Annotated in this window: 51 protein-coding genes and 6 tRNA genes (2 of these 57 running past the window's edge); 47 read left to right on the forward strand and 10 right to left on the reverse strand. The window is 65.3% G+C overall.

The features are described from left to right. From C664_RS10770 to C664_RS10805, 8 genes are all read left to right on the forward strand, one after another. On the forward strand, positions 1–1,412 hold the 3' portion of the coding sequence (locus C664_RS10770; RefSeq protein WP_004259373.1) for an FAD-binding oxidoreductase. Its footprint begins 34 nt before the window's first position; only the last 1,412 of its 1,446 coding nucleotides appear in the window; the start codon falls outside the window, past its left edge; its stop codon occupies positions 1,410–1,412. Between the two features lie 54 nt (positions 1,413–1,466). Beyond that, a tRNA-Ala gene (locus C664_RS10775) sits at positions 1,467–1,542 on the forward strand. Positions 1,543–1,571: 29 nt separating this feature from the next. Beyond that, a tRNA-Glu gene (locus C664_RS10780) sits at positions 1,572–1,647 on the forward strand. 67 nt (positions 1,648–1,714) lie between these two features. Continuing rightward, positions 1,715–1,791 (forward strand) — tRNA-Asp (locus C664_RS10785). Between the two features lie 92 nt (positions 1,792–1,883). After that, positions 1,884–1,959: transfer RNA gene (locus tag C664_RS10790), tRNA-Ala, on the forward strand. Positions 1,960–1,981: 22 nt separating this feature from the next. Beyond that, positions 1,982–2,057, forward strand: a tRNA-Glu gene (locus tag C664_RS10795). Positions 2,058–2,118: 61 nt separating this feature from the next. Beyond that, positions 2,119–2,195, forward strand: a tRNA-Asp gene (locus C664_RS10800). Between the two features lie 227 nt (positions 2,196–2,422). Then, positions 2,423–3,274 (forward strand): 3-hydroxybutyryl-CoA dehydrogenase, encoded by an 852-nt coding sequence (locus tag C664_RS10805; RefSeq protein WP_004259377.1) that lies wholly within the window; start codon positions 2,423–2,425, stop codon positions 3,272–3,274. Between the two features lie 46 nt (positions 3,275–3,320). On the opposite strand, the gene C664_RS10810 is transcribed toward C664_RS10805, so the two are convergent. The 3 genes from C664_RS10810 to trxA all read right to left on the reverse strand — a co-directional run bounded on the left by C664_RS10810 (position 3,321) and on the right by trxA (position 6,447). Beyond that, positions 3,321–4,520 (reverse strand): ISL3 family transposase, encoded by a 1,200-nt coding sequence (locus C664_RS10810; protein ID WP_157353862.1) that lies wholly within the window; start codon positions 4,518–4,520, stop codon positions 3,321–3,323. Positions 4,521–4,682: 162 nt separating this feature from the next. Continuing rightward, complete coding sequence (gene rho / locus C664_RS10815) at positions 4,683–5,942, reverse strand: transcription termination factor Rho (RefSeq protein WP_038011587.1); 1,260 nt, start codon at positions 5,940–5,942, stop codon at positions 4,683–4,685. Between the two features lie 178 nt (positions 5,943–6,120). Beyond that, positions 6,121–6,447, reverse strand: coding sequence for a thioredoxin TrxA (gene trxA / locus C664_RS10820; protein ID WP_004259385.1), 327 nt, complete (start codon positions 6,445–6,447; stop codon positions 6,121–6,123). 291 nt (positions 6,448–6,738) lie between these two features. On the opposite strand from trxA, the gene fdxA reads away from it, so the two are divergent. From fdxA to C664_RS10945, 25 genes are all read left to right on the forward strand, one after another. Then, positions 6,739–7,062, forward strand: coding sequence for a ferredoxin FdxA (gene fdxA, locus C664_RS10825; RefSeq protein ID WP_004259390.1), 324 nt, complete (start codon positions 6,739–6,741; stop codon positions 7,060–7,062). Positions 7,063–7,158: 96 nt separating this feature from the next. Beyond that, positions 7,159–7,611 (forward strand): CBS domain-containing protein, encoded by a 453-nt coding sequence (locus C664_RS10830; RefSeq protein WP_004259396.1) that lies wholly within the window; start codon positions 7,159–7,161, stop codon positions 7,609–7,611. 225 nt (positions 7,612–7,836) lie between these two features. Continuing rightward, entirely contained in the window at positions 7,837–9,516 is a 1,680-nt protein-coding gene (locus C664_RS10835) for a long-chain-fatty-acid--CoA ligase (protein ID WP_004259402.1), read from the forward strand. A 287-nt stretch (positions 9,517–9,803) separates the two neighbouring features. Then, the gene (gene ilvB, locus C664_RS10840; RefSeq protein WP_004259406.1) at positions 9,804–11,471 is read left to right on the forward strand and encodes an acetolactate synthase large subunit; all 1,668 of its coding nucleotides are present in this window, start codon (positions 9,804–9,806) and stop codon (positions 11,469–11,471) included. Next, positions 11,471–11,788 carry an acetolactate synthase small subunit gene (ilvN, locus tag C664_RS10845; protein WP_004259410.1) on the forward strand — a complete coding sequence of 106 codons (318 nt, stop codon included), beginning with the start codon at positions 11,471–11,473 and terminating at the stop codon, positions 11,786–11,788. The genes ilvB and ilvN overlap by 1 nt, the downstream gene beginning before the upstream one ends. Before the next feature lie 129 nt (positions 11,789–11,917). Further along, complete coding sequence (gene aroC / locus C664_RS10850; RefSeq protein WP_004259414.1) at positions 11,918–13,048, forward strand: chorismate synthase; 1,131 nt, start codon at positions 11,918–11,920, stop codon at positions 13,046–13,048. A 35-nt stretch (positions 13,049–13,083) separates the two neighbouring features. Beyond that, positions 13,084–14,241: an MFS transporter gene (locus C664_RS10855; protein ID WP_004259417.1), complete on the forward strand. Its 1,158-nt coding sequence runs from the start codon at positions 13,084–13,086 to the stop codon at positions 14,239–14,241. A gap of 10 nt (positions 14,242–14,251) precedes the next feature. Next, positions 14,252–15,070 (forward strand): M48 family metallopeptidase, encoded by an 819-nt coding sequence (locus tag C664_RS10860; RefSeq protein WP_004259421.1) that lies wholly within the window; start codon positions 14,252–14,254, stop codon positions 15,068–15,070. 91 nt (positions 15,071–15,161) lie between these two features. Then, positions 15,162–16,571 (forward strand): 3-isopropylmalate dehydratase large subunit, encoded by a 1,410-nt coding sequence (gene leuC, locus C664_RS10865; RefSeq protein ID WP_004259427.1) that lies wholly within the window; start codon positions 15,162–15,164, stop codon positions 16,569–16,571. Between the two features lie 32 nt (positions 16,572–16,603). Next, positions 16,604–16,732, forward strand: a complete 129-nt coding sequence (locus C664_RS10870) for an entericidin A/B family lipoprotein (protein WP_004259431.1) — start codon at positions 16,604–16,606, stop codon at positions 16,730–16,732. Continuing rightward, positions 16,732–17,370: a 3-isopropylmalate dehydratase small subunit gene (leuD, locus tag C664_RS10875; RefSeq protein WP_004259434.1), complete on the forward strand. Its 639-nt coding sequence runs from the start codon at positions 16,732–16,734 to the stop codon at positions 17,368–17,370. Before C664_RS10870 ends, leuD begins: the two co-directional genes overlap by 1 nt. Before the next feature lie 36 nt (positions 17,371–17,406). After that, positions 17,407–18,471, forward strand: coding sequence for a 3-isopropylmalate dehydrogenase (gene leuB, locus C664_RS10880; protein ID WP_004259439.1), 1,065 nt, complete (start codon positions 17,407–17,409; stop codon positions 18,469–18,471). 54 nt (positions 18,472–18,525) lie between these two features. Then, positions 18,526–19,659, forward strand: a complete 1,134-nt coding sequence (gene asd / locus C664_RS10885) for an aspartate-semialdehyde dehydrogenase (RefSeq protein ID WP_004259442.1) — start codon at positions 18,526–18,528, stop codon at positions 19,657–19,659. Between the two features lie 115 nt (positions 19,660–19,774). Next, complete coding sequence (locus tag C664_RS10890; RefSeq protein WP_232435096.1) at positions 19,775–22,915, forward strand: FimV/HubP family polar landmark protein; 3,141 nt, start codon at positions 19,775–19,777, stop codon at positions 22,913–22,915. A gap of 60 nt (positions 22,916–22,975) precedes the next feature. Beyond that, positions 22,976–23,584 carry a CbiQ family ECF transporter T component gene (locus C664_RS10895; RefSeq protein ID WP_004259449.1) on the forward strand — a complete coding sequence of 203 codons (609 nt, stop codon included), beginning with the start codon at positions 22,976–22,978 and terminating at the stop codon, positions 23,582–23,584. Continuing rightward, positions 23,581–24,378, forward strand: a complete 798-nt coding sequence (gene truA / locus C664_RS10900; protein WP_038011553.1) for a tRNA pseudouridine(38-40) synthase TruA — start codon at positions 23,581–23,583, stop codon at positions 24,376–24,378. The genes C664_RS10895 and truA overlap by 4 nt, the downstream gene beginning before the upstream one ends. Next, positions 24,379–25,002, forward strand: a complete 624-nt coding sequence (locus C664_RS10905) for a phosphoribosylanthranilate isomerase (RefSeq protein WP_004259457.1) — start codon at positions 24,379–24,381, stop codon at positions 25,000–25,002. After that, a complete protein-coding gene (gene trpB / locus C664_RS10910) occupies positions 24,989–26,200 on the forward strand; it encodes a tryptophan synthase subunit beta (RefSeq protein WP_004259459.1) in 1,212 nt (403 codons plus the stop codon). The genes C664_RS10905 and trpB overlap by 14 nt, the downstream gene beginning before the upstream one ends. Before the next feature lie 42 nt (positions 26,201–26,242). Beyond that, positions 26,243–27,067: a tryptophan synthase subunit alpha gene (trpA, locus tag C664_RS10915; protein ID WP_004259462.1), complete on the forward strand. Its 825-nt coding sequence runs from the start codon at positions 26,243–26,245 to the stop codon at positions 27,065–27,067. Then, positions 27,064–27,942, forward strand: coding sequence for an acetyl-CoA carboxylase, carboxyltransferase subunit beta (gene accD, locus C664_RS10920; protein WP_004259466.1), 879 nt, complete (start codon positions 27,064–27,066; stop codon positions 27,940–27,942). Before trpA ends, accD begins: the two co-directional genes overlap by 4 nt. Beyond that, positions 27,942–29,255: a bifunctional tetrahydrofolate synthase/dihydrofolate synthase gene (folC, locus tag C664_RS10925; protein ID WP_004259469.1), complete on the forward strand. Its 1,314-nt coding sequence runs from the start codon at positions 27,942–27,944 to the stop codon at positions 29,253–29,255. Before accD ends, folC begins: the two co-directional genes overlap by 1 nt. Positions 29,256–29,267: 12 nt before the next feature. Next, positions 29,268–29,945, forward strand: coding sequence for an SPOR domain-containing protein (locus C664_RS10930; protein WP_004259471.1), 678 nt, complete (start codon positions 29,268–29,270; stop codon positions 29,943–29,945). A gap of 9 nt (positions 29,946–29,954) precedes the next feature. Beyond that, positions 29,955–30,446, forward strand: a complete 492-nt coding sequence (locus tag C664_RS10935; RefSeq protein ID WP_004259473.1) for a CvpA family protein — start codon at positions 29,955–29,957, stop codon at positions 30,444–30,446. Positions 30,447–30,458: 12 nt separating this feature from the next. Then, positions 30,459–31,994, forward strand: coding sequence for an amidophosphoribosyltransferase (gene purF / locus C664_RS10940; RefSeq protein ID WP_004259475.1), 1,536 nt, complete (start codon positions 30,459–30,461; stop codon positions 31,992–31,994). A gap of 63 nt (positions 31,995–32,057) precedes the next feature. Next, positions 32,058–33,242 carry an O-succinylhomoserine sulfhydrylase gene (locus C664_RS10945; RefSeq protein ID WP_004259477.1) on the forward strand — a complete coding sequence of 395 codons (1,185 nt, stop codon included), beginning with the start codon at positions 32,058–32,060 and terminating at the stop codon, positions 33,240–33,242. Positions 33,243–33,407: 165 nt separating this feature from the next. Here C664_RS10945 and C664_RS10950 read toward each other — a convergent pair whose 3' ends face one another. The 3 genes from C664_RS10950 to C664_RS10960 all read right to left on the reverse strand — a co-directional run bounded on the left by C664_RS10950 (position 33,408) and on the right by C664_RS10960 (position 35,356). After that, positions 33,408–34,160 carry a UDP-2,3-diacylglucosamine diphosphatase gene (locus C664_RS10950; RefSeq protein WP_004259479.1) on the reverse strand — a complete coding sequence of 251 codons (753 nt, stop codon included), beginning with the start codon at positions 34,158–34,160 and terminating at the stop codon, positions 33,408–33,410. A gap of 52 nt (positions 34,161–34,212) precedes the next feature. Further along, positions 34,213–34,707: a peptidylprolyl isomerase gene (locus C664_RS10955; RefSeq protein WP_004259480.1), complete on the reverse strand. Its 495-nt coding sequence runs from the start codon at positions 34,705–34,707 to the stop codon at positions 34,213–34,215. A gap of 67 nt (positions 34,708–34,774) precedes the next feature. Then, positions 34,775–35,356: a peptidylprolyl isomerase gene (locus tag C664_RS10960; protein WP_004259482.1), complete on the reverse strand. Its 582-nt coding sequence runs from the start codon at positions 35,354–35,356 to the stop codon at positions 34,775–34,777. 236 nt (positions 35,357–35,592) lie between these two features. Between C664_RS10960 and cysS the strand changes: the two genes are divergently transcribed. Beyond that, positions 35,593–36,978: a cysteine--tRNA ligase gene (gene cysS / locus C664_RS10965; RefSeq protein ID WP_004259483.1), complete on the forward strand. Its 1,386-nt coding sequence runs from the start codon at positions 35,593–35,595 to the stop codon at positions 36,976–36,978. A gap of 165 nt (positions 36,979–37,143) precedes the next feature. Here the strand turns inward: cysS and dnaJ are convergent, their stop codons facing one another. The 3 genes from dnaJ to grpE all read right to left on the reverse strand — a co-directional run bounded on the left by dnaJ (position 37,144) and on the right by grpE (position 40,961). Then, positions 37,144–38,262 (reverse strand): molecular chaperone DnaJ, encoded by a 1,119-nt coding sequence (dnaJ, locus tag C664_RS10970; protein WP_004259485.1) that lies wholly within the window; start codon positions 38,260–38,262, stop codon positions 37,144–37,146. A gap of 96 nt (positions 38,263–38,358) precedes the next feature. Next, the gene (gene dnaK, locus C664_RS10975; RefSeq protein WP_004259486.1) at positions 38,359–40,287 is read right to left on the reverse strand and encodes a molecular chaperone DnaK; all 1,929 of its coding nucleotides are present in this window, start codon (positions 40,285–40,287) and stop codon (positions 38,359–38,361) included. Positions 40,288–40,394: 107 nt separating this feature from the next. Continuing rightward, positions 40,395–40,961 (reverse strand): nucleotide exchange factor GrpE, encoded by a 567-nt coding sequence (grpE, locus tag C664_RS10980; protein ID WP_004259487.1) that lies wholly within the window; start codon positions 40,959–40,961, stop codon positions 40,395–40,397. Positions 40,962–41,059: 98 nt separating this feature from the next. Here grpE and C664_RS10985 point away from each other — a divergent pair, with 98 nt between their 5' ends. The 12 genes from C664_RS10985 to cysM all read left to right on the forward strand — a co-directional run bounded on the left by C664_RS10985 (position 41,060) and on the right by cysM (position 54,979). Continuing rightward, on the forward strand, positions 41,060–41,287 hold the full coding sequence (locus C664_RS10985; RefSeq protein WP_038011559.1) for an oxidoreductase-like domain-containing protein: 228 nt from the start codon (positions 41,060–41,062) through the stop codon (positions 41,285–41,287). 96 nt (positions 41,288–41,383) lie between these two features. Further along, positions 41,384–44,038 carry a DNA gyrase subunit A gene (gene gyrA / locus C664_RS10990; protein ID WP_004259489.1) on the forward strand — a complete coding sequence of 885 codons (2,655 nt, stop codon included), beginning with the start codon at positions 41,384–41,386 and terminating at the stop codon, positions 44,036–44,038. Further along, entirely contained in the window at positions 44,038–45,135 is a 1,098-nt protein-coding gene (gene serC / locus C664_RS10995; protein WP_004259490.1) for a 3-phosphoserine/phosphohydroxythreonine transaminase, read from the forward strand. The genes gyrA and serC overlap by 1 nt, the downstream gene beginning before the upstream one ends. Positions 45,136–45,152: 17 nt before the next feature. Continuing rightward, positions 45,153–46,223, forward strand: a complete 1,071-nt coding sequence (pheA, locus tag C664_RS11000) for a prephenate dehydratase (protein ID WP_004259491.1) — start codon at positions 45,153–45,155, stop codon at positions 46,221–46,223. A 72-nt stretch (positions 46,224–46,295) separates the two neighbouring features. Then, positions 46,296–47,393, forward strand: a complete 1,098-nt coding sequence (gene hisC, locus C664_RS11005) for a histidinol-phosphate transaminase (protein WP_004259492.1) — start codon at positions 46,296–46,298, stop codon at positions 47,391–47,393. A gap of 15 nt (positions 47,394–47,408) precedes the next feature. After that, positions 47,409–48,296, forward strand: a complete 888-nt coding sequence (locus tag C664_RS11010) for a prephenate dehydrogenase (RefSeq protein WP_004259493.1) — start codon at positions 47,409–47,411, stop codon at positions 48,294–48,296. Positions 48,297–48,372: 76 nt separating this feature from the next. After that, positions 48,373–50,325 carry a bifunctional 3-phosphoshikimate 1-carboxyvinyltransferase/cytidylate kinase gene (locus tag C664_RS11015; RefSeq protein ID WP_004259494.1) on the forward strand — a complete coding sequence of 651 codons (1,953 nt, stop codon included), beginning with the start codon at positions 48,373–48,375 and terminating at the stop codon, positions 50,323–50,325. An 88-nt stretch (positions 50,326–50,413) separates the two neighbouring features. Beyond that, positions 50,414–52,117 (forward strand): 30S ribosomal protein S1, encoded by a 1,704-nt coding sequence (gene rpsA, locus C664_RS11020; protein WP_004259495.1) that lies wholly within the window; start codon positions 50,414–50,416, stop codon positions 52,115–52,117. 11 nt (positions 52,118–52,128) lie between these two features. Beyond that, complete coding sequence (locus C664_RS11025; protein ID WP_004259496.1) at positions 52,129–52,413, forward strand: integration host factor subunit beta; 285 nt, start codon at positions 52,129–52,131, stop codon at positions 52,411–52,413. 123 nt (positions 52,414–52,536) lie between these two features. Beyond that, on the forward strand, positions 52,537–52,848 hold the full coding sequence (locus tag C664_RS11030) for a LapA family protein (RefSeq protein ID WP_004259497.1): 312 nt from the start codon (positions 52,537–52,539) through the stop codon (positions 52,846–52,848). A gap of 14 nt (positions 52,849–52,862) precedes the next feature. Next, positions 52,863–54,038 carry a lipopolysaccharide assembly protein LapB gene (gene lapB, locus C664_RS11035; RefSeq protein WP_004259499.1) on the forward strand — a complete coding sequence of 392 codons (1,176 nt, stop codon included), beginning with the start codon at positions 52,863–52,865 and terminating at the stop codon, positions 54,036–54,038. A gap of 50 nt (positions 54,039–54,088) precedes the next feature. Continuing rightward, a complete protein-coding gene (gene cysM, locus C664_RS11040) occupies positions 54,089–54,979 on the forward strand; it encodes a cysteine synthase CysM (RefSeq protein WP_004259502.1) in 891 nt (296 codons plus the stop codon). Positions 54,980–54,983: 4 nt separating this feature from the next. On the opposite strand, the gene C664_RS20965 is transcribed toward cysM, so the two are convergent. After that, the gene (locus C664_RS20965) at positions 54,984–55,640 is read right to left on the reverse strand and encodes a hypothetical protein (RefSeq protein WP_232435093.1); all 657 of its coding nucleotides are present in this window, start codon (positions 55,638–55,640) and stop codon (positions 54,984–54,986) included. A gap of 6 nt (positions 55,641–55,646) precedes the next feature. On the opposite strand from C664_RS20965, the gene C664_RS11045 reads away from it, so the two are divergent. Beyond that, positions 55,647–56,570 carry the 5' portion of a hypothetical protein gene (locus C664_RS11045; RefSeq protein WP_232435094.1) on the forward strand. 471 nt of this gene lie beyond the right edge of the window, so only the first 924 of its 1,395 coding nucleotides appear in the window; it begins with the start codon at positions 55,647–55,649; its stop codon lies off the right edge, out of view.

Raw genomic sequence — 56,570 nt, forward strand, 5'->3', positions numbered from 1 at the left:
TCGGCGCCGAGCGTGTCCTTTCCGATTCTGCCGACATGGCGCCTTACCTGACGGACTGGCGCGGCCGCTACCGCGGTGTAGCGCGTGCCGTCGTCTGTCCTGAAAGCACGGGAGAGGTCGCTGCGGTCGTCAGGCTGTGTGCCGGGCGCGAAGTGCCCATCGTCCCGCAGGGCGGCAATACAGGGCTGTGTGGCGGGGCAACGCCGGGTGCTGATGGCGAGGCCATCGTCCTCGCGCTGGGGCGCCTCAACCGCATCCGCGACATCGATGCCGATAACAACACGATCGTCGTCGAGGCGGGTTGCACGCTCGCGGCCGTGCAGACCGCCGCAGTGGAGGCGGGGCGGCTGTTTCCGCTATCGCTCGCGTCCGAAGGTAGCTGCACCATCGGCGGTAACCTGTCGACCAACGCTGGCGGCGTGCAGGTGCTGCGCTACGGCAACACCCGCGAGCTGGTGCTCGGCCTCGAGGCCGTGTTGCCTGACGGGCGCGTGTGGGATGGCCTGCGCGGCCTGCGCAAGGACAACACGGGGTATGACCTAAAGCAGTTGTTCATCGGCGCCGAGGGCACGCTCGGCGTGATCACGGCCGCGGTGCTAAAGCTTTATCCTGCGATCCATCAACGTGCCACCGCCTGGGTGGCGGTGCCAGACCCGGTTTCAGCTGTGCGTATGCTGGGGCTGATGCGCCGACACTGCGGCGATCGTGTCACCGCCTTCGAGATCGTCGGGCGGTCGGCGCTGGATCTGGTGCTTGCCCACATCCCGGGCAGCCGCGATCCCTTGCCGGGACGGCCCGAGTGGAGCGTCCTGATCGAATTGTCCGATCCTGCCGAGTCAGCCGACACCAGAACGCTTCTGGAGGCTGCGTTGTCCCACGCCGTCGATGAAGGGCTCGCCTGCGATGCGGTCGTTGCCAACAGTCTCGCCCAGGCTTCCGCCTTGTGGGCGTTGCGCGAGAACATCTCCGAGGCTCAGCGCCTGGAAGGCGTCAGCATCAAGCACGACGTATCGGTGCCGGTGAGCCGCATTCCCGATTTTCTCGATCGTGCCCGACAGCGCTTGACACAAATGTGGCCAGACGTCCGTATCGTGGCTTTTGGCCACATCGGCGATGGTAATCTGCACTACAACCTCTCCAAGCAGGCGGCGGAGGCAAACGCCGCATTCGTTGGCCGCACAAGCGAGGCCAACCGGATCGTGCATGATCTGGTCGCCTCGCTCGGTGGGTCGATTTCCGCCGAGCACGGACTTGGGCAACTCAAGCGGGACGAGATCCTCCGCTACAAGCCGGCTGTCGAGATGGAGTTGATGCGAAGCATCAAGCGCACCCTGGACCCCAAGGGCCTGATGAATCCCGGTAAGGTGCTCGATGTGACGGTGCGGGCAGGCAGGGCGAACGAGAAAATCTAAAAAAGGTGTTTACAGGGTTCAATTGCAGACCTATAATGCGCGCTCTTCGGTGACGGGGGTATAGCTCAGCTGGGAGAGCGCTTGCATGGCATGCAAGAGGTCAGCGGTTCGATCCCGCTTACCTCCACCAAATCGAAGTTGTAGTTGTTGCAGTACGTAGTCCCCATCGTCTAGAGGCCTAGGACACCGCCCTTTCACGGCGATAACCGGGGTTCGAATCCCCGTGGGGACGCCAATTCAAGGCGTTTCAGCCTGGATGGGCTGGAATGCAGGGCCGGCAGAACGTCGGTGCAGTTTGGTGCGGAGTGGTAGTTCAGTTGGTTAGAATACCGGCCTGTCACGCCGGGGGTCGCGGGTTCGAGTCCCGTCCACTCCGCCAGTTTTAAGTCGGGCCATGCTCAAAGTCTGATCTTCATAGGCCGAAGATCTTGCTGAAAGCGTCAGTGGTGGCTATAATCGTCGGCTCGTTGTGGGGGTATAGCTCAGCTGGGAGAGCGCTTGCATGGCATGCAAGAGGTCAGCGGTTCGATCCCGCTTACCTCCACCAAGAGTTTTAAAGCAGTACCGCAGTCCCCATCGTCTAGAGGCCTAGGACACCGCCCTTTCACGGCGATAACCGGGGTTCGAATCCCCGTGGGGACGCCAACATCGCAGTCTGGCGTAGTCAGATTGCAGTGCCGGAGATATTCGGCGGCAGGTTCGGTGCGGAGTGGTAGTTCAGTTGGTTAGAATACCGGCCTGTCACGCCGGGGGTCGCGGGTTCGAGTCCCGTCCACTCCGCCAAATGATTAAGGGAGCCCATGGGCTCCCTTTTTCGCGTTCACGTCCCAGGCAGCGTTGCGTTCGGCAGCGTCGCCCGATTCTTCCCGTCTTCTCGGCTATTGCCCGGCCAGCCTCGCTGGCGCACGCTGGTCAAATCCGTTAAAGTCACGCTCCATACGCAGCGGTATGGAGTCCGAGATCTCTCGGTTCCTGCTCGCGTAGCGAACCTGATTGGGAGAGTTTTCGAGATGACTATCAGCAAGATCGGTGTGGTGGGTGCGGGAACGATGGGCAACGGCATTACGCAGGCCTTCGCGGTTGCGGGTCTCGACGTGGTGATGATGGACATCGGCGAGCCGCAGGTGCAGCGCGGCCTGGCGACGATCGGTGCAAGTCTGGATCGGCTGATCAAGAAGGAAAAGATGAGTGCCGAGCAGAAGGCCGCAGCGATGGCGCGTATCTCGACCGCCACGGCGGTGTCGGCTCTCGCTGATTGCGATCTGGTGATCGAGGCTGCGACGGAGAACCTCGAACTCAAGCTCGACATCTTCGCGCAACTCGACGCTGTAATGCGCGCAGACGCGATTCTCGCCAGCAATACCTCGTCGATTTCGATCACCAAGCTTGCAGCGGCGACCGAGCGTTCTGCCCAGGTGATCGGCATGCATTTCTTCAACCCGGTGCCGATGATGGCGCTGGTGGAAGTGATCCGCGGCCTGCAGACCTCGGATGAGACCTACGCGAAAGTCGAGTCGGTTGCCAAGGCGATTGGCAAGACGCCGGTCCAGATCAAGAACAGTCCGGGCTTCGTCGTGAACAGGATGTTGTGCCCGATGATCAACGAGGCCGTCTTCGCGCTGGGCGAAGGTCTCGCGACGGCTGCCGAGATCGACGAGGCGATGAAGCTGGGGTGCAACCACCCGATCGGCCCGCTCGCGCTCTGCGACCTTATTGGTCTCGATGTCCAGCTGGCGGTGATGCAGGTGCTGTTCGACGGGTTCAAGGACCCGAAGTATCGTCCGGCACCGCTCCTTGTCGAGATGGTGGAGGCGGGCTATCTGGGTCGCAAGACTGGCAAGGGCTTCTTCGATTACAGCTGAGTCCTGTGCCGCATGCGTCCGCTCGGGCATGCGGAAAAAGAAAGGTTCATCGCGCCTTTCCGGGGAAGGCGGCCTTGATCTTCAGGAAGAAATAGGCTGAATCCCGGAACCCGTAGGCCATACGCTTGATGACCTTAATGCGGTTGTTGACGCCCTCGAGAATGCTGGTGTTCAAGGGAAAGATGGCTGAGGCGAGGATGCCACGCAGGTACTTTCGGAGTCGCTTTGCAAAGGCGATCGCCGGCGCGATGCCGCTTTCGATCGCCAGGCGGTACCAGTCTTTCCATCTTCGGGCGCCGTCTCTGATCGATGGCGCAAACCAGATTTCCTTGATGGCGGTCTTCAGCAGATAGACGGTAGCCAGCGGTGCGTTGGCCGCCAGCAGTTCCTCGAGCTTGACCGCCTGCTCGTTGCCCAGGTTGTCGCGGTTGCGCAGCAGCAACCAGCGCGAGCGCTTGATGACCTGACGTTGTGCGGGCGCACTGCGCAAGGCATTGGCCTGATCGACGCGCACCCGGTCGACGACCTCCCGACCAAAGCGGGCGACGACATGGAACAAGTCATAGACGACTTCGGCGTTCGGGCAATGGGCGCGCACCTCCAGATCGAAGGCGGTGTTCATGTCCATTGCGACCGCCTCGATGTGCTGACAGCCCTCTTTGCCCAGCAATTCGAAGAAGGGCCGGATCGCCTCGCGGCTGTTGCCTTCGCCGACCCACAACACGCGCATACGTTCAGCATCCATGATCACCGTCGCGTAGCGGTGCCCCTTGTGCAGCGCGAACTCGTCCATCACCAACCGACGCACGCCCTGCGCATCGAAAGTGCCATACCGGGTCTGCAGACGCCGATGGTCGATGCGCTTGATGGTGTGCCAGTGCAAGCCCGTGAGTTGGGCGACGTGGGCGATCGGCAGGATCTGCACCAGCGCCTCGATCCAGGCGCGTAATCGGTGTGTGATGCGCTCACCCGTGTCGAGCCAGCTCAGGCGCTCGGCCGCCCGTGCGCCACACTGGTAACAGTCGAGGCGGCGAATCGGCACATCCAGCCAGACGCGTCGATCGAACCAGTCTCGATCGCGCACCCGGCGTCGCCGGCGCTCGTGGAGCAGAACACAGTCGCTACCGCAGCGCCCACATCGCGGGCGGTGTGAGGGGTCTTCAGCGAGGGTGAGAAGGAGCGAACCGTCGGCTCGCTCCTGGCATGAATCGACGAGGCGGCCTTCCCAGAAGACCACGCCCAACATAGCATCGCACATGACGGGGAAGAGGAAGGGGATCGGTTTGTTTGGCGACTGCCAATCTACCAACCTCCGAACCGTCAACCACTACTTCCCCCAGATCGCGCGAAGAACCAAAAGAAAACGCCACCCGAGGGTGGCGTTTGTACTTGCGGAGCATGCCAGGCGTTAGCCGCGGCCGGAACGCATGGCGTCGAAGAACTCGGCGTTGCTCTTTGTGGCCTTGATCTTGTCGAGCAGGAACTCCATCGCGTCAATGTCGTCCATTCCGTACAGCAGCTTGCGCAGGATCCAGACCTTTTGCAGGATGTCCTGCTTGAGCAGCAACTCCTCGCGACGCGTGCCCGAGCGGTTGACGTTGATCGCCGGGTAGACGCGTTTCTCGGCCATGCGGCGATCGAGGTGGAGCTCCATGTTGCCGGTGCCCTTGAACTCCTCGTAGATCACGTCGTCCATGCGGCTGCCGGTGTCGATCAGCGCAGTGGCGATGATGGTCAGCGAGCCGCCTTCCTCGATGTTGCGCGCCGCGCCGAAGAAGCGCTTGGGCTTCTGCAGTGCGTTGGCATCGACGCCGCCGGTCAGCACCTTGCCGGAGGCAGGGACGACCGTATTGTAGGCGCGCGCCAGGCGGGTCAGCGAGTCGAGCAGGATCACGACGTCGTACTTGTGTTCGGTCAGGCGCTTGGCCTTCTCGATCACCATCTCGGCGACCTGCACGTGACGTGTGGCCGGCTCGTCGAAGGTGGAGGCCACGACCTCGCCCTTCACCGAGCGGAGCATTTCCGTCACTTCTTCCGGGCGTTCGTCGATCAGCAGTACGATCAGCTTGACGTCAGGGTGATTGGCCGTGATCGCGTGGGCAATGTGCTGCAGCATGACCGTCTTGCCGCTCTTGGGCGGGGCGACGAGCAGGCCGCGCTGGCCCTTGCCGATCGGTGCGATCATGTCGATCACGCGGCTGGTGATGTTTTCCTCGCCGCGGACATCGCGCTCGAGCTTCAGGCATTCCTGCGGGTGCAGGGGCGTGAGGTTCTCGAACAGGATCTTGCTTTTGCACTCTTCCGGCGGTCGACCGTTGATCTTGTCGAGCTTGGTCAGCGCGAAATAGCGCTCGCCGTCCTTGGGCGTGCGGATTTCGCCTTCGATCGTGTCGCCGGTGCGCAGGTTGAAGCGCCGGATCTGGGAGGGGGAGACGTAGATGTCGTCCGTCCCCGCGAGATACGAGGTGTCGGGGGAGCGCAGGAAGCCGAATCCGTCAGGCAGCACTTCGAGTGCGCCGTCGCCACAGATCGGTTCGCCCCTGCGGGCACGGTTGCGGAGCAGCGCGAAGACGAGTTCCTGCTTGCGCAGCCTGTTCGCGCCTTCGACGCCGGCTTCAGTGGCCATCTGCAGCAGTTCGCTGACGTGCAGGGCCTTGAGTTCGGACAGGTGAAGGGCGGGGACGTCGGGGTTGCGGGGCGTGACGTTGCCGTCCTCGCCACCATTGTCGACGTCGAACAGATCGTCTTCGGTCTGCGGATTCTGGGGGGGATTACCGTCGCGATTGCGCGCGCCGCGGCGACGGGCGCGCGAAGAACCGCGAGAACGGGCCGGACCTTGGTCTGGCTTAGATGTTGCTGTCAATGAAGGCGGTCAGTTGAGATTTGGAAAGGGCGCCCACTTTGGTCGCCTCGACGTTGCCACCCTTGAACAGCATCAGCGTGGGAATGCCGCGGATGCCGTACTTGGCGGGAGTGTCCTGGTTTTCGTCGATGTTGAGCTTGGCAACCTTGAGTTTGCCAGCGTAGTCCTTGGCGACGTCATCCAGAATGGGGGCGATCATCTTGCACGGACCGCACCATTCGGCCCAGTAATCGACCAGAACAGGGGTCTGGGACTGCAGCACTTCGGACTCGAAGTTGCCGTCGGTCACATAGTGGATATGCTCGCTCATGATTCCTCACATCAGGGGTGGCGGGTATTGACGCGATGCAAACACGCTCGCGGGTACTGCTTGTACGGGGAGGCAAGGTGTACGCGGGTCCGCGCACCTTGGAGAGAAACGTGAATTTCTCAGGAGAATTTGGTCGAAAGTTATGCGATGCAGTCGGCTGCGTCAAGCAAATTGGCGCAGGAAACAGTGCATGCTCGCGCGGATCGTGGCGAAAATGCAAAGGGCTGGACTATATTGTGGCCTGCGCACGCGTCCCCGATACGCGGCGAACCCAACAGGCTGGAGAGAGCAATGACTTACGTGGTGACTGAATCCTGCATCCGCTGCAAATACACCGACTGTGTGGATGTGTGTCCGGTGGACTGCTTTCGCGAGGGGCCGAATTTTCTCGTAATCGACCCCGAGGAGTGCATCGACTGTACCTTGTGCGTGGCCGAGTGCCCGGTGGAAGCGATCTACGCCGAGGACGACGTGCCGGCGGACCAGCATCAGTTCATCGCGCTCAACGCCGAACTGTCCAAGAAGTGGAAGCCCATCGTGGAGCGCAAGGATGCGTTGCCCGATGCTTCGGACTGGGCGAAGGTCAAGGACAAGCTGGGTGAGTTGCAGCGCTGATGCTGCCGGGTTCCGCCTTTGCGGCGCCGGTGCGATGCACTAATATGGCGCATCGAACCCACGGTCCGAGCGACTGAACAAGGCACGGAGAGCAACATGCTGGTAAGCGAGATTCTCGCCATCAAGGGCAAGGTGCTATTCACCATCGCACCCAACAAGAGTGTTGCCGAGGCAATCGAGATCATGAACGAGCAGGATGTTGGCTCGCTCGTGGTCTTCTCGCGCGGCGAGATGGTCGGCATGTTGACCTTCCGTCAGGTCCTGCAAGGCGTGCAGAAGGGCAGCGCTGACTTGCATGCGCTCACCGTCGAAGCGGTCATGATCCGGAATCCGTTTGTGGCTTCCCCAAATATGGAGATGGACGAGTTGCGGCGGATGATGGTGGAGCATCACCAGCGCTACCTGCCCGTGATGGACGGCCATACCCTGCTGGGCGTCGTGAGCTTTCACGACGTCGCCAAGGCAGTGCTGGAAGAGCAGAGCTTCGAGAACCGGATGCTCAAGAACTACATCCGTAACTGGCCGGCACAGGAGGAAGAAGAGCGCTGATCAGATTTCGGGGCTGACCGTCCCAGGTGGTGGCGGATTCGCCATCCCTCCATGGCAGGCGCGTCGCGTCTGCCGACGTCGACTTCTGCACACAAGACAAGGAAGCGACGAGCGTTGGAATTCAGTGGTGGAGCCGGCGGCTCGCGGCTCCGCATGACGCCTTGGGAGGGCGGGGCTGGCCGGGATCGAACCGGTCGGCAATTTCCAGCATAAGGAGGAGACCGCGTGGAAAAGATCTGGCTGCAAAGCTATCCGAAGGGCGTACCGGCTGAGATTGACGTCGATCAGTTCAAGTCGATAGGTGACCTTTTCGAGCAGGGGGTCGCGCGCTTCGGTTCGCGCACGGCCTACGTGTGCATGGGCAAGGGCATCACCTACGGCGAACTCGACGAGTTGTCGCGTCGTTTCGCAGCGTATCTTCAGGTTGAGCTGAAACTTCCCCGCGGTGCGCGCGTGGCATTGATGATGCCCAACGTGCTGCAGTATCCGGTTGCCCTGTTCGGCACGCTCCGTGCCGGCTACACCGTTGTGAACGTCAATCCGCTCTACACGGCGCGCGAGCTCGAGCATCAGTTGTGCGACGCCGGCGCCGACGTGGTCGTCATCCTCGAGAACTTCGCCCACACGCTCGAGCAGGTGCGGGGCCGGGTGCCGATCAAGCATGTCGTCGTCAGTAGCCTGGGCGAGATGCTGGGGTTTCCGAAGTCTGCGCTGGTCAACTTCGTCGTCCGGCGGATCAAGAAGATGGTGCCGGCCTGGAAGCTCGATGGGGCGATCACCTTTGCGGCGGCACTGGCGCGCGGCGATCGCCATCGTCTCCAGGCCGTGGAGATCGGCCATGAGGACATCGCCTTCCTGCAATACACGGGCGGCACCACCGGCGTGGCCAAGGGCGCCATCCTCACCCACCGCAACATCATCGCCAACCTGCAGCAGGCTCATGCCTGGATCAAGCCGTTCGTGCGCGAAGGCGAGGAACTGATCATCACGGCGCTGCCGCTCTATCACATCTTCTCGCTCACGGCGAATTGCCTGACCTTCTTCAAGATCGGTGCGACGAACGTGCTGATCACCAATCCGCGCGACATTCCCGGTTTCGTCAAGGAACTGTCAAAGCACAGGTTCACCGCCATCACCGGTGTCAATACGCTGTTCAACGCGCTGCTCAACAATCCGGATTTCGGCAAGCTCGATTTCTCGAGTCTGCATGTGGCGCTGGGGGGTGGCATGGCGGTGCAACAGGCCGTTGCCGAGAAATGGCGGAAGGTGACGGGCATTCCGCTGGTCGAGGCCTACGGGCTCACGGAGACGTCCCCGGCCGTCACGATCAACCCGCTCGATCTGCCCGAGTTCAACCACTCGATCGGCTTGCCGGTTTCGTCAACCGACATCAGCCTGCGTGATGATGCCGACAACGAGGTGCCGGTCGGACAGCGCGGCGAGCTCTGCGTGAAGGGCCCACAGGTGACGCGGGGCTACTGGAATCGTCCGGACGATTCGGCGCGGGCATTCACGCCGGATGGCTTCCTGCGCACGGGGGACATCGCGGTCATCGACGAGAAGGGCTTCGTCTCCATCGTTGACCGGAAGAAGGACATGATTCTGGTGTCGGGCTTCAATGTCTATCCCAACGAGGTCGAAGACGTGGTCGCCAGTCACCCCGGCGTGATCGAGGTCGCTGCGGTCGGCGTGCCGGACGAGCGCAGTGGCGAGGCGGTGAAGATCTTCGTGGTGCGCAAGGATCCTGCGTTGACCGAAGCGGCGTTGATCGCCTATTGCCACGAGAATCTGACGGGCTACAAGGTGCCGCACCGCGTCGAGTTCCGCGATGAACTGCCCAAGAGCAATGTGGGCAAGATCCTGCGGCGCGAGTTGCGCGAGGGGCCGGTGAGACAAGACGCGTGATCGCGTGATCGCATCAGGAATGCACGGGGTGCTTGTGTAGGCGGCAGTTTCGTGCTTTCATCTCTCCCGCAATTCATTTCGAGCCATCATGCGTTCTTCCACCCGTTTCTTCGCCGTCGTTTCCGTAGCTGTACGCGTAGTAGGCGTAGGCATGCGCGCGTCGTAACGGGACAGAACACTCGAACAGCAGGATTCCAAACCCCCGTCGGCGCGCAAGCCCGGCGGGGGTTTTTGCATTCTGGGGCCGCGCCGGTGATGTCGCTGAAGTCAAAACCAAGGAGAGCATCATGACTCAACTCACCGGCGCGCAACTGATCGTGCGCCTCCTCGAACGCCAGGGCGTGCGTACCATCGCCGGCATCCCCGGTGGCGCGATTCTTCCGTTCTACGACGCGCTGTCGGCCAGTGCGCAGATCCGGCACGTGCTGGCGCGCCACGAGCAGGGCGCTGGCTTCATGGCGCAGGGCATGGCGCGGGTGTCGGGCGTGCCCCAGGTGTGCATCGCCTCGAGCGGTCCGGGGGCGACCAACCTCGTCACCGCGATTGCCGATGCCTGCCTCGATTCGATTCCGATGGTCATCATCACCGGCCAGGTGCCGCAATCCATGATCGGGACCGACGCCTTCCAGGAAGTGGATATCTACGGCATCACGGTGCCGATCACCAAGCACAATTTCCTTGTGCGCTCGGCGCAGGAGTTGCTCGAGGTCGTGCCCGACGCGTTCCGCATCGCCATGTCCGGCCGACCGGGTCCGGTGCTGATCGATGTGCCCAAGGATGTGCAGAACCAGCTGATCGAAGTCGACGAACTGCCGCCGCCCGCAGTGCCCGACGCGCCGCCGCAGCTGGACATGGCGGCCATCGATACCGCAGCGCAGATGATCAACTCGGCCGTGCGACCGGTGCTCTATCTGGGCGGCGGTGTGGTCCATTCCGGTGCTTCCGCACTCGCGGTGACGCTGGCAGAGCAGGGCGCGCTGCCGACGACGATGACCCTGATGGCGCTGGGTGCGATGCCGATGGACCATCCGCTGTCGGTCGGCATGCTCGGCATGCACGGTGCCCGCTACACCAACTTCGTGCTCGAGGAGGCGGACCTGCTGATCTGCGTCGGTGCGCGCTTCGACGACCGCGCCATCGGCCGGGCCGCCCAGTTCTGCCCCAACGCGAAGATCGTCCACATCGACGTTGATCGCTCCGAGTTGCACAAGATCAAGACCGCGCACGTCGCGATTCATGCCGATGTCACGGAGGCGCTCGAGGCCCTGCTGCCCCGTGTCAAGGCCGTGCTGCGCACCGACTGGCTGGCGCAGGTCGCGGATCTCAAGCAGCGGTTTCCGATGCAGCTCCCGGGCAGCGACGATCCGCGCAGTCACTACGGCCTGATCAAGGCGGTCGCCGACGCGCTCGACGACGAGGCGGTGGTTGCCACCGACGTGGGTCAGCACCAGATGTGGGTCGCTCAGGCCTATCCTTTCCGCCGTCCGCGCCAGTGGTTGACCTCGGGCGGGCTGGGCACGATGGGATTCGGCCTGCCGACGGCAATCGGCGCCGCCCTGGCCGAGCCCGAGCGCACGGTGGTGTGCTTCTCGGGCGACGGCAGCTTCAAGATGAACATCCAGGAGCTTGCGACACTGGCCGAGGAGGGGCTCAACCTCAAGGTCGTGCTCATGAACAACAATGCGCTGGGTCTGGTGTACCAGCAGCAGGCGCTGTTCTACGGCAAGCGCCAGTTCGCGTCCAGGTACCGCACCGAACCCGATTTCGTGAAGATCGCCGAAGGCTTCGGCGTGCCGGCCATCGACCTCGACAAGGCCGACGATCCCCGTGCCGCGCTGGCCGAGGCGCTGAATGCGCCCGGACCGTGCCTGATCCACGCGACGATCGATCGCGAGCAGTTTGTCTATCCCATGGTGCCGCCGGGTGCCGCCAACACCGAAATGATCGGAGGCTGATGATGATCGAACAAGTTGCCGACCCGCTGCCGCAAGCCGGCCACGCAAAGGTCATTCTAGAGATCGATGTGAATAACCACGCCGGGGTGATGAGCCACATCTGCAATCTTTTTGCGCGCCGCGCCTTCAACGTCGAAGGCATTCTGTGCATGCCGGTTTCCGACGGCAGGCGCTCGCGCATCTGGCTGCTCGTGTTCGACGACCAGCGCCTCGAGCAGATGGTCCGCCAGGTTGAAAAGCTGGAGGACGTGCTCGCGGTGCGTCGCCATGGGGCGGAGCACGAAGTGTTCGAACGCCTGGAAGACTTCTTCCACTGAGCGCTGGCCGGCGCCCCGTGCGCCGTGGCCGAAGGGGATGGGGCGCGTGCTAGACTCGCGCCCCATCCCCCTCTTGTTCCTCTGCGCCCCGTGGGGCAGCGGGTTCATTGCTGATCAGGCAGGAAAGTCATGTCCGGAAACACCATCGGTACCCTATTCACCGTCACGTCCTTTGGCGAGTCGCACGGCCCGGCGATCGGCTGCGTCGTCGATGGCTGCCCGCCGGGACTGGCACTGACAGCGGCTGACATCCAGATCGAACTGGATCGGCGCAAGCCCGGCACCTCCCGTCACGTGACCCAGCGTCGCGAGCCCGACGAGGTCGAGATCCTGTCCGGGGTATTCGAGGGCGTGACCACCGGTACGCCGATCGCACTGCTGATTCGCAACCAGGACCAGCGCAGCAAGGACTACGGCAACATCGCCGATACCTTCCGCCCGGGACACGCCGATTACCCCTATTGGCAGAAGTACGGCATCCGCGACTACCGTGGCGGCGGCCGTTCTTCGGCGCGCGAGACCGCAGTGCGCGTGGCGGCAGGTGCGATCGCGAAGAAATGGCTGCATGAGCGCTACGGTATCGTGATCCGGGCCTGCATGACGGCGCTCGGGCCGATCGAGATCCCGTTCATGTCGTGGGACGAGGTCGATCGCAATCCCTTCTTCGCGCCCAACGCCGATATCGTGCCGCAACTCGAGACCTACATGGACGAACTGCGCAAGTCCGGCGACTCGATCGGTGCGCGCATCGACGTGGTGGCCAGCGGCGTGCCCGTGGGCTGGGGCGAGCCGGTGTATGGCCGCCTGGATGCCGACATCGCCTACGCGATGATGGGCATCAATGCAGTGAAGGGCGTCGAGATCGGCGCGGGGTTTGCCTCCGTTGCGCAGCGTGGCACCGAGCATGGTGACGAGATGACGCCGGAAGGCTTCCTGTCGAACAATGCGGGTGGCGTGCTTGGCGGCATCTCCACCGGCCAGGACGTCATCGCCAGCATCGCGATCAAGCCGACCTCGAGCATCCGCCTCGATCGGCGCTCCATCGACCGTGCAGGCAACCCGGTCATCGTCAACACCCACGGTCGCCACGATCCCTGCGTCGGCATCCGTGCGACACCGATCGCCGAGTCCATGCTCGCACTGGTGCTGATCGATCACGCGCTGCGTCATCGCGCCCAGTGCGGCGACGTCCGCACCGACACGCCGCGCATTGCCGGGCTCGCGCCACTGGGACAGCAGCGCCTGCCGTCGCCGCGCTGACGGTCGCTCCCGGTTCGCGCGAGGCGCAGGCGCGCATGCTCCCGTACTGGCGCCTGTCGGCGTATTACTTCTTCTATTTCGCCTTCGTCGGCGCCTTTTCGCCGTACTTCACGCTGTACCTGCAGGCGGCGTCGCTGAGCGCGACCGAGATCGCGCTGCTGATGTCGCTGATGCAGTTGATGCGCATCCTGGCGCCGAACCTGTGGGGCTGGCTGGCCGAACGGCTCGGCATGCGCGTGGCGATCGTCCGGCTTTCGGCCCTGATGAGCCTGGTCGGCTTCTCGGGCTTCTTCCTGACCACGGAGTTCGGCGGCCTTTTCGCCGCGATGGCCCTGATGGCCTTCTTCTGGAGTGCCGCGCTGCCCTTGATCGAAGGGCTCGCCTTCTCGCACCTCGGCGACGAGGCGCATCGCTACGGCAGCATCCGTGTCTGGGGTTCGGTCGGCTTCGTCGTTGCGGTGCTGGCATTGGGGCTGGTGCTGGATCACGTTGCGATCGATGCGGTGTTATGGGTCACGGCCGCAATCCTGCTTGGCATCCTGGCGTGCTCGTTCACGATCCCCGAGGCCGTGTCCGCACATGTCGAGCGTGCATCGCTCAGCCTGCGCGAGACGCTGCGCCGGCGTGAGGTCAGGGCCTTGCTGGGCGCGTGCTTCCTGATGTCGGCGGCGCATGGGGCCTTCTACGTCTTCTATTCCATCTATCTCGTGGACAATGGCTACGACAAGGCGCTGGTCGGCTGGATGTGGACCCTCGGCGTGGTCGCGGAGATCATCCTCTTCATGCTGATGCCGCGGCTCATGCGGCGCTTCAGTCTGCGGGCGATCCTGCTGTTCTCCTTTGCCTGTGCAGTCGTCCGCTTCGTGCTGATCGGCTGGGGGGCTGACAGCCTGCCGGTGTTGCTGTTCGCCCAGGTCCTGCATGGCGCCACCTTCGGTGCCTATCATGCCGCTGCGATTGCCGCGGTGAACCTCTGGTTCCCCGGACGACTCCAATCGCGAGGCCAGGCCCTGTACGGCAGTGTGTCATTCGGGGCGGGCGGCATGCTGGGCGGCCTGCTCAGCGGCTATACGTGGGAGGCGATCGGTGCGGCGTGGACCTTCACGCTGGGGTCCGTGTTCGCGCTGGCGGGGCTCGTTTGGCTGGCGCGCGGATGGCCGTCGTCGACGCACGGCGAGACTGGCCCTTCGTGAGGAGAGAGGAATGATCGGGACGATTTCGAGAACCGTGTTGCCGGCCGTGCTGGCGGCCACGATCACCGTGGCCTGCCAGACGGTGCAGACGACGCAGGGCGGCGCGGTTGGCGTGCAGCGCTCGCAGTTGATGATGGTTTCGGCGCAGGAAGTGGAGCAGGCGTCGAACAAGCAGTACCGGCAGATGCTCGACGAGGCTCGCCGCAAGAACGCGCTCAACCGCGACGCTGCCACGGTGCAGCGGGTGCGCCGCATCGTGTCGCGACTGACGGCGCAGACGGCCGTGTTCCGGCCCGATGCACCCGCCTGGCAGTGGGAGGTCAACGTATTCACGTCGAACGAACTGAATGCCTGGTGCATGGCCGGCGGCAAGATGGCGATCTACACCGGACTGATCGACCGGCTCCAGCTCAGCGACGACGAGATTGCGGCGGTCATGGGGCACGAGATTGCCCACGCCCTGCGCGAGCATGCCCGCGAGCGCGTCTCCAAGGCGATGGCAACGGGGCTCGGTGTGTCGGTGGCGGGCGCGCTGCTCGGCGTGGGGCAGGTGGGGCAGGACCTGATGAACACGGTCGCCAAGGTGACGTTCGAGTTGCCGAATTCGCGCGAGCACGAGATGGAGGCCGATCGCATGGGCGTGGAGCTGGCCGCGCGTGCGGGCTACGACCCCAGGGCCGCCGTCACGTTGTGGGACAAGATGGCCTCGCAGTCGGCAGGCGCTCCGCCGCAGTGGCTATCGACGCATCCGTCGCACTCGACGCGCAAGCGGGATCTGACCGAATACGCCGCGCGCGTGATGCCGCTTTATCAGGGCGTCCGCCGCTGAAACGGCCTGTCATCGATCAGTCCGGGTCAATCTGGTCAGTTTTCGCTGCTTTGTGAAATAATCGATTTCTTTTTTGCGCGGATTACACGGGATGGCAGCTCAAACCCTGTACGAGAAGCTCTGGTCGAGCCACGTCGTTCACGAAGAAGCCGACGGCACGGCGCTGATCTACATCGATCGTCACCTGGTGCACGAAGTCACCAGCCCGCAGGCCTTCGAGGGGCTGAAGCTGGCCGGGCGCAAGCCGTGGCGCATCAGCTCGATCGTCGCCACCGCCGACCACAACACGCCCACCGACCACTGGGATCTCGGTATCCAGGATCCTGTGTCGCGTCAGCAGGTCGAGACGCTGGATGCCAACATCCGCGAGGTCGGCTCGCTCGCCTACTTTCCGTTCAAGGACGAACGCCAGGGCATCGTCCATGTGATCGGGCCCGAGAACGGCGCGACACTGCCGGGCATGACCGTCGTCTGTGGCGATTCGCACACGTCCACGCACGGCGCCTTTGGCTGTCTGGCGCATGGCATCGGGACCTCCGAGGTCGAGCACGTGATGGCCACGCAGTGCCTGCTGCAGAAGAAGTCCCGGACGATGCTGATCAAGGTCGACGGGCAACTCGGCAAGGGCGTGACCGCGAAGGACATCGTGCTCGCCATCATCGGCAAGATCGGCACTGCCGGTGGCACCGGCTTCGCGATGGAGTTCGGCGGGAGCGCCATCCGCGCGCTGTCGATGGAAGGCCGCATGACGATCTGCAACATGGCGATCGAGGCGGGCGCGCGTGCGGGTATGGTCGGCGTGGATGAGACGACCATCGCCTACCTCAGGAATCGTCCGTTTTCGCCCAAGGGCGAAGCCTGGGATCAGGCGGTTGCCTACTGGCGCACGCTTCACAGCGACGAAGGCGCGCAGTTCGACAAGGTTGTCGAACTCAAGGCCGAAGACATCCTGCCGCAGGTCACCTGGGGAACATCGCCCGAGATGGTCACTACGGTCGATGGCCGTGTGCCCGATCCTGCCGCAGTGGCGGACCCGGTGCGCCGCGAAGGCGTCGAGCGCGCGCTGAAGTACATGGGACTCGAGCCGAACACGCCGATCACCGACATCAAGGTCGACCAGGTCTTCATCGGCTCGTGCACCAACTCGCGCATCGAGGATCTGCGCGAAGCCGCGGCCGTGGCCAAGGGGCGCAGCAAGGCCGCCAATGTCAAGCGCGTGCTGGTGGTGCCGGGGTCGGGTCTCGTCAAGCGCCAGGCCGAAGAGGAGGGCTTGCACGAGATCTTCCTTGCCGCCGGATTCGAATGGCGCGAACCGGGCTGTTCGATGTGCCTGGCGATGAATGCCGACCGCCTCGAACCGGGCGAGCGCTGCGCCTCGACCTCGAACCGCAATTTCGAAGGCCGTCAGGGCGCGGGGGGGCGTACCCACCTCGTGAGCCCGGCAATGGCCGCGGCGGCTGCGGTGACCGGCCATTTTGCCGACGTGCGCACGCTGGCCTGAGCGCCGGTTTGATCAAGATTGAGGAGCATGCAATGAAGAAACTTGCACTGGTCGTCGCCGCGCTGGTGGCCGGCTTCGTCTCCATGGCTTGCAACACCGTCCAGGGTGTCGGCAAGGACATCGAAAAGGGTGGCGAGGCCATCCAGAGGGCAGTGAAGTAATGAAGCCATTTACCCGACTCGACGGTCTGGTCGCGCCGCTCGACCGTGCCAACGTCGACACCGACGCGATCATCCCCAAGCAGTTCCTGAAGTCGATCAAGCGCAGCGGCTTCGGTCCGAACGCTTTCGATGAGTGGCGCTATCTCGACGTTGGTCAGCCTGGCCAGGATTGCAGCACGCGTCCCCTGAACCCCGACTTCGTGCTCAACCAGCCGCGCTACCAGGGCGCGCAGATCCTGCTGACGCGCGACAACTTCGGCTGCGGCAGTTCGCGCGAGCACGCACCATGGGCGCTGGAGGACTACGGTTTCCGCGTGCTGATCGGGCCGAGCTTCGCCGACATCTTCTTCAACAACAGCTTCAAGAACGGCCTGCTGCCGATCAAGCTGGATGCGGTGGAAGTGGACGAACTGTTCCGCCAGTGCGAGGCAAGCGAAGGTTACCGCCTGGTCGTCGATCTGGCGGCGCAGACCATCACGCGCCCCGACGGCAGGGTGATCGGTTTCGACATCGACCCCTTCCGCAAGGAATGCCTGCTCAACGGCTGGGACGACATCGGCCTGACGCTGCGCCACGCAGACAAGATCCGCGCGTTCGAAGACAAGCGCCGCGCCGAACACCCGTATTACTTTGCCTGAGCCCGTACGGCTCACCGAACCAAGGAAGACGATTCGATGAAGATTTGCGTGCTGCCGGGTGACGGCATCGGTCCCGAGATCATGGCGGAAGCCGTGCGCGTGCTGAAGGCCCTGGACCTGAAGCTCGAGATGGAGGAAGGGCTGCTTGGCGGCTGCGCGGTGGATGCCACCGGCACCCCGTATCCCGAGGCCACCCAGAAGCTCGCACGCGAAGCCGATGCGGTTTTGCTCGGCGCCGTCGGCGGCCCCAAGTGGGACACGCTGCCGCGCGAGCAGCGCCCCGAGCGCGGCCTGCTCGGCATCCGCAAGGATCTCGGCCTGTTCGCCAACCTGCGCCCGGCGATCCTGTATCCCGAACTGGCCAATGCCTCGTCGCTGAAGCCCGAGATCGTTGCTGGTCTGGACATCCTGATCGTGCGTGAGCTCACCGGCGACATCTACTTCGGCCAGCCGCGCGGCATCGAGACGCGAGAAGTCAACGGCACGCAGCAGCGCGTGGGCTGGAACACCATGATCTACGCCGAGTACGAGATCCGTCGCATCCTCAAGGTGGCCTTCGAGGCGGCACAGAAGCGCGGCAAGAAGCTGTGCTCGGTCGACAAGATGAACGTGCTCGAATGCACCCAGCTGTGGCGCGACATCGCCGAGGAAGTCGCCAAGGACTACCCGGACGTCGAGCTCACCCACATGCTGGTGGATAACGCCGCGATGCAGCTCGTGCGCGCGCCCAAGCAGTTCGATGTGATGGTCACCGGCAACATGTTCGGCGACATCCTGTCCGATGAGGCCTCGATGCTGACCGGCTCGATCGGCATGCTGCCCTCGGCCTCGCTGGATGCCAACAACAAGGGCTTGTACGAGCCCTCGCATGGTTCTGCACCCGACATCGCGGGCAAGAATCTGGCCAACCCGCTCGCCACCATCCTGTCTGCGGCGATGATGCTGCGCTATACCTTCAATCAGGAAGCGGCTGCGCAGCGCGTCGAGAATGCAGTCAAGAAGGTGCTCGCCCAGGGGTACCGTACCGGCGACATCTACGAGCCGGGCACCAGGAAGGTTGGGACGCGCGAGATGGGCGACGCGGTGCTCGCCGCGCTGTAAGCTGATGCGCCTGCAAGGGTTTTCGAAGAATCGTTTTTGTAGAGAGTGATGAACATGAATCGAGTCGGTCTGGTTGGCTGGCGTGGCATGGTCGGTTCCGTGCTGATGCAGCGCATGGTGGAAGAGGGCGACTTCGCCTTCATCGAGCCGGTCTATTTCTCCACCTCGAACGCCGGTGGCAAGGCGCCGTCCTTCGGCGGCAAGGAAGCCGCCGCGCCGCTGCAGGACGCGACGGACATCGACGCGCTGAAGTCCTGCGACATCGTGATCACCTGCCAGGGCGGCGACTACACCAAGGAAGTCTTCCCCAAGCTGCGCGCCACCGGCTGGAACGGCCACTGGATCGACGCCGCCAGCGCGCTACGCATGAACGACGACGCGGTGATCATCCTCGATCCGGTCAACCGCAACGTCATCGACGCCGCGCTCGCCAAGGGCGGCCGCAACTGGATCGGCGGCAACTGCACCGTGTCGCTGATGCTGATGGGCCTGGGCGGCCTGTTCAAGCACGGCCTGGTGGAGTGGATCTCGGCGATGACCTACCAGGCGGCCTCGGGCGCCGGCGCGCAGAACATGCGCGAACTCATCAGCCAGATGGGCACCATTCACGACTCGGTCAAGGATCTGCTCGCCGACCCGGCCTCGGCCATCCTGGAAATCGACCGCAAGGTCGCCGAGACCATGCGCTCGGACAGCTTCCCGAAGAAGAACTTCCGCAACACCCCGCTCGCTGGCAGCCTGATCCCCTGGATCGACGTGCCGGTCGAACACGGCCAGAGCAAGGAAGAATGGAAGGGCGGTGCCGAGTGCAACAAGATCCTCGGCAACCCGGCCTTCCGCAGTCCGGGCTCGATCCCGATCGACGGCCTGTGCGTGCGCATCGGCGCGATGCGCTGCCACTCGCAGGCACTGACGATCAAGCTGAAGAAGGACGTGCCGCTCGACGAGATCACCGAGATCATCGCGGGCGCCAACCAGTGGGTGAAGGTCGTGCCTAACGACCGCGAGATCACCGAGCGCGAACTGACCCCGACGGCCGTCACCGGCACGCTGGGCATCCCGGTCGGCCGTCTGCACAAGATGGCGATGGGCCCCGAGTATCTCGGCGCGTTCACCGTCGGCGACCAGCTGCTGTGGGGCGCAGCCGAGCCGCTGCGCCGCATGCTGCGCATCCTGCTCGAGCGCTGAGCGCACGAGAAACGTCCGATGAACAAAGGGGCCACTGGCCCCTTTGTCTTTTCGATGGCATTCCAGCGTGCACGTAACTAATTCACGACAAAACACTGCGAATCATCGCGGATTGATGCGCCAAGGCCGGGAAAATGCTAGATTCCTAAGCCACGTCATGATGCATATGATTAAAAAGCTTGGCTTTCGGGGGAGTTGCAGTTTGAAGACCACGATGAATAAGTCGCTCAGGGCATCCGTGATCGCTGTCGCGATCGCCGCGATTCCGCTAGGGGCTCAGGCCGCAGGAATGGGGCAGATCAACGTCTTCAGCGGCCTGGGGCAGCCCTTGCGCGCAGAGATCCAGGTCAGTGCCACGGCACAGGAACTGCAGTCCTTGACGGCTCGTATCGCTTCTCCCGAGGCGTTCCGGCAGGCAAACGTGAACTACTCCTCGGCGGTTTCCGCCATCCGGGTCAGTGTGGATACGCGTGCCTCGCGTCCCGTGATCCGCCTGTCCAGCGATCGCCCGATCAACGATCCGTTCGTCGACCTGCTGGTCGAACTGAACTGGGCCAACGGGCGCATGGCGCGCGAGTACACGTTCCTGCTCGATCCCGTTGACCTTGCCGCGCCCCGGCCACTGGCCGCGGCGGTGGATGCGCCCGCCACGCCTGCCGCGCGCCCACTGCAGCCGGCGGTCCGTCCAGCGGTGCCGTCCGCCACGTCGGCGATCCCTGATGCCTACACGGTTCGTCGCGGCGACACGCTGCGGCGGATCGCTGCTGCCAACACGCCTCCTGGCGTGACCCTCGATCAGATGCTCGTTGCCCTCTTTCGGGCCAACCCGGGCGCGTTTGACGGCGGCAACATCAATCGTCTTCGTGCGGGTTCGGTGCTGAACGTGCCGAGCGTGGATGAAGCGTTGAGCGTTTCTTCGGTGGAGGCAAAGCGCGAAATTCGTGCGCAATCGGCCGATTTCGAAGCATACCGCCGCAGCCTTGCAACCGCTTCCGCGCAGCGTGCGCCGGTTGTCGCTGAGGAAGCACAGCAGGAAAGCGCCGGTCGGATCGTTCCCAAGGTCGAGGAGCCCGCGCCGGTCGCCGAGACGGCCGACCAGGTCAAGGTTTCGCGCAGTCAGGCAGCGGGTGCGCCTGGCACCGAAGCCGACATCCGGCTGCAGGCGCTCGAGGAGGAGCTCGCCACGCGCGAGAAGGCGCTCGAGGAGGCAAACGACCGCCTGAGGCAGCTCGAGCAAAGCGTGCGCGACATGCAGAAGCTCCTTGAGCTGCGCAGTGGCACGCTGGCTCAGCTGCAAGAAGGTGCGGTGGCGCCGCCGGCGCCTGCGCCCGTTGCTGGGGCCAGCCAGGAGGCGCCCGCTGCGCCGGTTGCCGCTGGAGCGCCCCAGGCTGTCGAGCCCCAGGCGGTCGAGCCGCAGGCTGCGCCGCCCGCGGAGCCAGTTCAGTCTGCGCCCCAGGCCGCCCAGGAAGAAGCCAAGCCGGCGCCCAAGCGTCCGGTCCGTCGTCCGCCGCCCGAACCCGTTCCCGAGCCTGGTCTGGTCGAGTCGATGATGTCCGATCCGACCGTAGTCGCCGGCGGTGCAGGTATTCTGGCCCTGTTGCTGGGTTACGCGGGATTCAAGCTGCGCGGGCGCCGCAAGGCGGCGTCCGGCAGTGGGCAGGTTGGCGATCTGGCGCCCAGCGGTCCAGGCGTCTTCTCGGCGACGGGTGGGCAGAGCGTCGATACCGGCGCAAGCAGCATCATCCAGACCGATTTCAGCCAGTCGGGGCTTTCGGCCATCGATGCGGACGAAGGTGTCGATCCGGTGGCCGAGGCCGACGTGTATATGGCTTATGGCCGGGATGCACAGGCCGAGGAGATCCTCCAGGATGCGCTGAAGGCAGACCCTTCGCGGCTTGCGATCTATCTCAAGCTGCTCGAGATCTACTCGCTGCGCAAGAGTGCGCGCGAGTTCGAAACGGTGGCGACCGAACTGTTCTCCCGTACGAACGGCCAGGGCCGCGAATGGGACAAGGCAGCGACCATGGGGCGCAAGCTCGACGCCGACAACCCGCTCTATGCCGAGCAGGGGAGTGCGGACGAATCCATCGCGCCCACCACCGAGGTGCCCTCGGGTATCGCGCCGGTCGCGACCGTCGGCGTGGCGGCTGCGGCAGGCGTGGCAAGTGCCCTGACTTCGCCTCAGGCAACGGATTCGATGCCGCAGGCGGAGGGGGTCGAGACGCGTGTCGATACCCTGGAAGAGGCGGCGCCGGCTGCCTCCTTGTCCAGCCTGGATTTCTCGTCGAGCGGGCCGGTTGAGCCGAGTCAGTCGCAGATGCGCGACACATGGACCGTCCCGGGCGATCTGCGTCAGTTTGCGGGTGACAAGCCCGACGGTGCGGCGCCCGACCTCGAGGGCTTGAGTGCCGCGATCGCAGCCGGGGTTGATCTCGAGACGCCTGCCGACGAGTTTGCGCCGGTCGATACGGGCGTGATCGACTTCGAACTCGATCTCGGGGAGGACGTTCAGGCTGCTTCGACCGAGCCGGAAGATCTTTCGATCGCAACGACCGGCAGCGATGGCGGTCTCTCGTTCGATCTCGATCTCGGCGAGCCGGAAACGCCTGTGGCGCCCGCAGCACTCGACGCTGCGCAACCGCAAGTCGCGAACTTCGATTCCTCTGCGGCCACCATCGTTGCCAGTGACGACAATCTGGCAGCGGCACTCGATTTCGAGCTGCCCGACCTTGACCTCGGTGGCGGGGCGCCTTCCCCCGATATGAACGCCACCGTGTTGCAGAGCGATGCGCTGCTTCAGTCGGATGCGGAAGAGTCGATTGCGGCGTCTTCGGAGCCCGGGAAGACGTCCGAGGCGCTGGTTGACCTGGAGAAGACGAGCTTCGACAGCAGTCTGCTCGACTTCGATTTCGACATCGATACGCCGCTCCAGCCGGCTGCCGCGGCGCCGAGCGGGCTGGACCTGACGTCGATCGACCTCGACCTCGATTCGCTGGACGCGGCAGCTGAAGCGGACGATGCCGAAGCCCAGTCGATGGAGGCCACCCAGCTCGGCGAGCTGACACCCCAGAGCGAGTTCGGCGATGCCCCGGCAGCGTCCGGTGGGGATGAAGTCGACACCAAGCTTGAGCTTGCCCGTGCCTACGACGACATGGGTGACAAGGAGGGGGCGCTGGAGTTGCTCGAGGAGGTCGTGCGGGATGGCTCCGCCGAGCAGCAGGCGGCCGCGCGCGAGATGATCGCCCGCCTGACCTGAGCTTCAATTCCATTGCCGCCGCAGGGCCCAGGCCCCGCGGCGGCTTCGCCGTTTACGCGCATGCATTCCGGTTTCCTTCTCCTGTTGTGGTTTGTCGGCGTCGCGTCGGTGCAGTTCGTGCCGTCCGCCGTGCTCGGGCTGCTCGTCACGGCCTGCCTCTTCTGCGCACTCATGTTGTCCAGGGCGCGCGTGATCCGGTTGTTGCGGCGTGTCAGGGTGCTGGCGATCGCCATCGTCGTGCTGTTCGGGTGGTTTACGCCGGGTGAGGCGCTGCTCGCAGAATGGCCTGGTTTCTCACCGACGCGCGAGGGCGTCGCGATGGCGCTGGTTCATGTCGGTCGCCTCGTCATCGTCGTCAGTGCGGTCGCGTTGCTGCTCGAACGCCTGCCGCTCGAGCGACTGGTCGGAGGCCTGTACAGTCTGGCCCGACCCTGGCAAGTGATCGGCCTGAACGCTCGCGACGTTGCATTGCGGTTGCTGCTGGTGCTGCGGTTCGTCGACGCGTCGCCGCGCGGCGCAGCGCCGATTCACTGGAAGGAGTGGCTGCGGGACGAGGCGGCGGAGGAAGCCTTGCCGCCGATTCAGCTTGTACGGGAGCGTTTTGGCCGTGGCGATGTCGCGGTCGCCTGTGTCCTCGTCGTATTCGCGCTAGGTTGGGGAGTGGCATGATGCGAGTCGCGATCGGCGTCGAGTACGCAGGCGATGCATTCTGCGGCTGGCAGAGCCAGGCGCACGGGCGAACGGTGCAGGATGTGCTCGAGCGCGCGCTGTCGGAGATTGCCGCGGAGCCGCTCAGGCTGCACTGCGCGGGGCGGACGGATACGGGTGTCCATGCCAGTGCCCAGGTGGCGCACTTCGATACGTCGGCGCGCCGTCCCCTGTCGGCGTGGGTGCGTGGGGTGAATGCGCTGCTGCCTCCTGCCGTGGTGGTGCGCTGGGCCGTGGAGGTGGACGAGACCTTCCATGCCCGCTTTCTCGCGACCGAGCGCCAGTACCGCTATATTCTGCACAATGCGCCGACCCGGCCTGCGATGCTGGCGGGGCGGGTCGGCTGGTTTCATCCCGCACTCGACGAGCAGCGTATGGCCGAAGCCGTCGCCTGTCTTGTCGGGACGCACGATTTTTCTTCCTTTCGTGCCGCGGGGTGTCAGGCCAAGACGCCCATTAAAGTGATGCACGAGGCGCGGGTCGCGCGGCAGGGCGAGTACCTGCTGTTCGATTTCCGCGCCAATGGTTTCCTGCATCACATGATCCGGAACCTCGTCGGGGCGCTGGTTTATGTGGGCAAGGGGCGTTACCCGGTCGAATGGATGAACGAACTGCTCTTGGCGCGCGATCGCACGCATGCGGCGCCGACCTTCTCGCCCGACGGTCTCTACCTTTGCGGCGTGAGCTATCCGCCGCGCTGGTCGCTCCCCAACGATGGGCGTATCATCGCGCTGCCCCAGCTTCCCCTCGTCTGAATGTCCCGTACCCGAATCAAGATCTGCGGCCTCACGCGGCCGCAAGACGTGTGCGCAGCCGTTGAACACGGCGCCGATGCGATCGGCTTCGTGTTCTATCCGCACAGTCCGCGCGCGGTCGGCATCGAGCAGGCCGCAGAGCTTGTAGCGCTGTTGCCGCCCTTCGTGACCTCGGTCGGCCTTTTCGTCAATGCTGCCGAGGCCGAGGTCAATGCCGTGCTGCAGCGCGTGCCACTGCAGCTGCTGCAGTTTCATGGCGACGAAACCGACGCGCAATGCGCGCGCCACGGGCGGCCCTGGATCAAGGCAGCGCGAATGCGGCAAGGGGTCGATCTGGTAGAATTCTCATCTTTGCATCCGCGCGCCAGCGGCATTCTCGTCGACGCGTTCGTCGATGGCTATGGCGGCGGGGGCAAGACTTTCGACTGGTCGCTGATTCCTGAGGGATTCGAGCGACCGTTGGTGCTTTCCGGCGGTCTCGACGTCGACAATGTCGTCGAGGCCGTGCGCCGCGTCCGCCCCTGGGCGGTGGATGTTTCGAGCGGCGTGGAAAGCGCCAAGGGAATCAAGGATGCGGTGAAGATCGCCGCATTCATCGCCGGAGTTCGACATGCAGATGGCTGATACGCCTTACCAGTTTCCCGATGCGAGCGGGCATTTCGGCCCCTATGGCGGCATCTTCGTCGCCGAGACCCTGATGCCGGCCCTGGCCGAATTGCGCGAAGCCTACGCAGCCTGCCAGAGCGATCCGGCCTTTGTCGCGGAGTTCGAATACGAACTCAAGCACTACGTGGGCCGGCCGAGCCCGATCTACCACGCCAAGCGCTGGTCCGAGATCCTCGGCGGTGCGCAGATCTACCTGAAGCGCGAGGACCTGAACCACACCGGCGCGCACAAGGTTAACAACTGCATCGGCCAGGCCCTGGTGGCCCGGCGCATGGGCAAGCCACGCGTCATCGCCGAGACCGGCGCGGGCCAGCATGGTGTGGCGACAGCCACCGTGGCGGCACGCTACGGCATGGAGTGCGTGGTGTACATGGGCGCCGAGGACGTCAAGCGCCAGGCCGCCAACGTGTACCGCATGAAGCTGCTCGGCGCCACCGTCGTGCCGGTGGAGTCGGGCTCGAAGACGCTCAAGGATGCGCTGAACGAGGCGATGCGCGACTGGGTCACCAACATCGCCGACACGTTCTACATCATCGGCACGGTGGCTGGCCCGCACCCCTATCCGATGATGGTGCGCGACTTCCAGTCGGTGATCGGCAAGGAATGCCTGGTGCAGATGCCCGAGATGGTGGGGCGCCAGCCGGATTATGTGATCGCCTGCGTCGGCGGTGGCTCGAATGCGATGGGCATCTTCCACCCCTACATCGGTGTGCCCGGCGTCAAGCTCATCGGCGTCGAGGCGGCGGGCGACGGCATCGAGACCGGACGCCACTCGGCCTCGCTGAGCGCCGGGCGTCCCGGCGTGCTGCACGGCAACCGCACCTACCTGCTGCAGAACGAGGACGGCCAGATCATCGAGACGCATTCGATTTCGGCAGGGCTCGACTACCCCGGCGTCGGTCCCGAGCACGCCTGGCTCAAGGATGCCGCGCTCGCGGACTACGTCGGCATCACCGACGACGAGGCGTTGCAGGCCTTCCACAAGCTGTGCCGGCTGGAGGGCATCATTCCGGCGCTCGAGTCCTCGCATGCGCTGGCCTATGCGGCAAAGCTCGCGCCGACGCTGCCCAAGGACCAAATCCTGCTGGTCAATCTCTCCGGCCGTGGCGACAAGGACATGCACACCGTCGCCGAGCGTTCCGGCATCCAGTTCTGAACCTGCCACGGGCCGCGCTGCGGCCCGTAGTGTGATCGAGACATGTCAAGAATCCAGACCGTTTTCAAGCGCCTGCAAGGCGAAGGCCGCAAGGCGCTGATCCCGTTCGTCACCGGGGGCTTTCCCGAGCCGGCGCTGACCCTGCCGCTGATGCGCGCGCTCGTCGAGGGCGGCGCCGACATCATCGAGCTCGGCGTACCGTTCTCCGACCCGATGGCCGACGGCCCGACCATTCAGCGTGCATCCGAATGCGCGCTTGCGCAGGGCATGAGCCTGCGCAAGCTGCTCGACATCGTGCGCGCCTTCCGCGTCGAGAACACCGACACCCCGGTCGTGCTGATGGGCTACGCGAATCCGATCGAGGCGATGGGCGTGGAGACCTTCGCGAGTGCCGCGCGCGACGCCGGTGTCGATGGCGTGCTCGTCGTCGACTATCCGCCGGAGGAGTCCGTCGCGTTTGCGACCGCGGCCAAGGGCGCGGGTCTCGATCCGATCTTCCTGCTGGCACCGACCTCTTCGGCGCAGCGCTTTGCCGATGTCGCGGCGGTCGGCAGCGGCTATATCTACTATGTGTCGCTGAAGGGCGTGACCGGTAGCGGCAAGCTCGACATCGACGAAGTCGCGCGCCGTATTCCCCTGATCCGCGCGGCCGTGGGCATGCCGGTCGGCGTCGGTTTCGGCATCCGCGACGCCGACAGCGCGCAACGCATCGGCGCCGTCGCCGACGCCGTGGTGATCGGCAGCCGCATCATCGAAGTGATTGAACAGAGCCCGCGTGATGAGGCCGCACAACGGGTCGCCACATTCATGCGTGGCATCCGCGAGGCGCTCGACACGATCGGGCCGGCGAAAGGAGTAACCCCATGAGCTGGTTGCAGAAGCTGCTGCCGCCCAAGATCAAGCGCAGCGACAGCGCTGCCCGTGGCAAGTCGTCGATTCCGGAAGGGCTGTGGAGCAAGTGCGGCGCCTGCGAGGCGGTCCTGTACCGTTCCGATCTCGACAGCAACCAGGGCGTGTGCCCGAAGTGCGGCCACCATCATCGGCTGCGCGCGCGCCAGCGCCTCGACCTGCTGCTCGATGCCGAAGGGCGGTTCGAGATCGGCGCCGAAGTGGTGCCGGTCGATGCGCTGAAGTTCAAGGATTCGCGCAAGTATCCCGAACGCCTGTCGACGGCCACCTCGGATACGGGCGAGGCCGATGCGATGGTGGTCATGCAGGGCGCGATCGAGAGCGTGCCGGTCGTCGTCGCCTGCTTCGAGTTCGAGTTCCTCGGCGGTTCGATGGGTTCGGTGGTCGGCGAGCGCTTCGTGCGCGGCGCCAAGGCGGCGTATGAGCAGCGCGTGCCCTTCATCTGCATCACCGCATCCGGCGGGGCGCGCATGCAGGAAGGCCTCTTCTCGCTGATGCAGATGGCCAAGACCACCGCGTCGATCACCAGGCTGGCGGAACGCCGCCTGCCGTTCGTGACCGTGCTGACCGATCCGACCATGGGCGGCGTCTCGGCCAGCTTCGCCTTCATGGGCGACATCGTCGTGGCCGAGCCCGGCGCGCTGATCGGCTTCGCCGGTCCGCGGGTCATCGAACAGACGGTGCGCGAGAAACTGCCCGAGGGCTTCCAGCGTGCCGAGTTCCTGCTCGAGAAGGGCGCCATCGACGTCATCGTCGACCGCCGCGAGATGCGTGCAGAACTGGCGCGCATGTTAAGCCTCCTGCTGCGCCAGCCAGCCGCCAGCGCTGCCTGATGAGTGCGTCGATTTCCGCGCTGCCGCAGACGCTTGATGGCTGGCTGCAGCTGCTCGAGCAACGCCACGCGCAGAGCATCCGCCTCGGGCTCGACCGGGTTGCGGCCGTGCGTGCTGCGCTCGGGCCTGATCCCGATGCGGTGGTGATCACCGTCGGCGGCACCAACGGCAAGGGTTCCTGCTGCGCGATGCTGGAGGCCATCCTTCTGGCCGAGGGCTACCGGGTCGGCTGCTACACCTCGCCGCACCTGTTGAAGTACAACGAGCGTGTCCGCATCGACGGCAAGGACGTCGACGATGAGGCGCTGGTCGCCGGGTTTGCCGCGGTCGAGGCCGTGCGTGGCGACACGCCGCTGACCTATTTCGAGCACGGCACGCTGGCGGCATGGTCCGTCTTCTGCGCGGCCCGACCGGACGTGATCATCCTCGAGGTCGGTCTCGGCGGGCGGCTCGACGCGGTCAACGTGTTCGATGCCGATTGTGCGCTGGTGACAAGTATCGCGCTGGATCACATGGATTACCTCGGTGACAGTCGCGATGCGATCGGGTTCGAGAAGGCAGGCATCTTCCGTTCCGGTCGCCCGGCCGTGTGCGGTGACCCGCAGCCGCCAGCAACCCTGCTCGCCCATGCCGAGGCCATCGGGGCGCAATTGTGGGTCAGTGGGCGCGACTTCGGCTTTGGCGGTGATCGCCAGCAGTGGGGCTACTGGCGTTACGAAACACCGCCTGCCAGGGGGGCACTGGTCAAGCGCGGCGGGCTCGCCTATCCGGCGCTGCGCGGCGTGAACCAGTTGCTCAATGCGGCGGCGGTCATGACTGTGCTCGAGACGCTGCGCGATCGCGTTCCCGTGTCCATGCAGGCGATCCGCCAGGGGCTGATGCTGGTCGATGTGCCCGGCCGGTTCCAGGTGCTGCCGGGGCGTCCCGCGGTGGTGCTCGACGTCGCGCACAATCCTCAGGCGGCCGGCGTGCTTGCCGAGAACCTGGGGAGCATGGGTTTCTATCCCGAGACGTGGGCGGTTTTCGGCATGCTCAATGACAAGGATGTCGAGGGTGTCGTCGACCTGATCAAGGGGCGGGTAGATCATTGGCTGCTTGCCGGTCTGCCCGGGCCGCGCGGACTCAAGGCCGAGGCGCTTGCCGAGCGCTTGCGTGCCGCGGGTGTCGAGGCCGACATCCGGTGTTTCGACGCGCCTGCGGATGCGTTTGCTGCGGCGCAGCAGGCGGCTGGCGAGGGTGATAGAATCCTTGCCTTCGGCTCCTTCCTGACGGTGGCTGATGTCCTGGCGGCGGTGAAGGCCGCGCGGCACTGACGAGAACTTTCCGTGAGCGACGCTGAGAACCTCGAGATCAAGAAACGCGCAAGGCGACGCCTGGTGGGGGCGGTCGCGCTCGCGTTGCTGGCTGCGGTCGTGCTGCCGATGATGATGGACCAGGAGCCGCGCCCGGCCAGCGGCGATATCCAGATCACGATCCCCGATCGCGATCCGGCGCAGGCCCGGCCGATCGCAGTGGCGCCTGAGGCTGCGGTGGCGCCGGTCGTCCCGCCGCCGCCTGAGGAAGAGGAATCCACGGCGGCGCCCGCGCCGCGTGAGGCCGAGCCGCCCAAAGAACCGGCCGTCGCGCCGGCTCCGGCAAAATCCGAGCCGCCGAAGCCTGAACCCAAGCGGGCGGAGCCCACGCCCCAATCCGGGACACCGCCGGCCACGACGAAGCCCGCGGCCGAAAGCGCAGAGGCTGCGCGCGCGCGCGCGGCGCTTGAAGGGCGCGAAGTCCCGGCGCGCGGCGACGCCTTCGTGCTGCAGATCGGTGCTTTCAGCGACGCGTCGAAGGCCGCGCGCATCACCGCCGACCTCAAGAAGCAGGGTTTTCCGGCCTACACCGAGCAGGCAGGCAATGTCACGCGTGTCCGCGTCGGCCCCGTGGCCGGACGCGCGGCGGCAGACAAGACGGCTGCACAGTTGAAGACCCTGGGCTTCAGCACGGTTGTGACTCCGCGCTGAAGAACGAGCATGACGGTCTTCGACTACGCTTTCCTCTCCATCCTCGCACTGTCGGCGGCGATCGGCATGTGGCGCGGCCTGGTCAGCGAGATCATGGCGGTGGTCGCGTGGGTGGTCGCACTGTATGCGGCGTGGCGCTATAACGAACAGGCAGCGCAGGTCTTTGTCGGGCTGATTGTCGAGCCGATGTGGCGACAGGTCGCCGGCGGTGCGCTGGTGGTGATCGGTGTCCTGATTCTGGCGGCTTTGTTGCGCTTTCTTCTGCGCCAGTTGTTGAAGGCGGCCGGGCTCGGTGCCACGGACCGCTTCTTCGGCGCGATCTTCGGCATTGCCCGAGGGCTTCTGGTGGCCTTCGTCGTCGTGCTGATCGGCGGCCTGGCTGGTGTGTCACGTGAACCCTGGTGGACGCAGGCGTTGTTCTCGCCACCGATGGAAACGGCAGTACTTGCTGCCAAACCCTGGCTGCCCGGTGTGGTGGCCGACAAGATTCGATTCAGATAGGCGTAAATCTCCATGTGCGGAATTCTCGGGGTCGTTGCCACCTCTCCGGTCAACCAGTTGCTGTATGACGGGCTGCAGGTCTTGCAGCACCGGGGCCAGGATGCGGCGGGTATCGCCACATCCGAAGGCGGGCGCTTTCACATGCACAAGGGGTCGGGCCTGGTGCGTGACGTGTTCCGCACGCGCAACATGCGCAATCTCGAGGGCAACTGGGGCATCGGACACGTCCGCTATCCCACCGCAGGTTCGGCATACAACGCCGCCGAGGCGCAGCCGTTCTACGTCAATTCGCCCTTCGGCCTGCTGCTGGCGCACAACGGCAACCTCACGAACTCCGAGGCGCTCAAGCGCGAGATGTTCCTGTCGGACCTGCGCCACATCAACACCAGCAGCGACTCCGAAGTGCTGCTGAACGTGCTGGCCCACGAGCTGCAGGCGGCCTGCAACGGTCTCAAGCTCGACGAGGACGCGGTGTTCCGCGCCGTGGCGGGTGTGCATCGCCGCTGTCGTGGCGCCTACGGTGTGGTGGCGATGATCGCCGGCTACGGCCTGCTGGCCTTCCGCGACCCCTACGGCATCCGTCCGCTGGTGATCGGTCGCAACGACACCGAAGCGGGCACCGAGTGGCTGGTGGCGTCCGAGTCGGTGGCGCTGGACGTGCTTGGCTTCAAGCTCTTGCGCGACATCGCCCCGGGCGAGGCGGTGCTGATCGACACCCAGGGCAATTTCCACAGTCGCCAGTGCGCAAGCAAGACCGTGCAGGCCCCCTGCATGTTCGAGTTCGTCTATCTCGCGCGCCCCGATTCGATCATCGACGGCGTGTCGGTGTACGAGTCGCGCATGAAGATGGGCGAGTATCTTGCCGACAAGATGAGACGCACGATGCCGAACGTCCACATCGACGTCGTGATCCCGATTCCTGATTCCAGCCGTCCTTCGGCGATGCAGATGGCCGAGTGCCTCGACCTGCCGTTCCGTGAGGGCTTCGTCAAGAACCGCTACATCGGCCGCACCTTCATCATGCCGGGCCAGTCCACGCGCAAGAAGTCGGTGCGCCAGAAGCTGAACACGATCCACCAGGAGTTCAAGGGCAAGAGCGTGCTGCTGGTCGACGACTCCATCGTGCGCGGCACGACGAGCAAGGAGATCGTCAACATGGCGCGCGAGGCCGGCGCCACCAAGGTGTACCTGGCCTCGGCCGCGCCGCCGGTTCGTTACGCGAACGTCTACGGTATCGACATGCCGACAAGGGGCGAGCTGATCGCATCGGGCCGCAGCGAAGACGAGATCTGCCGCGAGATCGGGGCCGATGGCCTGATCTATCAGGATCTCGACGACCTGAAGGCCGCGGTGCGGGCACTCAACCCGTCGATCAACTTCTTCGAGACCTCGTGCTTCGATGGCTGCTACGTGACCGGCGACATCACCGCGGAATACCTGAGCGGTGTCGAGAACCAGCGCGGGCAGGCCAAGCCGTCGAAGAACGATGGTCACGACGACGACGGAGGTCAGCTGGATCTCAACCTCGCATCGAACCCCGACCACTGAGCCGATCGCTCAACCGACAATCGGGCGGCCGTCAGGCGGCCGCCACCAGCCTGACCGACCCCGATGACGTTTCCCGACGACCTTAGCCTTCATCCCGACACCCTGGCGATTCGTGCCGGCATCAACCGCAGCCAGTTCGGCGAGCACAGCGAGGCGATGTACCTGACCTCGAGCTTCGTGTTCGAGAGCGCGGCGCAGGCCGCAGCCCGCTTCTCTGGGGCGGAGGAGGGGAACGTCTACGCCCGCTTCTCCAACCCGACCGTCACCGCCATGCAGACCCGGCTGGCTGCACTCGAGGGGGCCGAAGCGTGCGTGGCCACGGCCTCCGGCATGTCGGCGATCCTGTCGCTGGCCATGGCGGTGCTGCAGGCGGGGGACCACGTCGTGGCATCGAACGGCCTGTTCGGCGCGACCCAGCAGTTGTTCGGCAACATCCTGTCGAAGTTCGGCATCGAGACCAGCTTCGTGCCGGCGACCGACCTCAATGCCTATCGTGATGCCGTCCGCCCGCGCACCCGGCTGTTCTTCATCGAGACGCCATCCAACCCGCTGACCGAGGTCGTCGACATCGCCGGCGTCGCGGCCATCGCCCACGAGGCGGGCGCGCTGCTGGCGGTCGACAACTGTTTCTGTTCGCCCGCATTGCAGCGTCCGCTGGAGTTCGGCGCCGACGTCGTCGTGCACTCGGCGACCAAGTATCTGGACGGGCAGGGCAGGGTGCTGGGCGGTGCCGTCGCGGGCCGGAAGGCGGTCACCGATGAGGTGTTCAAGTTCCTCCGTACGGCCGGACCGACGCTCTCTCCGTTCAATGCCTGGGTCATCCTGAAGGGGCTCGAGACGCTGCGCCTGCGCATGGAGGCGCAGTCGGCGTCTGCGTTGGATCTGGCGCGCTGGCTCGAGGCGCAGCCGGGCGTCGCCCGCGTCTACTACCCCGGCCTGCCTTCGCATCCGCAGCATGAACTGGCGATGCGGCAGCAGAAGACCGGCGGCGCCATCGTCAGCTTCGACGTCGAAGGCGGACGCGATGCCGCGTGGAAGGTGGTTGACTCGACCCGTCTAATGTCGATCACCGCCAACCTGGGCGACACCAAGACTACGATCACCCACCCCGCGACCACGACGCACGGTCGCATCTCGCCCGAGGCTCGGGCCGCGGCCGGCATCGGCGAAGGCCTGCTGCGCGTGGCGGTGGGGCTGGAGTCGGTCGAGGACCTGAAGGCAGATCTGGCGCGCGGACTGGCGCGCTAGGCCACATCCCAACCCCTGGGAAGATGGAGCCGTCACCGCGGTAGCCGGGAATGCGCGGGGTATTCCTGGCGCAGGCGAGGACTGTCCGAGCCCGAAGGGCGAGTTCCGCAGCCTGCAGAAGGAATTCCCCGTGCAGGCCCGGCGGGTCGTGGGCCTTGGTGCGGCCTACCTAGAGAAGGGCGTGAAATCCCGCCCGTCGAACGCCAGCCCGCAGGCCTGCCCGTGCCAGTCCGGCAGCACATGCCGGACACAGGCGTGGCCATCCACCTCGAAGCGATGGCAAGCCGGCCGATGGGTGTGGCCGTGTACCAGCGTCGGGTAGCCGTGCGTGCGCAGCAGGGTGGCGACCGCGTCGGCGTTGACGTCCATGATCTCCATCGTCTTCTCGGCCTTGGCCGTCTCGCTCTGCTGGCGCAGCGAGGCGATGAAGGCCTTGCGCGTGGCGAGCGCTTGGCCGAGGAAGCCTGCCTGCCATGCAGGGTCGCGCACCTGTCGGCGGAAGGCCTGGTAGGCGTGGTCGTCCGTACATAGCGCGTCGCCATGCGCGAGTAGCAGCGCCGAGGTGCCGGCGTTGCCGAAGCGCACCAGCGTAGGGTCGTCGAGCAGGGTGGCGCCGATGGTTTCTGCGAATCCGCGACCGGCGAGCAGGTCGCGGTTGCCGGTCATGAAGAAGACCGCCGTGCCGCCATCGGCCAGCGCGCGGATCGCGGCAGCGATGCGTGCATTGAAGGGCGTGGCGAGGTCGTCGTCGCCCGCCCAGTACTCGAACAGGTCGCCGAGGATGAAGAGGCTCGCCGCCCGGCGCGCGGGGCCTGCCAGGAAGCCGAGAAAGGCGTCGACGTTGGCCGGCTCGTCCTCGTTGAGATGCAGGTCCGAAATGAACAATGCCGGAAGCGCCGCATGGACGGCTTCCGGCATGGGCTGCGGACACCCGCCCGGGGCGGGTGTCGCGTTGCCGTCGTGCGAGGAATCAGACAACTTCGGCGCGCTCGATGACCACGTCTTCCTTCGGCACGTCCTGGTGGAAACCGCTGGAACCGGTCTTGACCTTGCGGATGGCGTCGACGACGTCCATGCCCTCGGTGACGCGGCCGAACACGCAGTAGCCCCAGCCCTGCAGGTCAGGCTTGGTGTGGTTGAGGAAGTCGTTGTCGGCGACGTTGATGAAGAACTGCGCGGTGGCCGAGTGCGGTGCCTGGGTGCGGGCCATGGCGATGGTGCCGCGTTCGTTCTTGAGGCCGTTGTCGGCTTCGTTCTTGATCTGCTCGCCGGTCGGCTTCTGGTTCATGCCCGGCTCGAAGCCGCCGCCCTGGATCATGAAACCGTCGATGACACGGTGGAAGATGGTGTTGTTGTAGTGGCCCGCCTCGACGTATGCGAGGAAGTTGGCGACGGTGACGGGCGCTTTCTCCGCGTCGAGTTCGAGGGTGATGACGCCGTGGTTGGTGTGCAGTTTGACTGCCATGTGTCGTTCTCCTGGGTGATTGTGTCTCCACCGCGCTCGGGCGCGGCGGGCGTCTTGTAGCGTGTTCTTACTTGGCCGGCTTCTTCGCCGCGGCCTCGAGCACGCGGGCGCTCTCGACGACGACGGCTTCGACCGGCACGTTCTGGTGGAAGCCGCGGTTGCCGGTGGCGACCTTGCCGATCTTGTCGACCACGTCCATGCCCTTCACGACCTTGCCGAATACGGCATAGCCCCAGCCGTCGCGCGACGGGTAGTCGAGGAAGGTGTTGGGCACGAGGTTGATGAAGAACTGCGAGCTCGCCGAGTGCGGATCGGCGGTGCGGGCCATGGCCAGCGTGCCGCGCTCGTTCTTGAGGCCGTTCTTGGCCTCGTTCTCGATCGGCGCGCGGGTGCTCTTTTGCTTCATGTCGGCGTCGAAGCCGCCGCCCTGGATCATGAAGCCGTCGATGACACGGTGGAACACGGTGCCGTTGTAGTGGCCGTCCTTGACGTACTGCACGAAGTTTTCTGCCGACTTCGGTGCCTTGTCGGCGAAGACTTCGACCACGATCTCGCCCTGGTTGGTCTTCAGTTCGACCATCGGATTGGCGGCCAGCGCGCTCAGTGCGGTCGTGGCGAGCGCGGCAAAGGCGATCAGGTGCTTTCTCATGGAATCTCCGGTGCTTGGCCGTCTGGCCCTGGGCTGAATGGGAGGATGTCGCGAGCCGTGCGGCCCTTGTCCGGCAGGACGGGCGGACGAAATGGCGGGCAAGGCGGCCGTGGTATATTTGCGGCCTGCCGTTGCGGGCCCAAGGCTGCAGAACGACGCAAGATTCTAGCAACAAGGCCCACCCCCCACAATCGCGCTGCCAGCGTGGTTTTCCGACCCGTTTCCCAGTTCTCCCGATGCTCACGATCTACAACACCCTGTCGCGCAACAAGGAAGTCTTCACCCCGATCGAACCCGGCAAGGTCCGCATGTACGTCTGCGGCATGACGGTGTATGACTTCTGCCATCTCGGGCATGCACGTGTGATGGTCGTGTTCGACATGGTGGCGCGCTGGCTGCGGGCGAGCGGGCTGGACGTGACCTACGTGCGCAACATCACCGACATCGACGACAAGATCATCCGCCGCGCGCAGGAGAATGGCGAGACCATCCGCCAGCTCACCGACCGCTTCATCGCCGCGATGCACGAGGACGCCGACGCGCTCGGCGTGCTGCGGCCGGACCACGAGCCGCGCGCGACCGACTACGTCGCGCAGATGCAGAGCCTGATCTCGCGCCTCGAGCAGAAGGGCCTGGCCTACGTTGCCGCCAACCGTGACGTGTGCTATGCGGTGCGCAAGTTCGACGGCTACGGCAAGCTGTCGGGCAAGTCGCTGGACGAGTTGCGCGCCGGCGAGCGCGTCGACGTGGCGCAGGACAAGAACGACCCGCTCGACTTCGTGTTGTGGAAGCACGCCAAGACCGAGGAACCGGGCGAGGTGAAGTGGGCGTCGCCGTGGGGCGAGGGCCGCCCCGGCTGGCACATCGAGTGCTCAGCGATGAGCTCGGACCTGCTCGGCGACCATTTCGACATCCATGGCGGCGGCATGGACCTGCAGTTCCCGCACCACGAGAACGAGATCGCCCAGTCCGAGGGCGCGCATGGCCACACCTTCGTGAACTACTGGATGCACAACGGCTTCGTGCGCGTCGACGACGAGAAGATGTCGAAGTCGCTCGGCAACTTCTTCACCATCCGCGAGGTGTTGCAGAAGTACGACCCCGAGGTGGTGCGCTTCTTCATCCTGCGCGCGCAGTACCGCAGCGCGCTGAACTACTCGGATGCCCACCTCGAGGACGCACGCAGTTCGCTGACCCGTCTCTATACCGCATTGAAGAACGTGCCGGTCGAGGGGGCGGTCGAGGTCGACTGGAACGAGGCACACGCGAAGCGCTTCCGCGTCGCGATGGACGATGACTTCAATACCGCCGAGGCGGTCGCCGTGCTGTTCGAGCTGGCGAACGAGGTCAATCGCAGCATCTCCCCCGGGCTTGCGCGCCAGCTGAAGGCGCTGGGCGGTGTGCTCGGCCTGCTCGAGCGCGACCCCGTCGCCTTCCTGCAGGCTGGCACGCCGGATGCCGGCGGACTCGATGCCGCAACCATCGAATCCCGCATCGCCGCCCGCGCTGCCGCGAAGAAGGCGAGGGATTACGCCGAGGCCGACCGCATCCGCGCCGAGCTGACCGAGGCCGGCGTGATCCTCGAGGATGGTCCCGGCGGCACGACCTGGCGCCGCGCCTGAACGACGACGGCGGCGCACGCTGCCCCGATGGCGGTTGGGCCTTGCCGGCGGACCCGGGCTGACCCGGCTGGATAGCAGAACGCCCGCCCTGCGGTGACGCAGGAGCGGGCGTTTTGTCAGGTGGAGGTGCTCAGGCTTCGGCTGTCGAAGGCCCTCTGCTGGCCCTCAATTCCCGAAGAAATCGCGCACCTTGTCCATCCAGCCCTTGGCCTTGGGGTTGTGGCGGTCGGCGTTGCCGCTGGAAATCTCCTCGAACTCGCGCAGCAGTTCCTTCTGGCGCTCGGTCAGGTTCACCGGCGTTTCGATCACCACATGGCACAGCAGGTCGCCATGCACGTGGCTGCGAACGTTCTTGATGCCCTTGCCGCGCAGGCGGAAGACCTTGCCGCTCTGCGTTTCGGCGGGAATCTTCAGGCGCGCCATGCCTTCCAGCGTCGGAATCTCGATCTCGCCGCCCAGCGCCGCGGTGGTGATGCTGATCGGCATCTCGCAGTGCAGATCGTCGTGGTCGCGCTCGAACACCGCGTGCTTGCGGATGTGGATCTCGACGTAGAGGTCGCCCGGCGGGCCGCCATTGACGCCCGGTTCGCCGTGGCCGGCGTGGCGCAGGCGCATGCCTTCGTCGATACCCGCAGGAATCTTCACTTCCAGCGTCTTGTGCTTCTTCACCCGTCCGGCGCCGCCGCAGTCGCGGCAGGGGTCGGGGATGATCTTGCCGCTGCCGTGGCACTTCGGGCAGGTCTGCTGGATCGAGAAGAAGCCCTGCTGCACCCGCACCTGGCCGTGGCCGTTACAGGTGGGGCAGGTCTTGGGCTGGGTGCCGGGCTTGGCGCCGCTGCCGTGGCAGGTGCCGCACTCCTCGACGGTGGGGATGCGGATGGTCTTCTCGGCGCCGCGCGCGGCTTCCTCGAGCGTGATCTCGAGGTTGTAGCGCAGGTCGGCGCCGCGATAGACGTTCGAACGCCCGCCGCGACCGCCGCCGAACAGATCGCCGAAGATGTCGCCGAAGGCATCGGCGAACCCGCCCTCGAAACCCTGACCGCCGCCGCCCATCGACGGGTCGACGCCGGCGTGGCCGTAGCGGTCGTAGGCCGCCTTCTTCTGCGGGTCGGAGAGCATCTCGTAGGCCTCCTTGGCCTCCTTGAACTTCTCCTCGGCTTCCTTGTTGTCCGGATTGCGGTCCGGGTGGAACTTCATGGCCAGCTTGCGGTAGGCCTTCTTGATTTCGTCGTCGCCGGCGTCGCGGTTGACGCCGAGGACTTCGTAGTAATCCCTTTTGGACATGGTGCGTCGCTCAGTCTGGTATCAAGCAAAGGCCGAGCCGGCACCGGAGCAGGGCTCCGGCGGGGCTCGGCCACGAAGGATTCGCCAGAGTGACGATTACTTCTTGTCCTTCACTTCGGTGAATTCCGCATCCACCACGTCGGCGTCGTCGGCCTTGCCACCGGCCTGCTGACCGCCCGCGGCACCCTGGGCGCCGCCTTCGGCCTGGGCCTGGGCGTACATCTGCTCGCCGAGCTTCTGCGCAGCCGTCGCCAGCGCCTGGCTCTTGGCTTCGATGCTGTCCTTGTCACCGCTCTTGATCGCCTCTTCGGCGTCCTTGATTGCGGCTTCAATCTTGGACTTCTCGTCGTCCGACAGCTTGTCGCCGTACTCGCCCAGGGCCTTCTTGGTCGAGTGGATCAGCGCGTCGCACTGGTTGCGTGCGTCGACCAGCTCGTGCGCCTTCTTGTCTTCCTCGGCGTGCGCCTCGGCGTCGCGCACCATGCGCTCGACTTCCTCGTCCGACAGGCCGGAGTTGGCCTGGATCTTGATCTTGTTCTCCTTGCCGGTGGCCTTGTCTTTGGCCGACACGTGCAGGATGCCGTTGGCGTCGATGTCGAAGGTGACCTCGATCTGCGGCATGCCGCGCGGCGCCGGCGGGATGTCGGAGAGGTTGAACTGGCCCAGGCTCTTGTTGCCCGAGGCCATCTCGCGCTCGCCCTGCAGCACGTGGATGGTCACGGCCGACTGGTTGTCATCGGCGGTCGAGAACACCTGCGAGGCCTTGGTCGGGATCGTGGTGTTCTTCTGGATCAGCTTGGTCATCACGCCGCCCAGGGTCTCGATGCCGAGCGACAGCGGGGTGACGTCGAGCAGCAGCACGTCCTTGACCTCGCCCTGCAGCACGCCGCCCTGGATGGAGGCGCCGACGGCCACGGCCTCGTCCGGGTTCACGTCACGGCGCGGCTCCTTGCCGAAGAACTCCTTCACCTTGTCGATGACCTTGGGCATGCGGGTCTGGCCGCCGACCAGGATCACGTCGTCGATGTCCGAGACCTTGAGGCCCGCGTCCTTCAGCGCGATGCGGCAGGGCTCGATCGAGCGCTCGATCAGGTCCTCGACCAGCGCTTCGAACTTGGCGCGGGTGATCTTGATCGCCAGGTGCTTCGGACCCGAGGCGTCGGCGGTGATGTAGGGCAGGTTGATCTCGGTCTGCTGGCTCGAGGACAGCTCGATCTTGGCCTTCTCGGCCGCTTCCTTCAGGCGCTGCAGTGCGAGCACGTCGTTCTTCAGATCGACACCCTGTTCCTTTTTGAATTCGGTGACGATGTAGTCGATGATGCGCTGGTCGAAGTCCTCGCCACCCAGGAAGGTGTCGCCGTTGGTCGCCAGCACTTCGAACTGGTGCTCGCCGTCGAGGTCCGCGATCTCGATGATCGAGATGTCGAAGGTGCCGCCGCCGAGGTCATACACCGCGATCTTGGAGTCGCCCGGCTTCTTGTCCATGCCGAAGGCGAGCGCGGCCGCGGTCGGCTCGTTGATGATGCGCTTGACTTCCAGGCCGGCGATGCGGCCGGCGTCCTTGGTGGCCTGGCGCTGGCTGTCGTTGAAGTAGGCCGGCACGGTGATGACCGCTTCGGTCACTTCCTCGCCGAGGTAGTCCTCGGCGGTTTTCTTCATCTTGCGCAGCACTTCGGCGGAGACCTGCGGCGGCGCGATCTTCTTGCCGCGCACTTCCACCCAGGCGTCGCCGTTGTCGGCCTTGACGATGGTGAAGGGCATCAGGTCGATGTCCTTCTGCACTTCCTTCTCTTCGAAGCGGCGGCCGATCAGGCGCTTGATCGCGAACAGGGTGTTCTTGGCGTTGGTGACCGCCTGACGCTTGGCCGGTGCGCCGACCAGGATCTCGCCGTCCTCGGCGTAGGCGACCACCGAGGGGGTCGTGCGTGCGCCTTCGGAGTTCTCGATGACCTTCGGCTTGCCGCCTTCCATCACGGAAACGCAGCTGTTGGTGGTGCCGAGGTCGATGCCGATGATCTTGCCCATGAGTGTTCCTTTTCAGTCTGTATTCGGGAGGCGCTGCTCGTTGCGCGCCGGTCTGGATCGAATATGGGGTGGCGCAGTCCGGTTTCAAGCGGCAGCGCGCAGATTCCTTACTGACCCTTGGCCTTCGCCACCATCACCAGCGCCGGGCGGATGACGCGCTCGTTGAGCAGGTAGCCCTTCTGCAGCACCGTGACCACGGTGTTGGGCTCGGCGTCGGATTCGACCGCGCTGATCGCCTGGTGCTTGTTCGGGTCGAACTTCTGGTTGAGCGGGTTCTCTTCGGCGAGGTTGGCGCCCTCGAAGGCGGAGACGAGTTGCTTCAGCGTCAGCTCGACGCCCTCGCGCAGTTTCTCCACCGTCTGGTTCTCCACCGCGAGGGCGGCTTCCAGGCTGTCCTTCACCGGCAGCATCGCGGTCGCGAACTTCTCGGCGGCGAACTTGGATGCCTTGGCGATGTCGTCCTGCGCACGGCGGCGCACGTTCTCGGTCTCGGCCTTGGCGCGCAGCCAGGCGTCGTGATGCTCCGCGGCCTTGAGCTCGGCCTGGCGCAGGCTCTCTTCCAGGCTGGGCATGGCGTCGATCGTCGGATCGGCGTCGGCAACGGTCTGCGCGGCGGCAGCGGCCTGGGCTTGCAGTTCGTCGGCGGGCGGCGTCGAAGGGTTCTGTTCCTGCATGGATGGGGCTCCCGTAAATTCCTGACGCTGCTACATTGGGGCCGGCAAGGAGATTTCAAGGGTCGAAAGGCGTGTTTTTTCAGCCAGGGGTTCGATGGATGCAAACGAGTGATTTGGCTGCCTTGCCGATGCGCAATCGCGCGGAGGCCGAGGTCCTGGTGTGCCGGGTGCAGCTGGCGTTGACGGATCGTGGTGTCGCCCTGCGGGCGCCTCCGCCGGTGCCGGATAGTTGCTGCGGACGCGGCTGCAATGGCTGCGTGTGGGAGGGGTATTACGCAGCATTGCGTTTCTGGCGCGAGGATGCCATCGCGCTGCTGACCCGATAGCGGGTCGGACGTGCGCCGATGCCCGAGGCGGGGCGGGCAGGGGGCGCGCGTGTTAATATTTCGCGTTTTGGTAAACGCGGCACGTCCGCTCCCAGCATGACTCAGTTCGCCAAGGAAACCCTGCCGATCAGCCTTGAAGAGGAGATGCGGCACTCCTACCTCGATTACGCGATGAGCGTGATCGTGGGTCGGGCACTCCCGGATGCGCGCGATGGCCTCAAGCCCGTGCATCGGCGCGTGCTGTTCGCAATGCACGAGCTGTCCAACGACTGGAACCGCGCTTACAAGAAATCGGCGCGTATCGTCGGCGACGTCATCGGTAAGTACCACCCGCACGGCGATACCGCGGTGTACGACACCATCGTGCGCATGGCTCAGGACTTCTCGCTGCGCTACATGCTGGTCGATGGCCAGGGCAACTTCGGCTCGGTCGACGGCGACAACGCGGCGGCGATGCGTTACACCGAAATCCGCATGGCGCGCATCGGCCACGAGCTGCTGGCCGACATCGACAAGGAGACGGTCGACTTCGGACCGAACTACGACGGCTCGGAGAAAGAGCCGCTCGTCATGCCGGCGCGCATCCCGAACCTGTTGATCAACGGTTCGAGCGGCATTGCGGTCGGCATGGCGACCAACATCCCGCCGCACAACCTGGGCGAGGTGGTCGACGCCTGTCTGAAGCTGCTCGAAGATCCCGATACCGACATCGAGACCCTCATCGAGATCGTCAAGGCGCCGGACTTCCCGACCGCCGGCCTGATCTACGGCCTGCATGGCGTGCATGAGGGCTACCGCACCGGCCGCGGCCGCGTGATCATGCGTGCGCGCACCCATTTCGAGCCCATCGGCAAGACCGACCGCCAGGCGATCATCGTCGACGAGCTGCCTTACCAGGTGAACAAGCGCACCTTGCAGGAGCGCATGGCCGAGCTGGTCAACGAGAAGAAGATCGAGGGCATCAGCGAGATTCGCGACGAGTCCGACAAGTCGGGCATGCGCCTGGTGATCGAGTTGAAGCGTGGCGAGATGCCCGAGGTCGTGCTCAACAAGCTGTTCAAGCACACCCAGTTGCAGGACAGCTTCGGCATGAACATGGTGGCGCTGGTCGACGGCAAGCCGCGCCTGCTGAACCTCAAGCAGATGCTGGTGTGCTTCCTCGAGCACCGCCGCGAGGTCGTCACCCGCCGCACCATCTTCGAACTGCGCAAGGCGCGCGACCGCGGCCATGTGCTCGAAGGCCTGGCGGTGGCGCTGTCCAACGTGGACGAGATCATCGCGCTGATCAAGGCGGCGCCCACGCCGTCCGACGCCAAGCGCGAGCTGATGGCGCGCGAGTGGCGCTCGGCGCTGGTGGAGGAAATGCTGTCGCGTGCGCTCGCCGACAGCTACCGCCCTGAAGGGCTGGACCCGCAATACGGTCTGCAGGCCCAGGGCTACCGCCTGTCCGAAACGCAGGCCCAGGCCATCCTCGAGCTGCGCCTGCAGCGCCTGACCGGCCTCGAGCAGGACAAGATCGTCGGCGAGTATCGCGAGGTGATGGACATCATCACCGACCTGCTCGACATCCTGGCGCGCCCGGAACGCATCACCGCGATCATCGTCGAGGAGCTCGGCGCGATCCGCAACCAGTTCGGCGACCCGCGCCGCTCCGAGCTGGTGATGAATACCGCCGAGATCAACATCGAGGATCTGATCACGCCGGAGGACATGGTCGTGACCCTGTCGCACACCGGCTACTTCAAGCGCCAGCCGCTTGCCGACTACCGCGCCCAGCGCCGTGGCGGCCGCGGCAAGCAGGCGACTTCGATGAAGGACGAGGACTTCATCGACCATCTCTTCGTTGCCAACACCCACGACACCGTGCTGTGCTTCTCCAGCCGCGGGCGCTGCTACTGGCTCAAGGTGTACGAGGTGCCCGAAGGCACGCGCAACTCGCGCGGCAAGCCGATCGTCAATCTCTTCCCCTTGGTCGAAGGCGAGAAGATCACCGCCGTCTTGCCGATCAAGGAGTTCGACGAGGAACACTTCGTGTTCATGGCGACCTCTGAAGGTACGGTCAAGAAGACCGCGCTCACCGCGTTCTCGAACCCGCGCAAGGCCGGCATCATCGCGGTCAATCTCGACGACGGCGACCACCTGATCGGCGTGGCGATCACCGACGGCCAGTGCGACGTGATGCTGTTCTCCGACGCCGGCAAGGCGGTGCGCTTTGCCGAAACCGACGTACGCCCGATGGGGCGCGAGGCACGCGGCGTGCGCGGCATGATGCTGGAAGATGGCCAGGCCGTGATCGCCATGCTGGTGGCCAAGGACGAGTCGCAGTCGGTGCTGACGGCGACCGAGAACGGCTACGGCAAGCGCACGCCGGTGGCGGAATACACCCGCCACGGCCGCGGCACCAAGGGCATGATCGCGATCCAGACCAGCGACCGCAACGGCAAGCTGGTCGGCGCCGTGCTGGTCGAGCCGGCCGACGAGGTCATGCTGATTTCCACCGGCGGCGTGCTGATCCGCACCAGCGTCGAGAGCATCCGCGAGATGGGACGCTCCACCCAGGGCGTGACCCTGATCAACCTCGATGACGGTACCTTCCTCGCAAGCATCGAGAAGGTGGCCGAGTCCGAGTCGGACGAAAGCATGCGCCTGAACGGCGAGTCCGCGGAGGATGCGGACGACGGTGGTGCCGATGTGCAGGCCGATGCGCCCGAGGGCGAGGCCCCGGCCACCGGCGAAGAAGGGGACGCTTGATGAGTCGCGTGTGGAATTTCAGCGCCGGTCCTGCGGTGCTGCCCGAAGAAGTGTTGCGCCAGGCCGCCGAGGAGATGCTCGACTGGCACGGCTCGGGCATGGGCGTGATGGAGATGAGCCATCGCGGCAAGGAATTCACCGCCATCGCGGCGCAGGCCGAGGCCGACCTGCGGACGCTGCTGGCGGTGCCGGACGATTACCGCATCCTGTTCATGCAGGGCGGGGCGATTGCCGAGAATGCGATCATCCCGATGAACCTGATGGGCGACAAGCGCGTGGCCGACTATGTGGTCACGGGGTCGTGGACGCAGAAATCGCAGAAAGAGGCGCGCAAGTACGCCGAAGTGAACATCGCCGCCACGTCCGAGGCGAGCGGCTTCACCACCGTGCCGCCGGTGACGGACTGGAAGCTGTCGGCCGATCCGGCCTACGTCTTCACCTGCACCAACGAAACCATCGGTGGCGTGGAGTATCCGTTCGAGCCGGATCTGGCGCAGATCGGTCGCGGCGAGGTGCCGGTGGTGGCCGACATGTCCTCGCACATCCTTTCGCGCGTGATCGACGTGTCGAAGTACGGCCTGATCTTCGGTGGCGCGCAGAAGAACATCGGTCCGGCGGGGCTGACCATCGTCATCGTGCGCGAGGACCTGCTGGGTCGCGCCATGCCGCACTGCCCGAGCGCCTTCGACTACAAGACCGTGGCCGACAACGGCTCGATGTACAACACGCCCCCGACCTACGCGATCTATATCGCCGGCCTGGTGTTCCAGTGGCTCAAGCGGCAGGGGGGCGTGGCGGCGATCGAAGCGCAGAACATCGCCAAGGCGAAGCTGCTGTACGACTTCCTCGACAGCAGCGACTTCTACGAGAACCGGGTCGATCCGGCCTGCCGCTCGCGCATGAACGTGCCGTTCTTCCTCAAGGATGAGGCGCTCAACGAGGCCTTCCTGGCGGCGGCCAAGGCGGCGGGGCTGGTGCAATTGAAGGGCCACAAGTCGGTCGGCGGCATGCGTGCGTCGATCTACAACGCCATGCCGCTTGCCGGCGTGCAGGCCCTGGTGGATTTCATGCGCGACTTCGCCGCGCGCAAGGCTTGATCGAACGGACCGAGAGCATGAGCGACGAACTGCTGAAACTGCGCAACGAAATCGACCGCCTCGACGAGGAAATCCTCGCCCGCCTGTCCGAGCGTGCACGCTGCGCGCAGCGCGTGGGCGAGGTGAAGAAGGGCAATGCGCCCTTTTACCGGCCGGAGCGCGAGGCGCAGGTGTTGCGCCGCCTGGCCGAGCTCAACCCTGGTCCGCTGCCGGCCGATGCGGTCAAGAGCGTGTTCCGCGAGATCATGTCGGTCTGCCTGGGGCTCGAGCATCCGCAGCGCGTGGCCTATCTCGGGCCGGCGGGTACGTTCTCGGAAAGCGCGAGCCGCAAGCAGTTCGGCTCGGCGCCCAACTTCATGCCGATGGCGACGATCGAGGACGTGTTCCGCGCGGTCGAGGCGGGCAACACCGACTACGGCGTCGTCCCGGTCGAGAACTCCACCGAGGGCGCGGTCAGCATCACGCTCGACCTGCTGCTGGCCAGTCCGGTGAAGGTGTGCGGCGAGGTCAATCTGCGCATTCACCAGCAGCTGATGTCGCGCGCCGACGGCATCGGCGCCGCCAAGCGCATCTACTCGCATGCGCAGTCGCTGGCGCAGTGCCACGAATGGCTCAACCGCAACCTGCCGCACCTGCCGCGCATCCCGGTGGCGAGCAATGCCGAGGCCGCGCGGCTGGCGGGCGAGGATCCGGAATCCTGCGCGATCGCCGGCGAGGCTGCCGCGCAGCTTTACGGCCTGAACATACTGGCGCCGAACATCGAGGACGATCCGAACAACACGACGCGATTCCTGGTCATCGCCGACCATGACGCCGGCCCGTCGGGCAAGGATCGCACCTCGCTGGTGTTTTCGGCACCCAACCGCCCCGGCGCGATTCACACGCTGCTCGAGCCGCTGGCGCAGCATGGCGTGGACATGACCAAGCTGCAGTCGCGGCCGGCGCAGTCCGGATTGTGGGAATACGTTTTTTACGCCGACATCCAGGGCCACCAGTGCGACCCGGCGGTGGCGGCTGCCTTGAAGGCGTTGGGCGAGCGCGCCGCCTTCCTGAAGGTGCTGGGCTCCTATCCCGTCGCAGCAATTTGACCCTGCGGGCGGCGCGCCGCTGCCCGCCCACCCTGACGAACGAACACGGCCGCGTGCCACGAGGAGATTGCCATGAGCGTTGCGAGCCATGCCCCCGATCACATTCGCGCCATCACGCCCTACCAGCCGGGCAAGCCGATTTCCGAACTGGCGCGCGAGATGGGCATTGCCGAGGCCAGCATTGTCAAGCTCGCCTCCAACGAGAACCCGTTGGGCATGAGTGCCCGTGCGCGCGACGCCGTACGGATCGCGCTCGCTGATCTGGCTCGCTATCCGGATGGCGGTGCGTTCTCGCTGAAAGCGGCGCTGTGCGCCCGCTTCGGCGTGAAGGCCGAGCAGCTCGTCATCGGCAACGGCTCCAACGACATCCTCGAGATCGCTTCCCTGGCCTTTCTTGGGCCGGGGCGTTCCGCCGTCTATGCGCAGCATGCCTTCGCCGTGTATCCGCTGGCGACGCAGGCGCGCGGCGCGCGCGGCATCGAGGTGCCGGCGAAGCATTTCGGCCATGACCTCGACGCCATGGCGGCGGCGATCGCGCCGGATACGCGCATCGTCTTCATCGCCAACCCCAACAATCCGACTGGGACCTTCATTCCCGGCAGCGAGATCGAGGCATTCCTCGCCAAGGTGCCGCAGGACGTCCTGGTCGTGCTCGACGAAGCCTATACCGAGTACCTGTCGGCCGAGCAGCGTTACGACGCCATCGCCTGGGTCGAGCGCTTTCCCAATCTGCTGGTGTCGCGCACCTTCTCCAAGGCATACGGCCTGGCCGGGCTGCGCGTGGGATACGCGATCGCGCACCCCGAAGTCGCCGACCTGATGAACCGCGTGCGCCAGCCCTTCAACGTGTCCAGTGTTGCGTTGGCCGCCGCCGAGGCTGCGCTGGCCGACGACGAGTTCCTCGCCCAGTCGGCCGAGCTCAACCGTCGTGGCATGGTCCAGCTCACCGAGGCCTTCGGCGCATTGGGGCTCGAGTGGATTCCGTCGGCAGGCAACTTCGTCACCTTCAAGGTCGGCGACGCCGCGGGCGTGAATCGCGCGCTGCTGCAGCAGGGCGTGATCGTGCGGCCGATTGCCGGCTACGGCATGCCGCACTGGCTACGGGTGTCGATCGGCCTGCCCGAGGAGAACGAGCGCTTCATCGCCGCCCTCCGGCGCGCGCTGGGCTGAGGCGGGGCCGGGACGATGCCCCTGGTCGAAAAGCTCGTCATCTGCGGAGTCGGACTCATCGGCGGCTCCTTTGTCCTCGGGCTGAAGCGTGCGCAGGCGGTTGGACATGTCGTCGGCATCGGTCGCCGGCGCGAGCCGCTCGAGCGCGCCCTGGCGCTCGGTGTGATCGACGAGATCGCGACGGACTGGGCCGAGGCCCTGCGTGATGCGGACCTCGTGTTGCTGGCGGCACCGGTGGGTCAGATGGACACGATCATGGCGGCCATGGCGCCGCATCTGCGGGACGGTACGGTCGTCACCGACGCCGGCAGCACCAAGCGCGACGTGGTTGCCGCGATCCGGCGCCACTTCGGTCATTGCCTGGCCCAGGTCGTGCCGGCCCATCCGATTGCGGGGGCCGAGAAGAGCGGGGTCGAGGCGGCCTTCGCCGATCTCTACGTCAAGCGCAAGGTGGTGCTGACGCCATTGGCCGAGAGCCGCGGCGAAGCCGTCGAGTTCGTCCGTGCCGCGTGGCAGGCGTGTGGCGCGACCGTGGTCGACATGAGTCCGCAGGAACACGACCAGGTCTTCGCGGCCGTCAGCCATCTGCCCCATCTGCTGGCGTTTGGGCTTGTCGACGACCTGGCGCAGCGCGACAACGCCGAACTGCTGTTCTCGCATGCGGCCAGCGGGTTCCGCGATTTCACCCGCATTGCCGGCAGCCATCCCGAGATGTGGCGCGATATCTGCGTCGCCAACCGGGTGGCGCTGCTGGCCGAACTCGATGCCTATCTCGACGAGATGGCGCGCCTGCGCGCCATGCTGGTGGCCGGTGACGGTCCGGCGCTGGAGGCGGTGTTCGAGCGCGCGCGTCGCGCGCGTAACGCCTGGGCCGAAGGGCTGCCGGTGCAGACGGCCGAATGATGGATTGAACGGGCCGGCCTGCGGCTCGTCCCTTTGATTCGTCCCGCTCGTGCGGGACCCGCTTCTAGAGGCGAAGATGGAATTTCTCGACCTGCCCCCGATGCTGGGCGCTGCCGGCAGCGTGCGTCTGCCCGGTTCCAAGAGCATCTCCAACCGCGTCCTGCTGCTCGCCGCACTGGCGGAAGGCGAGACCGAAATCCGCGACCTGCTGTTGTCGGATGACGTCGAGCGCATGCTCGAAGCCTTGCAGGCCCTGGGTGTGCGCTGGGCGCGCCGGGACGACTCGCTCGATTACGTGGTGCAGGGCGTCGGCGGCCTGTTTGCGGTAAAGCGGGCGGACCTCTTCCTCGGCAACGCCGGCACGGCCTTCCGGCCGCTCACCGCGGCGCTTGCACTGTCCGGCGGCGAGTACCGCCTGTCCGGCGTGCCGCGCATGCACGAGCGCCCGATCGGCGATCTGGTCGAGGCGCTGCGTCAGTTGGGCGCAGACATCAGCTGCACGGCCAACGAAGGCTATCCGCCGCTGCTGCTCAAGCCGGCGACGATCCGCTCGGGTGGCGTGGTCCGCGTGCGCGGCGACGTGTCCAGCCAGTTCCTCACCGCGCTGCTGATGGCGCTGCCCCTGACCGGGGTGGAGACCACGGTGGAGGTGGTCGGCGAGCTGATCTCCAAGCCCTACATCGCGATCACGCTCGAGATGATGGCGCGCTTCGGAGTCAAGGTCGAGCAGCAGGGCTGGGAACGCTTCGTCGTGCCAGGCGGCGCGCGCTACCGCAGCCCGGGTACCGTGTTCGTCGAGGGCGATGCCTCTTCTGCGTCGTACTTCCTGGCGGCCGGCGCGATCGGCGGCGGTCCGCTGCGGGTGGAGGGCGTCGGCCGGACCAGCATCCAGGGCGACGTGCGCTTCGCCGAGGCGCTGGAGCAGCTTGGCGCGCGCATCACGATGGGCGACAACTGGATCGAGGCTGCAGCCCCCGCTTCGGGCCGCCTCAAGGCCTTCGATCTCGACCTGAACCACATCCCGGATGCGGCGATGACGCTGGCGGTGGCCGCGCTGTTCGCGGATGGTCCCTGTCGCCTGCGCAACATCGCGAGCTGGCGTGTCAAGGAAACCGACCGCATCGCAGCGATGGCGATCGAGCTGCGCAAGGTCGGTGCGGACGTGGAGGAGGGGGCCGACTATCTGTGCGTGACACCCCCCGCCCGCCTGCAGCCGGCGGCGATCGATACCTACGACGACCACCGCATGGCGATGTGTTTCTCGCTTGTGAGCCTCGGAGGCTGCCGGGTCCGCATCAACGACCCGAAGTGCGTGAACAAGACCTTTCCCGGCTATTTCGATGCCTTCGCACAGGTTACGCAACCCGTGCCGGTGATTGCGATCGACGGACCCTCGGCCTCGGGCAAGGGGACGGTCGCCGAGCGTGTCGCAGCTGCGCTCGGCTGGCAGGTGCTGGACAGCGGCTCGCTGTATCGCATCGTCGCGCTGGCGGCGATGCGTGCCGGCGTGGCGCTCGACGACGAGGCCGGCGTGGCCGCGATCGCCGCGACGTTGCCGGCGCGCTTCGAGGCGGGGCGCGTGCTGCTGGCCGAGGATGACGTAACGACCGAGATACGCACCGAGGCCTGCTCGGTGGGCGCCTCCAGGGTGGCGGTGCTGCCCGCGGTACGCGAGGCCCTGCTGGGTTGGCAGCGCGACTACCGGCTGGCGCCCGGGCTGGTTGCCGACGGCCGCGACATGGGCTCGGTCGTCTTTCCCGATGCTGCGCTCAAGATCTTCCTCACGGCATCGGCCGAGGCTCGCGCCGAACGCCGCTATAAGCAGTTGATGGATAAGGGTTTGGCTGCTAACATGCAAAGTCTTCTGGACGACCTGCGGGAACGTGACGCGCGCGACGCGGCACGGCCGGTGGCGCCGCTCATGAAGTTGCCGGATGCGGCGCTGCTCGATACGACCGAACTGGACGTCGAGGGTGCCGTGGCTTTCGTGCTCGATCTCGTGCGGGGTCGAGGACTGGCCGCCGGCTGAAGTGCTGCGCGCAAGGGTGTGAACCCGGGCGCGTTTTTTCTTAATTCAACTTTTTTGCCGTCGCACGGCGGTCCCGGATTTATCCCTCATGTCCAACGCCACCCCCTCCTTCGAAGATAGCTTTGCCGCCCTCTTCGAGGAAAGCCTTGCCCTGCAGGAAATGCGCACCGGTGAAGTCATCACCGCCGAAGTCGTGCGTATCGATCAGAACTTCGTCGTCGTCAACGCCGGCCTGAAGTCCGAAAGCTATGTCCCCGTCGACGAGTTCCGCAACGACCGCGGTGAACTCGAAGTCAACGTCGGCGACTTCGTGCACGTCGCGATCGACGCGCTTGAAGACGGCTTCGGCGAAACGCGCCTGTCGCGTGACAAGGCCAAGCGCATCTCGGCCTGGAACGACCTCGAGAAGGCCCTCAACGAAGGTTCGCTGGTCAAGGGTGTCATCACCGGCCGCGTCAAGGGTGGTCTGACCGTCATGACCAACAGCATCCGCGCCTTCCTGCCGGGTTCGCTGGTCGACATGCGTCCGGTCAAGGACACCACGCCGTACGAAGGCAAGGAATACGAATTCAAGGTCATCAAGCTCGACCGCAAGCGCAACAACGTCGTGGTGTCGCGCCGCGCCGTGCTGGAAGAGTCGATGGGTGAAGAGCGCGAGAAGCTGCTCTCCAACCTCAAGGAAGGCACCGTCATCAAGGGTATCGTCAAGAACATCACCGACTACGGTGCGTTCGTCGACCTGGGTGGCATCGATGGCCTGCTGCACATCACCGACCTGGCCTGGCGCCGTGTCCGTCACCCGAGCGAAGTGCTCAACGTCGGTGACGAGATCGAAGCCAAGGTGCTCAAGTTCGACCAGGAAAAGAACCGCGTCTCGCTGGGCCTCAAGCAGCTGGGCGAAGACCCGTGGGTGGGCATCTCGCGTCGTTACCCGCAGGGCACCCGCCTGTTCGGCAAGGTGACCAACATCACCGACTACGGCGCGTTCGTCGAAGTCGAGCAGGGTATCGAGGGTCTGGTCCACGTGTCCGAGATGGACTGGACCAACAAGAACATCCATCCGACCAAGGTTGTCCAGCTGGGCGACGAGGTCGAAGTGATGATCCTCGAGATCGACGAAGACCGTCGCCGCATCTCGCTGGGCATGAAGCAGTGCATGTCCAACCCGTGGGACGATTTCGCCATCAACCACAAGAAGGGCGACAAGGTCCGCGGCCAGATCAAGTCGATCACCGACTTCGGCGTGTTCATCGGCCTGGAAGGCGGCATCGACGGCCTGGTGCACCTGTCCGACCTGTCGTGGAGCGAGCAGGGCGACGACGCCGTGCGCCGCTTCAAGAAGGGCGACGAAGTCGAAGCCGTGGTGCTGGCGATCGACGTCGAGCGCGAGCGCATCTCGCTGGGCATCAAGCAGCTCGAGGGCGACCCCTACACCAACTTCATCGCCACCCACGAGAAGAACACCCTCGTGCGCGGCACCGTGAAGTCGGTCGATGCCCGTGGCGCCGTGATCTCGCTGGGTGACGACGTCGAAGCCTACCTGCGCGCGTCTGAAGCCGCTGCCCATCGCGTCGATGACCTGACCACGATGCTGAAGGAAGGCGACGAAGTCGAAGCGATGGTCATCAACGTCGATCGCAAGACCCGTTCGATCAACCTGTCGATCCGTGCCAAGGATCAGGCCGAGCAGACCGAAGCCATGAGCAAGTTCGCTTCCGACAGCTCTGCTGCCTCGGGTACGACCAACCTCGGCGCGCTGCTGAAGGCCAAGCTGAACGAGCAGAAGCAGTAATCTGGCCGATCATGACCAAATCGGAGCTGATTGCGCAGCTCGCGGAGCGTTTTCCGCAGCTGGTCGCAAAGGACGCCGATTACGCGGTCAAGATGATCCTCGATGCGATGACCGACGCCCTGGCGCGTGGGGATCGCATCGAGATCCGCGGGTTTGGCAGTTTTGCGCTGAACTATCGTCCGCCTCGCGTCGGACGCAACCCCAAGTCGGGCGAGAAGGTGCACGTGCCGGAGAAGTACGTGCCCCATTTCAAGGCCGGCAAGGAGTTGCGCGAACGGGTCGATCTCAGCGGTTGACCGCGGGGACGGATTTCAGCAATTGACCGCGCGGCGATCGGTTGCACGTTTAGTACTTGCAGTTATGAAAGGCGGCTTCGGCCGCCTTTCTTTTTTTGTGTGCGCTCGGCGATAATGGCGCCCATGCGCGCAATCATGTGGTTCATCCGTATCCTGCTGTTCATCCTGCTGTTCGGGTTCGCGATCAAGAATGATCATCTGGCGACCCTGAACTTCTATTTCGGCGGGCAATGGCAGCTTCCGCTGGTTTTCGTGATCCTTGTCAGCTTCGCTGCAGGGGCCTTGCTCGGCGTTACCGCGACCTTCGCCTCGCTACTGCGCCAGCGCAGGGAGATCTCGCATCTGCGCCGCCAACTCGAGCGTGCAGAGCGCGAGAAGGCAAGTCCGGCGCCGGTCGAGCCCGCGCCCGAGCTGCAGGTTCCCGGTCTGCCCTGAGCGCCTGACAGCTGATGGAAATCGAACTCTGGTGGCTGCTGGCCCTTCCGTTGTTCTTTGCGCTGGGCTGGCTCGCCGCGCGCATCGACATTCGCCAGGTGGTGCAGGAGTCACGCTCGCTGCCGCGCTCGTATCTCAGCGGCCTCAATTTTCTCCTCAACGAGCAGCCCGACAAGGCGATCGACTCCTTCGTCGAGGCGGTCCGTATCGATCCGCAGACGATCGAGCTGCATTTTGCCCTCGGGAGCCTGTTCCGTCGTCGGGGTGAAACGGATCGTGCGATCCGCATCCATCAACTGCTTGTCGATCGCGAAGACGTGACCGAGGACCAGCGCCTGCAGGCCCTCGGCGAGCTGGGGCAGGATTTCCTCAAGGCCGGCCTGCTGGATCGCGCCGAGGCTGTCTTCGTGCGTCTGCGCGGTACGCGGGCAGATGACGTGGCGCTGCGCTATCTGCTCGAGATCTACCAGCAGGAGAAGGACTGGGCGAAGGCGATCGAGGTGGCGGCGGCCTTGCCCGATCACGAAAGCGTGATGTGGCGCACGGAAGTCGCCAACTTCCACTGCGAGCTTGCAGCCGGTGCGCTTGCCAATTCGCGCCTCGACGAGGCGGAGGCGCATGTCGCCGATGCGCTGAAGGTGAATCCGCGCTGTGTGCGCGCGAGTCTGCTGCGCGGAGATATCTGCGTGGCGCGCGGGCACGACGAAGACGCGCTGGCGGCGTGGAAACGCATCGAGAACCAGGACCCCGTTTATCTTGCGCTGGCGGCCGAGCGGATCATGGACGCCTATGGTCGTATCGGACGGCTCGAGGAGGGCCATCAACTCTTGCGTGCGTGGCTGGACGGGCACGCCTCGCTGGATCTGCTCGACGAGCTGTTCCATTGGGAGATGGAGAAGCAGGGGCCCCGGGCAGCCTATGATCTGGTGCGCGAGGAGTTGCGCCGCAACCCGACCCTGCTCGGGTTGGACAAGTTGCTCGAGGCCGCATTGCTGACCGTGCCGACCGAGCACCGTGGCGATGTGGAACTGGTCAAGCAGTTGATCCACGGCCACACCCGCAAGGTGGCACGCTATCGTTGCGACGCCTGCGGCTTCAAGGCGCGCCAGTTCCATTGGCGCTGCCCGGCGTGCGGCGGGTGGGAAACCTATCCACCGCGACGGACCGAAGAGTTCGATCTCACCCCCTGATGCGAGGCGCCCGAGCACGGTCGCCATCCCCGTTTTCTAGAGCGAGACCCATGGAATTCAAGACGCTGGAAGACTACGTCGGACACACGCCGCTGGTGCGCCTCAAGCGCATCAACGCTGGACGCAACAACGTCATCCTTGCCAAGCTCGAGGGCAACAACCCTGCGGGTTCGGTGAAGGATCGCCCGGCGCTGTCGATGGTGATGCGTGCCGAGGCGCGCGGCGAGATCAGGCCGGGCGATACGCTGATCGAGGCGACGAGTGGCAACACGGGGATTGCGCTCGCCATGGCGGCGGCGATGCGTGGCTATCGCATGATCCTGGTGATGCCCGAGAACCAGAGTGTCGAGCGACGGCAGACGATGCGTGCATTCGGCGCCGAACTGGTGCTGACGCCGACATCCGGTGGCATGGAGATGGCGCGCGACATCGCCGAGAAGATGCGCGACGAGGGCAGAGGCATCATCCTCGACCAGTTCGCGAACCCGGACAATCCGCTGGCGCACTACGAGGGTACCGGCCCCGAGATCTGGGAACAGACGGGCGGGCGCGTCACTCACTTCGTCAGCTCGATGGGGACGACCGGCACCATCATGGGGACCTCGCGCTTCCTCAAGGAAAAGAGCGCGGCGATCCAGATCGTCGGCTGCGAGCCGGCCGAAGGCTCGCAGATCCCTGGCATCCGCAAATGGCCCGAGGCCTACCTGCCGAAGATCTTCGAGCGTCCGCGCGTGGATCGGGTCGAGCGCGTCAGTCAGGCCGAGGCCGAGGAAATGACCCGACGCCTGGCGCGGGAAGAGGGCATCTTTGCCGGCATCTCGTCCGGCGGATCGATGCATGTTGCGTTGCGTCTTGCCGCTGAACTCGAGAACGCGGTGATCGTGTCGATCGTCTGTGATCGCGGCGATCGTTATCTGTCGACGGGTGTGTTCCCGGCCTGAGGCGTCACGCGGGCAGGCGGGCCCGGGGCGATGCCTCGTACTCGTCCTGCTCGGCCTGGCGTTGCTGCTGGGCTGCGCGCGATCTGCGCGCGCGATCGACCGGCTGCAGCTGTCGGTCGGGGCGCTGGCTCATCCTGCCTTCGAGTTGCATGATGTCGAGCTCGGCTTTGCCGCTGGCGGATCGCCCCCGACATTGCGAATCGGACGCCTGAGGGTCGGCTCGACTCAATGGCAGGGCATCCAGCTTGTCTGCCCGCAATCCAGTCTTGCCAGGGACGGCGTTGCATGCCTGGCGGGGGCGCTGCATGTCGGCACGCGGCGCTTGCCACTTCAGGTGGATTTCAAGTTCGATCCGGTCCAGAGGAACCTGCGCGTCGACCTGCGTTGGCCTTCCGGTGCGAAGCTCTCCCTGATCCACGATGGCGAGCGGCGTTTCGAGGTGCGCCTGAGCCAGGTTGCCATCGACGAACTCGCGATGCTGGCGGCCGTTTTCGATGACGGGGCGGCCGAGGTGCGACGGCGCTACGCTGCGAGCGGCAGGCTCGATGCGCGGCTGGTCTGGACACCTTCGCCGCAAGGTGGGCGCGATATCGTGCGTGTCGACGGGCGCCTGAGTGAGGCCGGCTTCGGCAGCGAGGATGGCCTCCACGCGGCTGAGCAACTCGCGTTGTCCTTCGATGGCGCCGCCACCGCAACGGCATCGGGCTGGGACTGGCAACTGCAGGCCGCGTGGGAGCAGGGCGAGGCCTATCTTCATCCCCTGTACCTGCAGGCCGGTCCCGTGCTGCATGCGCGGGGGCAGGTCGGCGCCGAGCAGATCCACGTCGAGACCGCGTCGCTGGCGATGGAGGGGGTGCAGCAGCTTGCACTGTCCGCGAGCGCGTCGCGCAACGGATTCACCCTGGACACGCTGGCGGTATCGCTGGCAGGCGGAGACCTGGCCGTTCTCGGGCCGCGCTGGTTCGCGCCGCTGCTGGCGCCGGCGCTGGTGGAGCGTCTGCGCTTCGCGGGCAGCATGAGTGCCGGCCTGACGATGAAGGCGGGTGTGCTGACCGGTGTGGACGTGGTCTTCGATCAGGCCGGGGTCAGCCTCGCGGGCGCAGTGGGTGACCGGGGGCTGGCGTTTGGGCCGGTGTCGGGACACGTTCCGTGGCAGGCGAACGCCCCGACGCAGGCCGATCTGCGGATCGAAGGCGGGCACTGGGAGGCGCTGTCCCTGGGCGCCTTCGACGTCAGTGCGCACCTCGAGGGCGAGCGTGCGCGTTTCTCGCCGATGCGGGTCCCGGTGCTCGATGGCGTGCTGGCGTTCGAGGGACTCGAGCTGAGGCGGCTCGCGGAGGGCTGGCAGGGGCACGCCGGTGTCGTGCTCGAGCCTGTGTCGATGCTGGCGCTGACCGAGGCGCTCGGCTTGCCACCGATGGCCGGGGTGGTTTCCGCCGCCCTGCCGGGTGTTCGCTTCGGATCGGGCGAGCTGACGCTCGATGGGGCACTCGTCGTTTCGGTGTTCGATGGCTACCTGCACGTGACCGGCCTGAGGGTGAGCGAGCCCTTCGGCCTGGCGTCTCACCTGCAGGCGGATGTGGAGGCGCGA

It is taken from the genome of Thauera sp. 63, assembly GCF_000310165.2.
In the GTDB taxonomy this organism is placed as follows: domain Bacteria; phylum Pseudomonadota; class Gammaproteobacteria; order Burkholderiales; family Rhodocyclaceae; genus Thauera; species Thauera humireducens.

What these genes read in the sequence shown, in the direction of transcription:
- trpA (WP_004259462.1), top strand. Translation starts at nt 26,243, where the DNA reads ATGTCAAGAATCCAGACCGTTTTCAAGCGCCTGCAAGGCGAAGGCCGC.
- hisC (WP_004259492.1), top strand. Translation starts at nt 46,296, where the DNA reads ATGAGCGTTGCGAGCCATGCCCCCGATCACATTCGCGCCATCACGCCC.
- cysS (WP_004259483.1), top strand. Translation starts at nt 35,593, where the DNA reads ATGCTCACGATCTACAACACCCTGTCGCGCAACAAGGAAGTCTTCACC.
- grpE (WP_004259487.1), bottom strand. Translation starts at nt 40,961, where the DNA reads ATGCAGGAACAGAACCCTTCGACGCCGCCCGCCGACGAACTGCAAGCC.
- C664_RS11010 (WP_004259493.1), top strand. Translation starts at nt 47,409, where the DNA reads ATGCCCCTGGTCGAAAAGCTCGTCATCTGCGGAGTCGGACTCATCGGC.
- purF (WP_004259475.1), top strand. Translation starts at nt 30,459, where the DNA reads ATGTGCGGAATTCTCGGGGTCGTTGCCACCTCTCCGGTCAACCAGTTG.
- C664_RS11025 (WP_004259496.1), top strand. Translation starts at nt 52,129, where the DNA reads ATGACCAAATCGGAGCTGATTGCGCAGCTCGCGGAGCGTTTTCCGCAG.
- C664_RS10895 (WP_004259449.1), top strand. Translation starts at nt 22,976, where the DNA reads ATGCATTCCGGTTTCCTTCTCCTGTTGTGGTTTGTCGGCGTCGCGTCG.
- gyrA (WP_004259489.1), top strand. Translation starts at nt 41,384, where the DNA reads ATGACTCAGTTCGCCAAGGAAACCCTGCCGATCAGCCTTGAAGAGGAG.
- C664_RS11030 (WP_004259497.1), top strand. Translation starts at nt 52,537, where the DNA reads ATGCGCGCAATCATGTGGTTCATCCGTATCCTGCTGTTCATCCTGCTG.
- C664_RS10960 (WP_004259482.1), bottom strand. Translation starts at nt 35,356, where the DNA reads ATGAGAAAGCACCTGATCGCCTTTGCCGCGCTCGCCACGACCGCACTG.
- trpB (WP_004259459.1), top strand. Translation starts at nt 24,989, where the DNA reads ATGCAGATGGCTGATACGCCTTACCAGTTTCCCGATGCGAGCGGGCAT.
- C664_RS10870 (WP_004259431.1), top strand. Translation starts at nt 16,604, where the DNA reads ATGAAGAAACTTGCACTGGTCGTCGCCGCGCTGGTGGCCGGCTTCGTC.
- lapB (WP_004259499.1), top strand. Translation starts at nt 52,863, where the DNA reads ATGGAAATCGAACTCTGGTGGCTGCTGGCCCTTCCGTTGTTCTTTGCG.
- C664_RS10860 (WP_004259421.1), top strand. Translation starts at nt 14,252, where the DNA reads ATGATCGGGACGATTTCGAGAACCGTGTTGCCGGCCGTGCTGGCGGCC.
- C664_RS10985 (WP_038011559.1), top strand. Translation starts at nt 41,060, where the DNA reads ATGCAAACGAGTGATTTGGCTGCCTTGCCGATGCGCAATCGCGCGGAG.
- leuC (WP_004259427.1), top strand. Translation starts at nt 15,162, where the DNA reads ATGGCAGCTCAAACCCTGTACGAGAAGCTCTGGTCGAGCCACGTCGTT.
- leuB (WP_004259439.1), top strand. Translation starts at nt 17,407, where the DNA reads ATGAAGATTTGCGTGCTGCCGGGTGACGGCATCGGTCCCGAGATCATG.
- serC (WP_004259490.1), top strand. Translation starts at nt 44,038, where the DNA reads ATGAGTCGCGTGTGGAATTTCAGCGCCGGTCCTGCGGTGCTGCCCGAA.
- trxA (WP_004259385.1), bottom strand. Translation starts at nt 6,447, where the DNA reads ATGAGCGAGCATATCCACTATGTGACCGACGGCAACTTCGAGTCCGAA.
- rpsA (WP_004259495.1), top strand. Translation starts at nt 50,414, where the DNA reads ATGTCCAACGCCACCCCCTCCTTCGAAGATAGCTTTGCCGCCCTCTTC.
- C664_RS10955 (WP_004259480.1), bottom strand. Translation starts at nt 34,707, where the DNA reads ATGGCAGTCAAACTGCACACCAACCACGGCGTCATCACCCTCGAACTC.
- dnaJ (WP_004259485.1), bottom strand. Translation starts at nt 38,262, where the DNA reads ATGTCCAAAAGGGATTACTACGAAGTCCTCGGCGTCAACCGCGACGCC.
- pheA (WP_004259491.1), top strand. Translation starts at nt 45,153, where the DNA reads ATGAGCGACGAACTGCTGAAACTGCGCAACGAAATCGACCGCCTCGAC.
- C664_RS10855 (WP_004259417.1), top strand. Translation starts at nt 13,084, where the DNA reads ATGCTCCCGTACTGGCGCCTGTCGGCGTATTACTTCTTCTATTTCGCC.
- C664_RS10810 (WP_157353862.1), bottom strand. Translation starts at nt 4,520, where the DNA reads ATGTTGGGCGTGGTCTTCTGGGAAGGCCGCCTCGTCGATTCATGCCAG.
- fdxA (WP_004259390.1), top strand. Translation starts at nt 6,739, where the DNA reads ATGACTTACGTGGTGACTGAATCCTGCATCCGCTGCAAATACACCGAC.
- C664_RS10805 (WP_004259377.1), top strand. Translation starts at nt 2,423, where the DNA reads ATGACTATCAGCAAGATCGGTGTGGTGGGTGCGGGAACGATGGGCAAC.
- accD (WP_004259466.1), top strand. Translation starts at nt 27,064, where the DNA reads ATGAGCTGGTTGCAGAAGCTGCTGCCGCCCAAGATCAAGCGCAGCGAC.
- C664_RS10945 (WP_004259477.1), top strand. Translation starts at nt 32,058, where the DNA reads ATGACGTTTCCCGACGACCTTAGCCTTCATCCCGACACCCTGGCGATT.
- C664_RS11015 (WP_004259494.1), top strand. Translation starts at nt 48,373, where the DNA reads ATGGAATTTCTCGACCTGCCCCCGATGCTGGGCGCTGCCGGCAGCGTG.
- folC (WP_004259469.1), top strand. Translation starts at nt 27,942, where the DNA reads ATGAGTGCGTCGATTTCCGCGCTGCCGCAGACGCTTGATGGCTGGCTG.
- leuD (WP_004259434.1), top strand. Translation starts at nt 16,732, where the DNA reads ATGAAGCCATTTACCCGACTCGACGGTCTGGTCGCGCCGCTCGACCGT.
- ilvN (WP_004259410.1), top strand. Translation starts at nt 11,471, where the DNA reads ATGATGATCGAACAAGTTGCCGACCCGCTGCCGCAAGCCGGCCACGCA.
- asd (WP_004259442.1), top strand. Translation starts at nt 18,526, where the DNA reads ATGAATCGAGTCGGTCTGGTTGGCTGGCGTGGCATGGTCGGTTCCGTG.
- C664_RS10890 (WP_232435096.1), top strand. Translation starts at nt 19,775, where the DNA reads ATGCGCCAAGGCCGGGAAAATGCTAGATTCCTAAGCCACGTCATGATG.
- truA (WP_038011553.1), top strand. Translation starts at nt 23,581, where the DNA reads ATGATGCGAGTCGCGATCGGCGTCGAGTACGCAGGCGATGCATTCTGC.
- C664_RS10905 (WP_004259457.1), top strand. Translation starts at nt 24,379, where the DNA reads ATGTCCCGTACCCGAATCAAGATCTGCGGCCTCACGCGGCCGCAAGAC.
- C664_RS10830 (WP_004259396.1), top strand. Translation starts at nt 7,159, where the DNA reads ATGCTGGTAAGCGAGATTCTCGCCATCAAGGGCAAGGTGCTATTCACC.
- cysM (WP_004259502.1), top strand. Translation starts at nt 54,089, where the DNA reads ATGGAATTCAAGACGCTGGAAGACTACGTCGGACACACGCCGCTGGTG.
- dnaK (WP_004259486.1), bottom strand. Translation starts at nt 40,287, where the DNA reads ATGGGCAAGATCATCGGCATCGACCTCGGCACCACCAACAGCTGCGTT.
- C664_RS10950 (WP_004259479.1), bottom strand. Translation starts at nt 34,160, where the DNA reads ATGCCGGAAGCCGTCCATGCGGCGCTTCCGGCATTGTTCATTTCGGAC.
- aroC (WP_004259414.1), top strand. Translation starts at nt 11,918, where the DNA reads ATGTCCGGAAACACCATCGGTACCCTATTCACCGTCACGTCCTTTGGC.
- C664_RS10935 (WP_004259473.1), top strand. Translation starts at nt 29,955, where the DNA reads ATGACGGTCTTCGACTACGCTTTCCTCTCCATCCTCGCACTGTCGGCG.
- ilvB (WP_004259406.1), top strand. Translation starts at nt 9,804, where the DNA reads ATGACTCAACTCACCGGCGCGCAACTGATCGTGCGCCTCCTCGAACGC.